At 60.4% G+C, this 54,694-nt stretch carries 46 protein-coding genes (1 of these 46 only partly in view); 25 read left to right on the top strand and 21 right to left on the bottom strand.

Going from position 1 to position 54,694, the window contains the following annotated elements:
- The 3 genes from KGB28_RS01015 to KGB28_RS01005 all read left to right on the top strand — a co-directional run.
- A partial coding sequence (locus tag KGB28_RS01015) for a beta strand repeat-containing protein (protein WP_223441292.1) occupies positions 1–4,856 on the top strand: 4,856 nt, incomplete at its 5' end.
- 272 nt (positions 4,857–5,128) lie between these two features.
- Positions 5,129–7,108, top strand: coding sequence for a hypothetical protein (locus tag KGB28_RS01010; protein WP_223441279.1), 1,980 nt, complete (start codon positions 5,129–5,131; stop codon positions 7,106–7,108).
- A 290-nt stretch (positions 7,109–7,398) separates the two neighbouring features.
- A complete protein-coding gene (locus KGB28_RS01005) occupies positions 7,399–9,588 on the top strand; it encodes an autotransporter outer membrane beta-barrel domain-containing protein (RefSeq protein ID WP_223441277.1) in 2,190 nt (729 codons plus the stop codon).
- 113 nt (positions 9,589–9,701) lie between these two features.
- Here the strand turns inward: KGB28_RS01005 and KGB28_RS01000 are convergent, their stop codons facing one another.
- From KGB28_RS01000 to KGB28_RS00980, 5 genes are all read right to left on the bottom strand, one after another.
- Positions 9,702–12,611 (bottom strand): carboxypeptidase-like regulatory domain-containing protein, encoded by a 2,910-nt coding sequence (locus KGB28_RS01000; RefSeq protein ID WP_223441276.1) that lies wholly within the window; start codon positions 12,609–12,611, stop codon positions 9,702–9,704.
- A gap of 134 nt (positions 12,612–12,745) precedes the next feature.
- Positions 12,746–14,686: a cyclic di-GMP receptor LapD gene (gene lapD / locus KGB28_RS00995; protein ID WP_223441265.1), complete on the bottom strand. Its 1,941-nt coding sequence runs from the start codon at positions 14,684–14,686 to the stop codon at positions 12,746–12,748.
- Positions 14,687–14,708: 22 nt separating this feature from the next.
- Positions 14,709–15,416: a cysteine protease LapG gene (gene lapG, locus KGB28_RS00990; RefSeq protein WP_223441263.1), complete on the bottom strand. Its 708-nt coding sequence runs from the start codon at positions 15,414–15,416 to the stop codon at positions 14,709–14,711.
- 101 nt (positions 15,417–15,517) lie between these two features.
- Positions 15,518–15,913, bottom strand: a complete 396-nt coding sequence (locus KGB28_RS00985; RefSeq protein WP_223441261.1) for a YbaN family protein — start codon at positions 15,911–15,913, stop codon at positions 15,518–15,520.
- 10 nt (positions 15,914–15,923) lie between these two features.
- The gene (locus KGB28_RS00980) at positions 15,924–16,511 is read right to left on the bottom strand and encodes a YecA family protein (protein WP_007975277.1); all 588 of its coding nucleotides are present in this window, start codon (positions 16,509–16,511) and stop codon (positions 15,924–15,926) included.
- 386 nt (positions 16,512–16,897) lie between these two features.
- Between KGB28_RS00980 and recQ the strand changes: the two genes are divergently transcribed.
- The 4 genes from recQ (at position 16,898) to KGB28_RS00960 (ending at position 21,280) form a co-directional block, all read left to right on the top strand.
- Positions 16,898–19,024 carry a DNA helicase RecQ gene (recQ, locus tag KGB28_RS00975; RefSeq protein ID WP_223441259.1) on the top strand — a complete coding sequence of 709 codons (2,127 nt, stop codon included), beginning with the start codon at positions 16,898–16,900 and terminating at the stop codon, positions 19,022–19,024.
- A 119-nt stretch (positions 19,025–19,143) separates the two neighbouring features.
- On the top strand, positions 19,144–19,578 hold the full coding sequence (locus KGB28_RS00970; RefSeq protein WP_150724407.1) for a MarR family transcriptional regulator: 435 nt from the start codon (positions 19,144–19,146) through the stop codon (positions 19,576–19,578).
- A 127-nt stretch (positions 19,579–19,705) separates the two neighbouring features.
- Entirely contained in the window at positions 19,706–20,959 is a 1,254-nt protein-coding gene (locus KGB28_RS00965) for a FimV family protein (RefSeq protein WP_223441257.1), read from the top strand.
- 33 nt (positions 20,960–20,992) lie between these two features.
- A complete protein-coding gene (locus KGB28_RS00960) occupies positions 20,993–21,280 on the top strand; it encodes a SelT/SelW/SelH family protein (protein WP_223441256.1) in 288 nt (95 codons plus the stop codon).
- Here KGB28_RS00960 and KGB28_RS00955 read toward each other — a convergent pair.
- Positions 21,274–22,167, bottom strand: coding sequence for a DMT family transporter (locus KGB28_RS00955; protein ID WP_223441254.1), 894 nt, complete (start codon positions 22,165–22,167; stop codon positions 21,274–21,276). The two genes, KGB28_RS00960 and KGB28_RS00955, sit on opposite strands and share 7 nt — an antisense overlap.
- Positions 22,168–22,244: 77 nt before the next feature.
- Positions 22,245–23,003 (bottom strand): helix-turn-helix transcriptional regulator, encoded by a 759-nt coding sequence (locus KGB28_RS00950; RefSeq protein ID WP_223441252.1) that lies wholly within the window; start codon positions 23,001–23,003, stop codon positions 22,245–22,247.
- Positions 23,004–23,137: 134 nt separating this feature from the next.
- On the opposite strand from KGB28_RS00950, the gene KGB28_RS00945 reads away from it, so the two are divergent.
- On the top strand, positions 23,138–23,953 hold the full coding sequence (locus tag KGB28_RS00945) for a UDP-2,3-diacylglucosamine diphosphatase (protein ID WP_223441250.1): 816 nt from the start codon (positions 23,138–23,140) through the stop codon (positions 23,951–23,953).
- A 144-nt stretch (positions 23,954–24,097) separates the two neighbouring features.
- On the opposite strand, the gene KGB28_RS00940 is transcribed toward KGB28_RS00945, so the two are convergent.
- Positions 24,098–24,688, bottom strand: coding sequence for an HD domain-containing protein (locus KGB28_RS00940; RefSeq protein ID WP_223441247.1), 591 nt, complete (start codon positions 24,686–24,688; stop codon positions 24,098–24,100).
- Between the two features lie 27 nt (positions 24,689–24,715).
- Positions 24,716–25,027 (bottom strand): Mpo1-like protein, encoded by a 312-nt coding sequence (locus KGB28_RS00935; RefSeq protein WP_223441244.1) that lies wholly within the window; start codon positions 25,025–25,027, stop codon positions 24,716–24,718.
- A 159-nt stretch (positions 25,028–25,186) separates the two neighbouring features.
- Here KGB28_RS00935 and KGB28_RS00930 point away from each other — a divergent pair, with 159 nt between their 5' ends.
- Complete coding sequence (locus tag KGB28_RS00930) at positions 25,187–26,248, top strand: AraC family transcriptional regulator (protein WP_223441241.1); 1,062 nt, start codon at positions 25,187–25,189, stop codon at positions 26,246–26,248.
- Here KGB28_RS00930 and KGB28_RS00925 read toward each other — a convergent pair.
- On the bottom strand, positions 26,205–27,659 hold the full coding sequence (locus tag KGB28_RS00925; protein WP_223441239.1) for a TrkH family potassium uptake protein: 1,455 nt from the start codon (positions 27,657–27,659) through the stop codon (positions 26,205–26,207). The two genes, KGB28_RS00930 and KGB28_RS00925, sit on opposite strands and share 44 nt — an antisense overlap.
- Positions 27,660–27,780: 121 nt before the next feature.
- Between KGB28_RS00925 and KGB28_RS00920 the strand changes: the two genes are divergently transcribed.
- Complete coding sequence (locus KGB28_RS00920; RefSeq protein WP_223441236.1) at positions 27,781–28,347, top strand: NAD(P)H nitroreductase; 567 nt, start codon at positions 27,781–27,783, stop codon at positions 28,345–28,347.
- Positions 28,348–28,489: 142 nt separating this feature from the next.
- Here KGB28_RS00920 and KGB28_RS00915 read toward each other — a convergent pair whose 3' ends face one another.
- The 6 genes from KGB28_RS00915 to KGB28_RS00890 all read right to left on the bottom strand — a co-directional run bounded on the left by KGB28_RS00915 (position 28,490) and on the right by KGB28_RS00890 (position 32,808).
- Positions 28,490–29,833 carry an ATP-binding protein gene (locus KGB28_RS00915; protein ID WP_223441233.1) on the bottom strand — a complete coding sequence of 448 codons (1,344 nt, stop codon included), beginning with the start codon at positions 29,831–29,833 and terminating at the stop codon, positions 28,490–28,492.
- 175 nt (positions 29,834–30,008) lie between these two features.
- Positions 30,009–30,458: a Spy/CpxP family protein refolding chaperone gene (locus KGB28_RS00910; RefSeq protein WP_223441230.1), complete on the bottom strand. Its 450-nt coding sequence runs from the start codon at positions 30,456–30,458 to the stop codon at positions 30,009–30,011.
- Positions 30,459–30,688: 230 nt separating this feature from the next.
- A complete protein-coding gene (locus tag KGB28_RS00905) occupies positions 30,689–31,366 on the bottom strand; it encodes a response regulator transcription factor (RefSeq protein WP_150724419.1) in 678 nt (225 codons plus the stop codon).
- Positions 31,367–31,373: 7 nt separating this feature from the next.
- Entirely contained in the window at positions 31,374–31,787 is a 414-nt protein-coding gene (locus KGB28_RS00900; RefSeq protein WP_150757648.1) for a translation initiation factor 2, read from the bottom strand.
- Between the two features lie 123 nt (positions 31,788–31,910).
- Entirely contained in the window at positions 31,911–32,210 is a 300-nt protein-coding gene (locus tag KGB28_RS00895) for a YciI family protein (RefSeq protein ID WP_057715934.1), read from the bottom strand.
- A 1-nt stretch (position 32,211) separates the two neighbouring features.
- Complete coding sequence (locus KGB28_RS00890) at positions 32,212–32,808, bottom strand: septation protein A (protein ID WP_150724421.1); 597 nt, start codon at positions 32,806–32,808, stop codon at positions 32,212–32,214.
- 87 nt (positions 32,809–32,895) lie between these two features.
- Between KGB28_RS00890 and KGB28_RS00885 the strand changes: the two genes are divergently transcribed.
- The 7 genes from KGB28_RS00885 to arfB all read left to right on the top strand — a co-directional run bounded on the left by KGB28_RS00885 (position 32,896) and on the right by arfB (position 40,664).
- Positions 32,896–33,759: a PHP domain-containing protein gene (locus KGB28_RS00885; protein ID WP_223441227.1), complete on the top strand. Its 864-nt coding sequence runs from the start codon at positions 32,896–32,898 to the stop codon at positions 33,757–33,759.
- 13 nt (positions 33,760–33,772) lie between these two features.
- Positions 33,773–34,402 carry an L-threonylcarbamoyladenylate synthase gene (locus KGB28_RS00880; RefSeq protein WP_032829738.1) on the top strand — a complete coding sequence of 210 codons (630 nt, stop codon included), beginning with the start codon at positions 33,773–33,775 and terminating at the stop codon, positions 34,400–34,402.
- A gap of 60 nt (positions 34,403–34,462) precedes the next feature.
- On the top strand, positions 34,463–35,221 hold the full coding sequence (locus KGB28_RS00875) for a segregation and condensation protein A (protein WP_223441299.1): 759 nt from the start codon (positions 34,463–34,465) through the stop codon (positions 35,219–35,221).
- 11 nt (positions 35,222–35,232) lie between these two features.
- On the top strand, positions 35,233–36,222 hold the full coding sequence (gene scpB, locus KGB28_RS00870) for an SMC-Scp complex subunit ScpB (protein ID WP_223441225.1): 990 nt from the start codon (positions 35,233–35,235) through the stop codon (positions 36,220–36,222).
- A gap of 295 nt (positions 36,223–36,517) precedes the next feature.
- On the top strand, positions 36,518–37,738 hold the full coding sequence (gene rluB, locus KGB28_RS00865; protein ID WP_223441217.1) for a 23S rRNA pseudouridine(2605) synthase RluB: 1,221 nt from the start codon (positions 36,518–36,520) through the stop codon (positions 37,736–37,738).
- 862 nt (positions 37,739–38,600) lie between these two features.
- Positions 38,601–40,013 carry an amino acid permease gene (locus tag KGB28_RS00860; protein ID WP_223441214.1) on the top strand — a complete coding sequence of 471 codons (1,413 nt, stop codon included), beginning with the start codon at positions 38,601–38,603 and terminating at the stop codon, positions 40,011–40,013.
- 237 nt (positions 40,014–40,250) lie between these two features.
- On the top strand, positions 40,251–40,664 hold the full coding sequence (gene arfB, locus KGB28_RS00855) for an alternative ribosome rescue aminoacyl-tRNA hydrolase ArfB (protein WP_057715927.1): 414 nt from the start codon (positions 40,251–40,253) through the stop codon (positions 40,662–40,664).
- Here the strand turns inward: arfB and KGB28_RS00850 are convergent.
- The 5 genes from KGB28_RS00850 to phhA form a co-directional block, all read right to left on the bottom strand.
- On the bottom strand, positions 40,661–41,848 hold the full coding sequence (locus KGB28_RS00850; protein ID WP_223441212.1) for an MFS transporter: 1,188 nt from the start codon (positions 41,846–41,848) through the stop codon (positions 40,661–40,663). The two genes, arfB and KGB28_RS00850, sit on opposite strands and share 4 nt — an antisense overlap.
- Before the next feature lie 99 nt (positions 41,849–41,947).
- Positions 41,948–42,133, bottom strand: a complete 186-nt coding sequence (locus KGB28_RS00845) for a hypothetical protein (RefSeq protein WP_150724427.1) — start codon at positions 42,131–42,133, stop codon at positions 41,948–41,950.
- A 479-nt stretch (positions 42,134–42,612) separates the two neighbouring features.
- Positions 42,613–43,806: an amino acid aminotransferase gene (locus tag KGB28_RS00840; protein WP_223441210.1), complete on the bottom strand. Its 1,194-nt coding sequence runs from the start codon at positions 43,804–43,806 to the stop codon at positions 42,613–42,615.
- Positions 43,806–44,162: a 4a-hydroxytetrahydrobiopterin dehydratase gene (locus KGB28_RS00835; protein WP_046037728.1), complete on the bottom strand. Its 357-nt coding sequence runs from the start codon at positions 44,160–44,162 to the stop codon at positions 43,806–43,808. Before KGB28_RS00835 ends, KGB28_RS00840 begins: the two co-directional genes overlap by 1 nt.
- A gap of 104 nt (positions 44,163–44,266) precedes the next feature.
- Positions 44,267–45,058, bottom strand: coding sequence for a phenylalanine 4-monooxygenase (phhA, locus tag KGB28_RS00830; protein ID WP_150753448.1), 792 nt, complete (start codon positions 45,056–45,058; stop codon positions 44,267–44,269).
- Positions 45,059–45,475: 417 nt separating this feature from the next.
- Here phhA and KGB28_RS00825 point away from each other — a divergent pair, with 417 nt between their 5' ends.
- The 8 genes from KGB28_RS00825 to KGB28_RS00790 all read left to right on the top strand — a co-directional run.
- Positions 45,476–47,035: a sigma-54-dependent phenylalanine hydroxylase transcriptional regulator PhhR gene (locus KGB28_RS00825; RefSeq protein ID WP_008021363.1), complete on the top strand. Its 1,560-nt coding sequence runs from the start codon at positions 45,476–45,478 to the stop codon at positions 47,033–47,035.
- A gap of 311 nt (positions 47,036–47,346) precedes the next feature.
- A complete protein-coding gene (locus tag KGB28_RS00820) occupies positions 47,347–48,087 on the top strand; it encodes a flagellar basal body rod protein FlgF (RefSeq protein WP_223441208.1) in 741 nt (246 codons plus the stop codon).
- A 45-nt stretch (positions 48,088–48,132) separates the two neighbouring features.
- Positions 48,133–48,918, top strand: coding sequence for a flagellar basal-body rod protein FlgG (gene flgG / locus KGB28_RS00815; RefSeq protein WP_223441205.1), 786 nt, complete (start codon positions 48,133–48,135; stop codon positions 48,916–48,918).
- A 51-nt stretch (positions 48,919–48,969) separates the two neighbouring features.
- Positions 48,970–49,665: a flagellar basal body L-ring protein FlgH gene (gene flgH / locus KGB28_RS00810; RefSeq protein ID WP_150724432.1), complete on the top strand. Its 696-nt coding sequence runs from the start codon at positions 48,970–48,972 to the stop codon at positions 49,663–49,665.
- A 27-nt stretch (positions 49,666–49,692) separates the two neighbouring features.
- Positions 49,693–50,781, top strand: coding sequence for a flagellar basal body P-ring protein FlgI (locus tag KGB28_RS00805; protein WP_150724433.1), 1,089 nt, complete (start codon positions 49,693–49,695; stop codon positions 50,779–50,781).
- An 11-nt stretch (positions 50,782–50,792) separates the two neighbouring features.
- Positions 50,793–52,079, top strand: a complete 1,287-nt coding sequence (gene flgJ / locus KGB28_RS00800; RefSeq protein ID WP_223441203.1) for a flagellar assembly peptidoglycan hydrolase FlgJ — start codon at positions 50,793–50,795, stop codon at positions 52,077–52,079.
- Positions 52,080–52,102: 23 nt separating this feature from the next.
- Positions 52,103–54,148: a flagellar hook-associated protein FlgK gene (gene flgK, locus KGB28_RS00795; RefSeq protein WP_223441200.1), complete on the top strand. Its 2,046-nt coding sequence runs from the start codon at positions 52,103–52,105 to the stop codon at positions 54,146–54,148.
- A 13-nt stretch (positions 54,149–54,161) separates the two neighbouring features.
- Positions 54,162–54,694 carry the beginning of a flagellar hook-associated protein 3 gene (locus KGB28_RS00790; RefSeq protein ID WP_223441199.1) on the top strand. Its footprint extends 1,039 nt past the window's final position, so the window shows 533 of its 1,572 coding nt (coding positions 1–533); its start codon is at positions 54,162–54,164; the stop codon falls past the right edge of the window.

Below are 54,694 nucleotides of genomic sequence, written 5' to 3'. Positions count from 1 at the left end.
CGACCGGTGTCGTGAGCTACAGCTACACCCTGAACGATAACGAAGCCCACCCAACGGCCAACGGCACCAACACCCTGCCTGAGCAGTTCGCCGTGACCGTGGTCGATGACAACGGCACCACCGCGACTGGTTCGCTGGACGTCAACATCGTCGACGACCTGCCCAATGGCGTGGACGACAGCAACGCCAATACCGCTTCGGAAACCCAGCTGACGTTGAGCGGCAACGTGCTGAGCAACGACGTGCAAGGCGCGGATCGGGTAACGGTCGGGGAAAGCGCCGGACCGATCACCCCCGGCACTTTCACCGGGACTTACGGCACCCTGGTGCTGAACGCCAACGGCACTTACACCTACACCCTGAACCCCAACGATGCCGACTTCAAAGCCCTGCACGGCGGTGGCGACGGCAGCGAAACCTTCACCTACACCATCACCGATTCGGACGGCGACAGCAGCACCGCCAACCTGGTGCTCAACGTCTACAACAACGACAATCCGGTGACCCTCAACGGCCTCGACGTGTATGGCGGTGAGCTGAAGGTCTACGAGAAAAACCTCAGCGACGGCAGCGCACCGGACTCCACGGAGCTGACCCGGAACGGCACCTTTACCGTCACCGCCCTCGACGGTGTCACGACCCTGGCCGTCGGCGGCATCGCCGTGGTCACCGGTGGCGTGGCCGCCGGATTCCCGCAATCGATCACCACGCCGTTGGGCAGCACGCTGACCATTACCGGGTTCAACGCGGCGACCGGTGTCGTGAGCTACAGCTACACCCTGAACGATAACGAAGCCCACCCAACGGCCAACGGCACCAACACCCTGCCTGAGCAGTTCGCCGTGACCGTGGTCGATGACAACGGCACCACCGCGACCGGTTCACTCGACGTCAACATCGTCGACGACCTGCCAAAAGGCGTGTACGACAGCAATGCTTCAACGGCCTCGGAAACCCAGCTGACGTTGAGCGGCAACGTGCTGAGCAATGACGTGCAAGGCGCGGATCGGGTAACGGTCGGGGAAAGCGCCGGGCCGATCACCCCCGGCACTTTCACCGGGACTTACGGCACCCTGGTGCTCAATGCCAACGGCACCTACACCTACACGCTGAACCCCAGCGATGCCGACTTCAAAGCCCTGCACGGCGGTGGCGACGGCAGCGAAACCTTCACCTACACCATCACCGACTCGGACGGCGACAGCAGCACCGCCAATCTGGTGCTGAACGTCTACAACAACAACGATACGGTGACCCTCAACGGCCTCGACGTGTATGGCGGTGAGCTGAAGGTCTACGAGAAAAATCTCAGCGACGGCACCAGCCCCGACACGTCGGCCCTGACCCGGACCGGGACGTTCACCGTGACCGCCCTCGACGGCCTGCAGACCCTGACCGTGGGCGGCATCACGGTCGTCAGCGGTGGCGTGGTCGCCGGCTTCCCGCAAACCGCCGTCACGCCACTGGGCAGCACCCTGACCATCACCGGGTTCAGCTCGGCGACCGGTGTCGTGAGCTACAGCTACACCCTGAACGATAACGAAGCCCACACAACGGCCAACGGCGCCAACAACCTCATCGAGAACCTCAACGTCGTGGCCACCGATACGGACGGCGACAGCGAGACCGGGCAGATCAACGTCAACATCGTCGATGACCTGCCGAGCGCCAAACCTGACTCGTCGTCGGTAGTGGAGGGCGGCACCGTCAACATCAGTGTGCTGGGCAACGACATCAGCGGCGCCGATGGTCCGGCGACGGTGGTCGGCGTACGCGCCGGCAGCAATACCTCGACGTCGGCCATCGGCGGGTTGGGCAACCCGATCAACGGCACCTATGGCTACCTGACCCTCGATGCCAACGGCAACGCGGTGTATCACAGCAACCAGAATTCGCTCGGCGATGCGGGGGCCACCGATACGTTCACCTATACCGTGCGTGATTCCGATGGCGATGAAAGCACCACCACCATCACCATCGACGTCGCCAACAGCATCATCAAGGCCAACCCCGATAGCGACGTGACGGTCTACGAAAAAGCCCTCGACCTGAGCAAGGACGGGCAGGACCTGGCCGCCGCTACGGTCACCGGCAGCGACCCGGGCAACACTGGCGAAACGGCGTCCGGGACCCTGGTCGGTTCGGTCTCGGGTGGCAGCGGCGCGCTCACCTACACCCTGGTCGGCAGCGCCACCGGCACCTACGGGCAGATCCTGCTCAACCCCGACGGCAGCTACACCTACACCCTGACCTCAGCGCCGAAAACCTCGCCGAATGCCAACGACGGGCCGAACAGCCTGAGTGAAAGCTTCACCTACAAAGCCACCGATGCGCTGGGCAACAGCAGTACCAGCACCATCGTGGTCAGCATTGTCGATGACGTGCCCAAGGCGGTGGCAACGGATCGCTCGGTGGCGGCGGTGGAGATCGATTCCAACCTGCTGATCGTGCTCGACGTCTCCGGCAGCATGGACGACCCTTCCGGCGTGTCGGGTCTGTCGCGGCTGGATCTGGCCAAGCAAGCCATCAGTGCCTTGCTGGATAAATATGACGACCTGGGCGATGTGAAAGTGCAGCTCGTCACCTTCAGCAGCAGCGCCACCGACATGACCTCGGTGTGGGTCGATGTCGCGACCGCCAAGACACTACTGGCCGGCCTCATCGCGAACGGCGGCACCAACTACGACGCGGGCGTGGTGACCATGCAGACCGCGTTCAACACCTCGGGCAAACTGACCGGTGCGCAAAATGTCGGCTACTTCTTCTCCGACGGCAAGCCCACCACCGGCCAGGAAATCGGCACCGCCGACGAGACCGCGCTGAAAGCCTTCCTCGATGCCAACAACATCAAGAACTACGCGATCGGCCTGGGCAGTGGCGTGAGCAACGCCAACCTCAATCCACTGGCCTATGACGGCAGCAGCCACACCGACACCAATGCGGTGGTGGTGACCGACCTCAACCAGCTCAACTCGGTGCTGTCCGGCACGGTGATCGGCGCACCGGTAACCGGTTCGCTGCTGGGCGAGGGCGGCACATTCGGCGCCGATGGCGGCTTCATCAAGACCATCACGGTGGACGGCACCACGTACACCTACGATCCGAGCGGCAACAGCAATCAGGGCTCGCTGAGCTTCAGCGGTGGGCTTAACCACGGCACGTTCAACACCGTGGACAACACGTTGAACATTGCCACCAACAACAGCGGTACCTTGCAGATCAATCTCGACACCGGTGAATACGCCTACATTTCGCAGAAAACCACATCGGTATTGATCACCGAAACCATCGGCTTCACCGCCAGCGACAACGACGGCGACCTGGCCAGCGCCACCCTGACGGTCAAAGTCATACCGAACGCACCGCCAGTGGCCGCCGATGATAACGTCATCACCAACGTGCTCTCGGGCACTGTCGTGGTACCGGGCGAACTGTTGTTGGCCAACGACACCGACCCTAACGGCGATCAACTCTCGGCGACACCGACCTCGTTCAACACCGGCTGGATAGCCAAGGGCGCGGACTTCACCGGCACCGGCGCGATCAGCTTCACCGGCACCAACAACAACCCTGCCAACCAGAGTCTGGCCGACGTGCGCAATGCCTTTGCGGCCAACACGGCAACCATGACGGCGCTGCTGGTGGTCAGTGGCTATCTCGGTTCAGCGAACAACTCCAATGGCAACAATGAAGACCTCATCACGGTCAAGCTGAAACAAGGTGAGACGCTCAACCTCGATCACAACCTGGATGCCGGGCACGTCACGATGGAGTATTCACTCAACGGTGGGGCGTTCGTCAGCATCGCCGATGGCGGCACCATCACCGCCAGCGCGGATGGCACCTACCAGATCCACCTGACCAACATCACCAACCCCGGTAGCGGCAATTCGAATGCGGCGGAAGACTATCAGCTGACCATGACCGTGAATTACGCCGGGGCACACGACGTCACCACGGATTACCACGGCACCTACACCGCCAACGATAACCATGGCGGCAGCGACTCGGCCAACCTGACCATCAGTTATCAGGACGGCCACACCCTTACCGGCACCAGCGGGGATGACGTACTGGTGGCGGGCACGGGCAACAACATCATCAATGCCGGCGACGGCAACGATGTGCTCACTGCCGGCTCCGGCAACAACGAGCTGCACGGCGGCGCCGGCAATGATCTGCTCTTCAGCGGGCCGGGCAATGACATCCTCGATGGCGGCACGGGCATCGACACGGCCAGTTACGCCCACGCCAGCGCCGGAGTGACGGTCGACCTCAGTCTGCTCGGTGGGCAAAACACCCTGAGCGCGGGCTCGGACACCCTGACCGGTATCGAAAACCTAACCGGCTCGAACTTCAACGACACCTTGTCCGGTGACAACAACAGCAACGTGATCAACGGCGGCCTGGGCAACGACATCCTCAACGGCGGGGGCGGCGATGACTGGCTGATCGGCGGCCTGGGCAACAACACCCTGACCGGCGGAACGGGGGCCGATACCTTCCAGTGGCTCAAGGGCAACAGTGGCCATGACGTGATCACCGACTTCACGCCCGGCACCGACAAGCTCGACCTGTCGCAACTGCTGCAAGGGGAGAGCGGCACCACGGCTTCACTGGATGACTACCTGCACTTCACCGTCACCGGCAGTGGGCCGTCGACGGTGACCAGCATCGATGTCAGCGCCATGGCCGGCGCCTCGCCGAACCAGACCATCGACCTGGCCGGCGTCAACCTCGCCAGTCATTACGGTGTAACGCCGGGAGCGGGTGGGGTGATTGCGGGCGGGCATGACACGGCGACCATCATCAACGGCATGCTCAACGATCATTCCTTGAAGGTGGATACCGTGTGACCTGAAAACCCACAAAGAACCCGCCATCCCTGTGAAGGAGTGGCGGGTTTTTTGTTGCCCGAGACAATGGTGAATCTCCGACCAGTGGTAGCAAAACCTGTAATTTCTGACAGTAGCCAGTCTTCTGTAACTGCCTTTTAATCGAGCCAACGATTAGGCAAATCGAGTTTTCAATTTCCTCTGCGCTGCACTTCGAACAGGCGCCGATCATTCTGGATTGGGCGTTGAGTCGCTACGTGGGCTAAATGCCCGATACTGAAAGGAGCTTTGAAATGACCGTCCTAGAAAAACTGTCCACCAAAGAGAAAAGACTGCTCAGTTACAGGAAAAAACCGCGTAGCGCTCCTCTGGAGGATTTGAATCCACCCTCACTGGAAACGATCGCGTTGCTACCGGCAACGACCGATGACCTGGGTAATCAACTTCACTCCAGGGATCAAGGTCTTGAGATGAAGTTGAAGCTCTCACGGTTTCCAGCATCAAACTATCCGGACGGCTCATCCATCACCGTACAAGCACTGTTCAATGACATTCTGGTTGGGAACGTGCTGAACGGAACGACGCCGTTATCGGACGCGTGGTTCGAGCAAACACTGACGGTGCCGGCAGGCCTTACTGCCACCGAGGGTGAGCACAGTGTGCAATATCGTATTAAATATCGACTGAACGAAGACGATTCGTTGCCGCTCATCATCCGGGTAGATACCCAAGCCCCTACACCTGTCACCGAAACCATTGTTCCCCCCAGGATCAAAACCGAGGGCATTACTGCCGAGTACTTTGTCGAGGAAGCTGTCGACCATGTGCTGGTGGGTTATCTGCCGACTTACCCGGTTGCAAAAATCGGCGACATCGTTGAATTCATGGTCAAGGAAGTCGGGAAACCGGACGATCAGGCAACGCTCATCGAGCGCATTGAGCGGATGGACCTTTCGGATCCATTGAGCACGCAAAAACTGACCAAGTCCTTGATCGGGATTGATGAAGGGGAAATCGAGTTATTTGTTTACGTGACCGATCGCAAGGGAAACAAAAGCCTTGCTTCACCGAAACTGAAAGTTGATGTGTCACTTTTCCCTGCACCGGCTGGAGAAGTGGCGACAGTTCCGCTGCATGATGATGACAACATCATTTTATTCGAAGATGCACGCGGGCCTGTGAGCGCCATACTCGACTATGCGAATTTCAAGGCTAATGATAAGTGGCGGTTGGCCGTTGATCAGCAAACGCCAGCATTGGAACCTGATGTTGATGCTGTTCCGTTCTCCCATACATTTACTTACCGCTATCTTTACAATAATAACGATGGCCCAAAGGATGTTGATTTTGAATGGCAAGTCAGGCGCGGCAATAAACTTTATCCCGAAACGCCTCACAGCCGGAAACTGAAAATCGACCTGAGAAAGCCGGGAGAACAACCCGATCCGGATAACCCCGGTTTACCTGGCTCGCCTGATCCAAAACTGCCGCTGATAACGGTTCAGGGTGTGAGCCCGGGAAGACCCAATTACCTGATCAAACAAGACGCGAATTTGGGCGCGATCGCTTTCGTCAATATTTATAAAGGACACAAGGAAAACGACGTCATACAGCTTATTTATCACGGAGTAGCAGTAGATGAAGTCGATGGTGGCATTGTCAAGCTGGACGGCAGCGAAACCGACGCTACAGTACTGCAATTTAGAATCCCCGGCGCTTATATAGCGGGCAACGGAAACAATAAGCAAACACGTGTCGAGTACATTGTCAGTCATGATCAAAATGCCACGGTGGCGCGGTCGAATACGCAATATGTCGAAGTTTATGTTGATGCGATTCCTATGCCGCAGCCTGATTTTGCCATTACTGGCGATGCTGGCGATGGTCCGGAGTTGTATTGCGGATCTTTGAAGCACAATGCAGATTTGGGCACGATGGCCGTTGAAGTCAAGTTCCCGGCAAAAGCAGAGCTGGCAGATACAAAAATTACCTTTCATGTCCAGGGTTACGAAAACACCAACGATGGAAGTGGCAATGCGCCGGGGCTGGTGATACCTGAGGCTGCGGACTCCGTGGAAAAAACTCCAAACGCGGCCGAGGCCTCGGCAGGTTTCAGTGTGTTTTTCACTTATCACGTCTTCGAAAAAATCAAGAACGGTTGGTGTGAAGTCAGTTGCACTGCCAAACAGAATGATTACATCACACCGTCCGGCCCTCGCTCGTTCCGGGTGGGCATGGAACGTCCGGGTGGTGATTTCTGCGCTATTCCATGATCGAAAAAACAAGAGGCGCTTAGGCGCCTTTTGTTTTTTTACGTTTTTCGCTGTGTTGAAAATAGGTTTAGAGGAGGAGGTTTTTTAAGTGCGATTGGAGATTAATCCTACATTTTTTTGTAGGAAGTGACGCTATCTTGCGGCCCCTTCATAGTCCTCCAGTCGGTTTTGTTCGGTGAGGACGGATTGATCAACAGGACATGAACATGACAACTGACAACGTAACGTTACGCCCACCTTTTATTTCAGGTTCCAACGGAATGCTGGCATTAGTGCCGGCGTTTTTTTTGATGAGCTCGTCAGCGTTCGCTGCCGTGCTCGTCGACAACGGATCCACCCTGGATATCGATTCGGCTGCTGCACCTGACAGCTATGCGGTGAAAAACAACAGCACGCTGAACATGACCGAGGCGACCACCCGAAGTATCTATGTCCAGACCGGTTCTACCCTGAACATCAGTGGCGCGACCGTCACCGCTAATCCGGGCCAGGCGGGTATAACCATCAACACCAGTCGAGCGACCATTGATCGGGCGAAGGTCACCAGCGACACCATCGCGTTGCTGGTCAATCGCACCGCCGGAGGAACGTCAGGCTCGACGGTGACAGCGGCCAACAGCGTTTTCAGTGGTGCCACCGCCGGCGCCGCGGTGACAGGTTTCGGTACCCTTGAGCTGATCAACTCCGAAGTTACCGGAACGGGCGCAGGCAGCTCTGGCCTGATCGTCGCGGGGGGGAGCGCTCGTGCAACGGGCAACACTCGTATCAGTGGCGATGCTGCAGGTGTTCGATTTGAAACGAACCCACCCGTAGGCACTGCATCGTTGGTGCTGGACGGCTCCAGCGTAGTGGGCCGCAACGGGCCGGCGCTTGAGGTGGACGACGGTGTCAACGCTACGATCGAGGTGTTGAACGGTTCCACGTTGGCGGGCGGCAATGGCAATCTGCTGGAAGTCCTGGGCGCATCGACGGCAGCCATGAGAGTGGCCGGCAGCGCCTTGCAAGGCAACGTGCAAGTCACCGACAACAGCACCGCCAACCTGACGTTTGACCAAGGCCGGATGACTGGTGACGTAGTGGTCGAAAATGGCTCGACCGCCAATCTCACCCTGCAAAACGGCTCGCAGTTCACCGGTCGCCTGGATAACGTCACTGGCGTCACGCTCAGTCAGTCGAACTGGACCATGACCGGTAATGACACAGTCGGCAGCCTGACCATGGATGGCGGCCGGGTGGATTTCGGTGATGCCGCGGGCGCATTCCGTCAACTGAACATCGAAGCCCTTGAGGGCAGTGGCACGTTTGCCATGAAGGGCGATTTTGCTACCGGAACCGCTGATTTTCTCAATGTGACCGGCGCAGCCAATGGTCAATTCGGGCTGGAAGTCGCGGCTTCGGGCACGGATGCGGTGGCCACGCAACAACTGGCACTGGTGCGTACCGCCAGCGGCAATGCGCAGTTTTCGCTGAACGGCGGCCGGGTAGATCTGGGCACCTGGTCCTACGATCTGGCCAGCGCCACCGATGGCAGTGGCGGTACAGACTGGTTCCTCGACCCCACCACGAAAACGGTCAGCCCCGGTGCCCAGACGGCGTTGGCGTTGTTCCGCACCGCGTCGACCATTTCCTATGGCGAGCTGAAATCACTGGAAAACCGCATGGGCGACTTGCAATCGGATGGCAAATTGCATGGCGTTTGGGTACGTCCCTACGGCAACAAGTACAACGTCGCCGAAGGGGCGGGCGTGGCCTATCAACAGCGCCAACAGGGCGTTTCCCTGGGCGCCGATACTCGTCTGGGTGACGGCCCCTGGAGCATCGGGGTGCTGGCCGGCTACAGCCAGTCGGACATTGATCTCAAAGGCGGAAGCAGCGCAACGGTCGATAGTTTCTACGCCGGTCCATACGTTGGCTGGCAGGATCCGGACAACGGCTACTACGTCGATGGCGCGCTGAAGTTCAACCATTTCCGCAACGACTCAAAAGTCCGTTTGAGCGACGGAACCCGCGCCAAAGGCGATTACAGCAACTCGGCTGTCAGCGCACTGGTGGAAGTCGGTCGCAACATCCGGCTGGCGGATGATTGGCGGGTCAAACCATCCGCCCAATTGTCGGCCTCGGTCATCGAGGGCGCGAGTTATGACCTCGACAATGGCATGGACGCCGACGGCGACCGGACGCGTTCGTTGCGTGCCAAGCTGGGTGTCGCTGCCGGTCGTGACTTCAACATGGCTGGCGGCACCGTTGTGCAGCCATACGGGCGGGTCGCAATGGTTCATGAGTTTGCCAACAATGACAACGTGCATGTCAACGGCAACGAGCTCAACAGCGATTTGTCGGGCAGCGGTTTTGAGGTGGGTGGCGGAGTGTCCGTTGCCTTGGCATCCAATGTACGGGTGAGTACGGACCTCGACTACGGCAAGGGGGAAAATTACGAGCAGCCATGGTCGGTGACGCTGGGGGTGAGTTACGGGTTTTAAAGGCTAGGTATAAAGGAATGAAAAAAACCGCGTTAAGCGGTTTTTTTCATTGTCAGGTACAACGTGTGAAAAGCTTGCGGGTGAACAGGTAAACAACCCTGACTTACTGCTTGTTAAGTAATTGTAATGTACCAGGTTTGCGAAACCTGCTCATTCGCACCTTTCACCTGGAATCTGTGGCCTCCCTTTGATAGTTCACCGATGTCTATCCGGTATTCTCCTATTTCGTCAGCGAGTCTTCTGCTTGCGAAGATGTCATCAACATACAGTTTGAGTTCCGAGTTCTGGTAGGCGCCGGATCCGTAGAAGTAAATCAACCTTCGCTCAGACACACTTCCATTATCTGGAATGGGGTTTCCAGTGTCGTCTGTGACCCTATCAATTTTCAGCTCGGAGTTCGCCACCACGTAAAACGTGCGGGGCGGGCTGGACTCGGTATCCTTGACCTTGATGGTGATGCCATGAAGTCCAAGGGATAATCCGTACTGGCGACGCCAATCGCCTTTTTCATCGGCGGTTGTTCCAGGCATTTGTTGATTGCCATTCCAGACTTCAACTGTATGGTTTGGACTGGCCTTGCCGATAAACGTGAGGCTTGTGTCAGTGGTGTATCCACCTTCCAGAATGGGGGTGTTTTTGGAGTCGAAGATGTTCGTTATCTCCCCGAACGGTGTAACGGTAAACGTGTAGGGTGGGAAGGATGTTTCGCCCGCCCCATACAGGGCCATTGCGGTAAGGCTGACGAACTCGGTAAAAGCGGTTATGGGTTGTACCCACGTGCCCTCACCATTGGCCTCAGGCTCTCCCTGCGACTCAGTACCTTTAAGCAACCGGACCTTCTGTCCTGGTGTGGCCTTGCCGCTGACGGTCAGATGAATATCTCTGGTGGTGGAGCCAGACAGGACAAGGGTGCCCTTGGAATCCTTAACGCTTTCGATGTCCGGTTTGACGTCCTGTTTCCCGGTAGTAATCGTCCACGAATTAGACTCGGCATTGGCACCATAGTCTGCCATCGCGATGAATTCATAACGGGTTTCGTATTTCAGATTTCGAACGAGTCTGGCCCATTTGCCCTTATCGTCGGTCGGTTCCGGCGTCGGGTCGGTGACACCGTTGATCTTCAGCTTGATCCCGGCTGACGGCTTGGCATCACCCCTGACAATGACATGGTTGTATGGGGTACTTCCGTTGTCCTCGATCGGGCCGTCCGAATCGTACACGCGGGTATTGTGCGGCTTGATGGTGGATGCCACGGTAAAGGTGCGGGGCGGGGCGGTGATGTCCCCGTCGCCATAGTTCGCCTCGGCGGCCAGGCTGTAGGCACCGTCTGTCACATCGAGGAGGATTTTCCAGGCACCATCGCCGGGATCGGCCGTTGCGACGGCATCTTTTATGGGGGCGCCGCCATTGAGCAGCTGAATGCTCTCACCGGGCCTGGCATGCCCCTTGATGATCAACTGGTTCTTGTCGGTGGTGCCGTCTTCAGGGACAGAAGGGCCGTCTTCGGACTCGAGGACATCATCCAGGCTCAGCTCGACGTCCACCGCCACGGTAAAGGTGCGCGGTGGGTCGGTCACTTCGCCGTGCGCCTGGGCGGTAAGGCTGTAGGAATCAGGTATCACATCGATAACGATCTCCCACGCCCCATCGAGCCCGGCAGTGGTGGTAGCACCGTTGATAGGGTTGCCGTTATTGAGCAACTGGACTTCTTCACCCGGGCGAGCGAATCCATTGACCGTCACTTCATCCTCATAGGTCGTGCCGCCATCAGGGATCGACCCCTTGGAGTCGGCGACATCATCCAGGCTCAGCTCGACGCCCAACTCCACGGTAAAGGTGCGCGGCGGGGTGGAAATGTCGCCATCACCATAAAGCGCCTCGACGGTAAGGCTGTACGAGCCGAGGCTCACATCAAGTTCGATTTCCCAGAATCCGTCGTCCTCCCGGGCAGTTGTGACTGCTCCAGCGATGTGCCCGTCATGATTGCGCAACTGCACACGTCTGCCGGGCCTGGCATGGCCGCTGACCGTTACCTTATTTTCGTAGGTCTTGCCGCCCTCAGGGATCAACCCCGCTGAATCGGCGACATCGTCCAGGCTCAGCTTGACATCCTCCGCCACGATAAAGGCATAGGGCGGCTTGGAAATTTCGCCCTCGTCATAAAGCGCCTGAGCGTCAAGGCTGTACGAACGGGGGGGCACCTCAAGTTCGATTTCCCAGAATCCGTTGTCCTCCTGGGCGGTCGCCGTTGCTCCGTCGATAGGGGCGTCGTTATTGCGCAGTTGCACATCTTCGCCGGGTCTGGCATAGCCGCGGACCGTAACCTTGTCGTCGTAGGTGGTGCCGCCTTCAGCGATCACCCCCTGGGAATCGGAGACCTCATAAAGAATCAGTTTTACATCCAATACGACGCGGAAGTCGAACACGCCGGACTCTTTGCCATTGGTTGCCCTGATCTTGATGCTGTAGGCGCCAGCGGTGAGTCCATCGAAGGTGAGTTTGAACAGGCCGTTACTATCAACAGTGGCTTTCTTGCCCGTGGGTATGCCGCCGTTGAGTGCTTCAACTTCCATATCGGGAGGTGCGTAGCCGGAGAACTCCAGCGAGTCGCCGTCGTAGGCCGCGCCACTTTCGATCGGACCATCCTTGCCAGTGACTGTGTCGATAATCGGCGTCTCGGTCGCCAGAACGAAAATGTACTGTGTGGAGAAATCGTAGGGTATCTCTTTTTCCATAGCATTAAGGCTGTAACGCTTGAATCCCTGTTGAAAGTCGAGTTTTTTGATCCAGTTTCCTGAACTACCGGTGGTCACATCGCTGATAACGGTAAAGCGATCGCGAATATTGAGCGCCCTATTAGCGCCGGCGGTACCCTTTAATTCCAGGATTGGGTCAAAAGTAACGCTGTTTTCGCTAACGAGAGTACCGCTGCTGTCTCGGATTTCATCGAAGGTTACTGTCGCGGTCTCTTCACCCAGTGTGTCTGGCGTGAGTGCTGAAGTGTTCGGTGGTTTAGCAGTCATGATGATGACTCCGGGCGTTGAAAGGTGAGGGTGCCGGAGTGATTTAAAACCTGGTCTGATAGCTTGCCTACTGTCATAAATAACAGGTGCAGGTCGGTTTCCGATCAATGGTCGAAGTTGCATAGGCTGCCTTGCTACGTTGGCTTCGGCGCCCCGATCAACCGCCCCATCGCCCCGAACACACCCAACTCCCGGATGATCTCCAGTTCCCCTGGCGTCTCGACCATCTCCGCAATCAGCGGCAAATCAATACTGTTGGTCGCGCGAAAGATTGCGTCGATGAACAGCCGCTTGACAGGCTGCTCGTCGATGTTGCGAATGTAAGCCCCATCGATTTTCAGGTACGCCAAGCCCAACTGGGTCAGGTTGCCGATCTGGCTGAAGCGCCCGCCAAAGTGTTGCAGGCCGATTCGATAACCGGTCTTGAGCAATGTGCTGCAAAGGTTCTGCAGCACTTCGGGGGACGGCAACTGTCGCTCGTCGATTTCCAGGGTCAGCAGCGGCGCCAGTTCGGGAAGGGAGTCGAGCAGGTCGAGGATTGTTCGCCATTGCAGCGGGTCGCGCAGGGTGCTTCCGGACAGGCTCAGTGCCAAGGGCCTGCGGTTGACTACCAGGTCGTCCAGCGTGGCTTCGAGCATCGCCAGGTCGAAGCGTGCCGACCAGCCGAGACGCTCGATCCACGGCAGGAAATGCCCGGCGGCAATCGCCTCGCCCTGTGGGTCGAGCAGGCGTGCGAGCACTTTGTGATGCAGCACCTGGCGGGTGTCGGCGCATTGCACGACGGGCTGGAAGTACAGCTGCATTTTGCCTTCGGTCAAGGCGTCGTCGATCCAGGTGCGCCAGTCGTGCTGAGAGTGATTCGGCGCCGTGTCACGATGGCTCAAATAAACCCAGGGTCGTTCGGGATGTTGCCGGGATTCCGTCACTGCCTGATCAAGGCGCAGGAGTACGGTGCTGATCGGCTCACCGGGGCGGTAGGCGACAACGCCCAGATGGGCCACGGGCATGCAATCGCTGGCGCCGGTCAGGCGCAGGTTCTCCAGGCTGACGCTGACATCGGCGGCCAGGCGTGCGGCACTTTCAGCGTCCAGGCCCGGTGTCAGCAGGCTGAATTCGCCGCCACGATTGCGCGCCGCCAGCCAGGTTCGACGCTCCGGCAATTGAGTCAGGCGCTTGAGCAATTCGCCCACGGCAGTGATCAGCGCGTCAGTCCGTTGGCCACCCAGGCGTTGGTTGAGGCCGTTCAGGTCGTTGATTCGCAACATCAGCAAATGGCCATCTCGGCTCTGTTCGCACACGCGTAAATGGTCGGCCAGTTGCTCGTCGAGCAGACGCCGGTTGGCCAGGCCGGTGAGGCTGTCCAGATAGGATTCGGCCCGCAGTTTTTCGCTGCGTGCAGCCTCCTCGACGAACAGCGCCTTGAGCTTCTCGACCATCTGGTTCATCGCCAGCACCACCCGTTTCAATTCCGGTGTGCGCGGCAGTTTCGGCAGGCTGAGAAATTCGCGTTTGCTGATGGCCTCGGCTTGCCGGACCATGCTGTCGAGTGGGCGAAATTGCCGGCGCAGCATCCATCCTCCGATCACGGCGCTGAACAGCCCGCACAACAGCAACCAGATCAGGCTGCCGAGGGTGCTGTCCCAGAGCCTGGCCAGGGCGAATTGCGGATTGCTCAGCACTTCGACCCGTGCCAGTTGTTCCCAGCCGCGCATGATCAAGGCATCGCCACCTTCCGGGCGCAGGTCGACCAGGTTGACGAACCAGTCAGGCACACCGTCGATTTTCGTCGGTGCGCTGCGTTCCACCAGGGTTTGCTGATCCTTGAGCCTGATGACGCGGATGCTGCTGAAATAGCCGCTGTCGAAAATCGAACTGACCATCAGCTCCATCATTGCCGGGTCATCGACCTGCGCCGTCAGCGACAGCCCCAGCGCGGTGGCCGCGTCCTGGGCGTGGGCGCGCAGTTGGCTAAGCGTTTGTTCGCGGGAGCTTTCCATGCTGGCAAAAAAACTGCCGCTGAACGCCACCAGCAGGAACAGGCAGATGGCCAGGAACAACTGTTTACGCAGTGTCATGCTTCGCTCCTTGCCAAGGCGGCTAGCCGTCGCCGATGTCGAACCCTTCGGCCTGCATCTTTTTCAACACGTCCTGCCAGCGCGACAGTTTTTTCGAGTCGCTGCTGCGCTGGCCGCCGTTCTTGCCCGGCAGGTACAGGCCTTCGGCGTTGAAGGCGTACACCGGCAGCAAGTCATTGCGTTGGGACGCGGGGCGGATATCGCCGATCAGGTTGTCCAGCACCAGTGGGTCGCTCGTGGGGGTGCTGTAGAACGTCAGCACCATGTGCGCCTGGTTCTGGCTCAGGGCCTTGACGTAGGTGATGCGCAGTTTTTCGCTGGGAATGCCGAGTCGGCGCAGGCTGAAATACTTCGCCAGCGCGTAGTCCTCGCAATCGGCGGCGCCCTTGATCAGGGCTTCGACGGGCGTGGCCCAGTAATCGGTTTGTTGCCAGATGCGCGTGTCGTCCTGGAAGTTCAGCTGCTGATCGAAGAAGCGGTTCACCGCGTTGAGCTGCTCGCGTTCGGTCGCGCCGCGTGCACTTTGCAGCATTTGACTCCACGCCTCGATCCGACCCCGCGCCGGCCCCAGTGGGCCGTAGCGTTGTTCAACGGTTTGCAGAATCTGCGCAAAATCCCAATCGGCCCGTACCCCGTTGAATACGCTCAGTAGCAAACCCGCCAGCAGCAACCCGCCGCCGAGCCGAAGTCGGAGCGTTGGCCATCCTGGACTACGCAGACTGCGGGCCATGTCTGGCTGCTCGAGTGTAGGTTTGTGAAGTTTAGGTGGTGTTTTGGGCGCCACAGGGCAGGTCGTCGGACGGGGCTAGCCACAAATGGCCAAGGGCGACTTCAGGATTTGTGCAGGGTTTTCTGCTTGAGGATGTAGATCGTCACGAGTACCGCACTGGTCAGCATGAAGCCCCGTGCCCAGGGCAACGGCACCAGGTAGCAGGAGAGCAGGATGCTCGCCCACATCAGGCTGATGGCGTAGACCTTGCTCTTGAGCGGGATGCCGTTGCCGTCGAGGTAGTCGCGGATCCAGGGGCCAAGCCGTGGATGTTCAACCAGCCATTGATAAAAGCGCGGGGAACTGCGGGCGAAGCAGGCTGCCGCCAGTAGCAGGAAAGGGGTGGTGGGCAATACCGGCAGGAAAATCCCGATCACCCCCAGCGCCACGCTCAGCCAGCCGATGGCCAGCAGCCCGTAGCGCAACATCAGGGGGCGGTTGCCTATGGGGTTGTCCATAGGCAGAGCCTTAGTGGTGGCGAGGCTTGAGAATCGCCGGTTTTTCGTCTGGCGCGTTGCACAGCAGGTACAGCGCGGTCAGGGCTTCCGGGATCTGTACGATCATGTCGTCCATCAGGTTGGCGTCGGCGGCAATGTCGGAGAACTCCGGTTGCTCGTCGAACAGACCCGAACCGACCATGATCGGCAGCAGCATTTCGCTGACTTCGTCTTCGGCGGTTTCGAACCAGGCTTCTTCGCGCAGGAACACGCCTTCCATGAAACCGATGCACCAGCCGCGCAGTTCGGAATCATCCGGGTCGTCGCCCAGGTCGAGGTCGCACGGCAGCTCGAACTCTTCGTCGGAGGCCAGTTGGCGGGCGATGTGGGCCTTGAGGCCGATCAGCGTGGCTTCGATCTCTTCGCGCTGGGCTTCGCCGCTGTAGTGCGGCTCTTCGGCGAAGAGAGCATCGATCCATTCACGGTCCGGGACCACTTCCGAACAGATCGACAGCGCAGTGAGGTAGCCGTGGGCGGCCACGTAGTCCAGCGCCTCGTCATGCAGTTCATCAGCATCGAGGAAGACTTGCAGGCGGGTTAGTTGCTCAGCGAAGGACATTAAAGGACTACCTTGGGGAATGTTCGATGCGGGAATTCTAGGCCTTCTTGAGCACTTGGGCCAGCCGCACGGCATATTTGCACCTTTGTGGGAGCGGACTTGCTCCGGGCGGCGTTCCGACGAAGGCGGTGTGCCAGGCTGCATTAATGTCGACTGACACTCCCTCTTCGCGAGCAAGCCCGCTCCCACAGTCCGATTGTGTGAGTCTTATCAGCGGTGCCCTTTGCCGGACAGCGCTCGGGTATACTCGCGCGTTTTGTAATGCCCTGCTGGCGTTACGGCTGAAATGTGAAGCGTCATGCAATGCGCACTTACGATTTGTCGGTGCAGCATCGCGGGTTCTGAACCAGCATTGCAGGGATGTTTTGGTGATTTTTGGAGTTTCTATGCTCGAACAGGCTCAACGCGTCCTCAAGGACATCTTCGGCTACGACAGTTTCCGTGGCCGCCAGGGTGCAATCATTGAGCGCGTGGCCAGTGGCGGCGATGCCCTGGTCCTGATGCCTACCGGTGGCGGCAAGTCCCTGTGCTTCCAGGTCCCGGCGCTGTTGCGCGAAGGCCTGGCCGTGGTGGTCTCGCCGCTGATCGCACTGATGGACGATCAGGTCGCCACCCTCGAAGAGCTGGGCGTGGCGGCCGCCGCGTTGAACTCCACCCTCAGCGCCGAGCAGCAGCGTGATCTTGCCGTCCGCATCCGCCGCGGTGAAGTGAAAATGCTCTATCTGGCACCGGAACGTCTGGTCCAGCCGCGCATGCTGTCCTTCCTGCAGGGGCTGGACATCGCCCTGTTCGCCATCGACGAAGCACACTGCGTGTCGCAATGGGGCCACGATTTCCGCCCGGAATACCTGCAACTGGGCCAATTGGCGGAAATGTTCCCCGACGTGCCGCGCATCGCCCTGACCGCCACGGCCGACAAGCGCACCCGGGAAGAAATCGTCACCCGTCTGCACCTGCAAGACGCCGAGCGCTTCCTGTCGAGCTTCGACCGGCCGAACATCTTTTATCGCATCGTGCCCAAGGAACAGCCGCGCAAGCAGTTGCTGGCGTTCCTCGCCGAGCGCCGTAGCGATGCGGGCATCGTGTATTGCCTGTCGCGCAAGAAAGTCGAGGAAGTCGCTGCGTTCCTCAGCGAACAAGGCTTCCCGGCGCTGCCGTACCACGCCGGTCTGCCCAACGATCTGCGGGCCTACCATCAGAAACGCTTCCTCAATGAGGAAGGCCTGATCATGGTTGCGACGGTGGCGTTCGGCATGGGCATCGACAAGCCCAACGTGCGTTTCGTCGCGCATCTCGATTTGCCGAAATCCCTTGAGGCCTATTACCAGGAAACCGGTCGTGGCGGCCGTGACGGCTTGCCGGCGGATGCCTGGATGGCCTACGGCCTGCAAGACGTGGTGATGCTCAAGCAGATGCTGCAGAACTCCGAAGGCGACGAGCGCCACAAACGACTGGAGCAACACAAGCTCGACGCCATGCTCTCGCTCTGTGAAGAAACCCGCTGCCGTCGGCAAACGCTGCTGGCCTACTTCGACGAAGACATGCCCGAGCCTTGCGGGCATTGCGACAACTGCGTCGACGGCGTGCAGACCTGGGATGCCACTGAGCCTGCGCGTCAGGCGCTGTCGGCGATCTACCGCACCGGGCAGCGCTACGGCGTCGGGCACCTGGTGGATGTACTGCTCGGCAAGGACAACGAAAAGGTCCGCAACTTTGGCCATCAGCACCTGTCGGTGTTTGGTGTCGGCAAGGCGATGGCGGAGGGCGAATGGCGCTCGTTGTTCCGCCAACTGGTGGCCCGTGGTCTGGCGGACATCGACCTCGAAGGCTACGGCGGCTTGCGCCTGAGCGACAGTTGCCGGCCGTTGCTCAAGGGCGAAGTGACCCTGGAGCTGCGCCGCGATCTCAAGGCGCAAACCGTGGCGAAAAGCAGCAAGAGCCAGGCGAGCCAACTGGTCCGTGGCGAGGAACGCGAACAATGGGAAGCCTTGCGCGCCCTGCGTCGCAAGCTCGCCGAAGAACATGGTGTGCCGCCGTACGTCATCTTCCCCGACTCGACCTTGCTGGAGATGCTGCGCAGCCAGCCGACCTCGCTGGCGGAAATGGCCACGGTCAGCGGCGTCGGCGCGCGCAAGCTGGAGCGCTACGGCGAGGCCTTCCTCGAAGTGCTCGGCGGCCAGGTCGAGGCGCCGAAACCGGTGGCCGACGTGCGTCATGAACTGATCACTCTGGCGCGGGCCGGGATGACGCCGGTGCAGATCGCCGGTCAGTTGCAGTGCTCGGAAAAGAACGTCTACACCATGCTGGCCGAAGCGATTGGCAAGCAGCAGTTGTCGTTGGAGCAGGCACTGGATCTGCCTGAAGACCTGATGGGCGAAGTCCAGGACGCCTTCCTCGACGGCGAAGGCGAGTTGCCGCCGGTTTCCGAGATCGCCGCGTTGTTCGCAGGCAGGGTTCCGGAAGGGGTGTTGTACTGCGTTCGGGCGGCGTTGCAGTCGGAGTTCGAGATTTGAGACATCTGTAGTGCTGATGTAACGATTCAGTACAGATCAAGCCTTGCCTCAAGTCTAGGCTCATGCTTAGCTGACTAATAATTAGTTTTTATTTATTTCAGTCTAATCATGAGTGTTTTATGCCGTTAACCGATCAACACCGCTTTGGCATGCAATTGGCCCAGATGTCCCGTGGCTGGCGTGCCGAACTGGACCGCCGACTGGCGGGCATGGGCTTGTCCCAGGCGCGCTGGCTGGTGCTGCTGCACCTGGCGCGTTTCGATGAAGCACCGACCCAGCGTGAGCTGGCACAAAGCGTCGGCGTCGAAGGCCCGACCCTGGCCCGTTTACTCGACAGCCTGGAAAGCCAGGGCCTGGTGCAACGCCAGGCAGTGCTGGAAGACCGTCGGGCGAAGAAAATCGTGCTCTGCGCCCCGGCGCGTCCCCTGATCGAACAAATTGAAACCATTGCCACGCAACTGCGTCACGAACTGTTCGAAGGCGTCGATGAGGCGGATTTGAAGGTGTGCATGCGGGTTCACGGGCACATCCTGGGCAACCTTGAAAAGTCTTGAGGCATAACCGAACGCCAGGCTTTTGAGAGACCGCATTGGGCAGACTATAAGAACTACTCGGCAATATCGTGTTCGTAACGGATGTACGAACCCGTGCGGACGGTTTCTGTAGATCTCAAGGATGCTCATGCTCAAGTGTTGGCGATTGGTTTTACGCGGTGGTTCTCAGTGGTTGCTGGCCGGGGCCGCAGTCACTTACTCGGCATGGGCACCTGCGCTGGGCCTGGGTGAAATCACCCTGCATTCGGCACTGAATCAACCGCTGCGTGCCGATATCGCATTGGTGGATGCCGCTGGCCTGGAGGAGAACGAACTGTCGGTGAACCTGGCAACGGCAGACGAGTTCAGCCGTGCCGGGGTCGACCGGGCATTTTTCCTCAACAACCTGAAGTTCACCCCGGTCCTGCGTGGTAATCGCAACGTGATCCAGGTGACCTCCAGCAAACCGGTCAGTGAACCCTTCCTGAATTTCCTCGTGCAGCTCAATCAGCCTAATGGGCGATTGCTGCGTGAGTACACGGTACTGATCGATCCGCCGGGTTCGTCGGGAGTTGTTCCCGCCGCCGATGAAGCGGTTTCCCGTTCCCCGGCGTCCGCATTCCCCCGTGTTCAACCGGTCGTGGCGCCGTCACCCGTGACAAGGACGACGCCAGAACCGGACGTCGCCGTGGTTGATCCCGCTGTCGAACAACTGGCCGCCAGCACCCTGCAAAACCACAGGTTGCAAACCACTGCCGATGAGCTCAACGCGAAGCTTCAAGGCCAGGATGAGCTGATCACCGACCAGAAAAAACAGTTGGCCGAGCTGCAAACCCAGCTGGCAGAACTCAAGAAGGTAAAGGCGCAACCCATTGCATCCGACACCGTGGCGCCAACCCCCGCCATTGCTGAAAACCCCGGGATCGGCTGGCTGCCGATTGCCGGTGTGTCGGCGCTGATGGCGTTGCTGGCCTTGGGCTGGATTGTTCGCCGCCAGCGCCAGCAGCACCAAGCCACAGCATCAGAGGCGCTGCCGTCGCAGCATGAACCGTTGGCTGAGCTCTTTACCGAGCCAGTGACGTGGCCCACCGTCATGCAACCGTCCACTGTGCATCGCGACGGGGTGCCGGCCAACGATGAGCTTGAGCGGGTCGATAACCATCTTTCCATTCCGGTCGCTGCTGCCGTGGCGGTGGTTCCGGGTTTGGCGATATCCGGCGAATCCGCCGCTGACGATGAGTACCGGCTCAACCTGGAGGAGTTGTCCATGGTGTCGAGTTGGGACGTGATCAGCCCAAACGAGAACCAGCAGTCGGCTGCTCTGGCCATGATCGAGCCTGCGTTCGAGTTGGAGGCGCAGTTCGCTTCGCCGTCTCGGCAGCCTCCGGTCGGGCTATCATAGCGGCGTCGTCAAACTCTGGAGTCAGGTCCCATCATGACCGTCAGCAAACCGGAAATCATCATCACCTATTGCACGCAATGCCAGTGGCTGCTGCGTGCGGCCTGGCTGGCCCAGGAACTGCTCAGCACCTTTGGTGATGACCTGGGCAAAGTCTCCCTGGTGCCGGGCACCGGCGGGGTCTTTCATATCTACTGTGACGCCGTGCAGATCTGGGAGCGCAAGGCGGACGGTGGCTTCCCCGAGGCCAAAGTGCTCAAGCAGCGGGTCCGCGACCTGATCGACCCGGACCGCGACCTGGGGCACAACGACCGCACTCAGTGAGACGCGGCCTCGGCTGCAACGGCTTTCTTGCTTGTGCCACTCGAGAACCGGCTGGACACCACAATCGCCACAATGATCAGCGCGCCCCCCAGCAACATGCGCAGGGTCGGGTTTTCGTTGAACAGCAGCCAGGCGACGGTGATGCCGTAGACCGGCTCCAGGGCGAACACCACGGCGGCAGTGCGAGCCTTGATCACCGCGAGGCTGGCGACGAACAGGCTGTGGGCGACACCGGTACAGAACACACCAAGCAGGCCGATCCACAGCCAGTCGATGGCGCGCACTTCGCTCAATTGAGGCGCCGCCACCGGCAGCAGGCAGAGGGCAACCACCACGTTCTGGCACAGCGCCGCCTGTACCGGCGGGACCCGCCCGGAGCTGGCACGGTTGGTCAGTGACAGCAGGGCGAACAACAACCCGGAACCCACGGCCCACAGCAGGCCGGTGGTGGCGCCGCTGGCCAGGTCAAAATCAGGCGTGACCAGCACCAGGCCGACACTCACCAGCAGTACCAGCACGATCTCATTGGCGCGAATGCGCTCGCGGAAGATCAGCCCTTCGAGGATCACGGTAAAGGCCGGGAAGCTGGCGAAACCGAGCGTCGCAATCGCCACGCCGGCGACTTTCACCGCAATGAAGAAGCTCACCCAGTGCCCGGCCAGCAACAAGCCGCTGAGCACCAGTCGGCGCCAGTCCACCGCCTCGAGTTTCTGCCAGCGCGTCTGGCTGGCGAACCGTGCAAAAAACGCCAGCGCGAGCACGGCAAACGCGGCACGGCCGAAAACGATGATCGCCGGAGACGCGGCAGCCAGTTTGCCGAACACGCCGGTCAGGCCGAACATCAATGCGCCGATATGCAAGGCACCAAGGGCGGTACGGGGAGTCATTGCAATCCTTAACGACAAACGAACAGAGACCTCATTGAAGCGCGTAATGGCCCATCACGTCTGTCGGCAAACTCGCGTTATTTGTCGCCAGCCTCGCGCCGCAGTTTTCCGGGCGATGCCCCGAACTCGCGCAGCACCGCCGCCGCGAAGGCACTCTGGGAGCTGTAGCCGACACGGCTGGCAATCTCGCCGATGGGCAGCGCCGAGCTACGCAGCAAGCCCACCGCAATGTGCAGGCGTCGGCTGCGGATGTAGTCCATCGGCGTCTGCCCGCATTCGGCCACGAACCGCGCATGCAAACGGGCGCTGGAAAGGCCGGCTATCCGGGCCAGGTCGGCCACTTGCAGCGGATACGCCGCGTACTGATCGATGTGCGCGTTCAGCGCCGCATAGGGCAGGCGCCGACCACCGACGGCCTCGGGCCTGGCGTTGTTGAGACTGGCCAGCAACAGCACCGCGCCTTGTTGAGCGATCAGCGGATCATCGACCGGACTGTTCGCCAGCCAACTGACCAATTGGCTTTGCCCGGCGTCCAGGGGCAGGCGCCCGGCGTTGTCGAGCAGGCGTCGGCTGGACTCGGCGTGATCGCCCAACGACTGGGCAACCCATTGCTCGCCGGGGACATCCAGCACCAGGCAGCGGCTGCCATTGGCGCTGCCACACGCGTGATGCGCTCCGGAAGGCACCACCACGAAACTCTGCTGCACCACCTGGCTACCACGGCCATCGACCTCGAAATCCAGCGCGCCCGAAAGCCCGAACACCAGTTGCGCGTGTTCGTGGCTGTGGACGATCAGGTCGTGGCTGTATTGGCGAAGCGTGAGGATCGGTCTCATCGCAGGTCTCCCGGTTCAGGGCGTCAGTCTACACCGAGCGGGCCAACAAGCGCTGTCACAGGACTGACTTGACGCTGTCATGGACCATTAACCGGGCCGGGGCAGACTTGGCAAAACTTGCCAGAGGGTTGCCCATGACCAGCGCCGAGCTCGCCAAACCCACCCGTAAACAACGCGTACGGACTTTATGGATTTCCGACGTGCATTTGGGCACCCGGGATTGCCAGGCTGAACACCTGTCGCAGTTTCTCAAGAGCTACCACGCAGACAAGATCTACCTGGTCGGCGACATCATCGACGGCTGGAAACTGCGCGGCGGCATGTATTGGCCGCAAGCGCACACCAACGTGATCCGTCGCCTGCTGACCATGAGCAAGCGCGGCACCGAGGTGATCTACGTCACCGGCAACCACGACGAATTCCTGCGCCGCTATTCGAAGCTTATCCTGGGCAACATCCAGTTGGTCGACGAAGCCGTGCACGTCACCGCCGACGGCCGGCACTTGCTGGTGATCCATGGCGACCAGTTCGATGTGATCACCCGATACCATCGCTGGCTGGCGTTTCTCGGTGACTCGGCCTACGAATTCACCCTGACCCTCAACCGCTGGCTCAATCATTGGCGCGCGCGATATGGCTACGGCTACTGGTCGCTGTCGGCCTACCTCAAGCACAAGGTGAAAAGCGCGGTCAGCTTCATCAGCGACTTCGAAGAAGCCATCGCCCATGAATGCGTCAAGCGCGAGCTGCACGGCGTGGTGTGCGGGCACATTCACCATGCCGAGATTCGCAAGGTCGGCGAGGTGGACTACCTCAATTGCGGCGACTGGGTGGAGTCGTGCACCGCGCTGATCGAGCACTGGGATGGTTCGATCGAGTTGTATCGTCTGGCGGATGCCCAGGCGCGCGAGGCGCAGTTGAAGGCGGCCAGGGTGGCGGAGCTGGCCTGATCATTCGGTGTCTGTGCTGGCCTCTTCGCGGGCAAGCCCGCTCCCACAGTGGGCGAAGGTGAGCACAAGATTTGTGACCGCCTGATAAACCTGTGGGAGCGGGCTTGCCCGCGAATGGACCGCGAAGCGGTCCCTCCGGATCTGTCAGGCTGGTGATTGCTCTTCCATCGCCGCCTTGTAAATCGAATTCCTGGGGTGCGCAAACAAGCGCTCCATCATTGGCTCGAAAAAACTCAACGGCAGTGTGTCGTACGCTGGATCAAACGCCGCCGCATCGTATCTGGCGCAGAATTCGACGGTCGCCTGGTACTGCGGATGGTCCTGGAATTGCTCACGCAAATGCCGGTCCATGCCCAGGTGATGAAAGAAGTAGTAGCCCTGGAAAATCCCGTGTTTTTCCACCATCCACAAGTTCTCGGCGCTGACGAACGGCTTGAGGATCGCCGCCGCGATGTCCGGGTGATTGTAGGTGCCCAGGGTGTCGCCGATATCGTGGAGCAGGGAGCAGACCACGTACTCTTCGTCGCGGCCATCGCGCCAGGCGCGGGTGGCGGTTTGCAGGGAGTGGGTCAGGCGATCCACCGGGAAGCCGCCAAAATCCCCCTCCAGCAACTTCAGGTGCGCCACGATCCGTGCAGGCAATTGTCTTGCGTAGGCACTGAAGTCCGCGGCGATGATCGCCCAGTCTTCCTGTGTGCCGTCCTTCATGTGGGTGAAGCGGGCATTGGCATTCATGGGCAACTCTCTTGTGACGGATGTCAGCTAGAACGGTACGCGCCCCAGAACCATGTCCCGGTACATGACAAAATCGCCGAGCAGGCTATAGAAGGGGTGTTGGAACGTTGCCGGGCGGTTCTTCTCGAAGAAGAAATGCCCGACCCAGGCAAAGCTGTAGCCTGCCAGTGGCAGCGCCCACAACAGCATCCATGCTCCGCGACCAATGGTCAGCGACAGAATCAAGATAACCAGGGTCGTGCCGATAAAGTGTAAACGGCGGCAGGTACTGTTGCTGTGCTCGCTGAGGTAGTAAGGATAGAACTCAGCGAAGCTGTTGAATCGTTTGACGTTTTCCACGACTGCGATCTCTGTGGTTATTGTTCTTGCTGCAAGTTGTTCTGCGGGTAGCTTATTTGAGTCTAGAGTGATCAATGGCATCAGCCACTGACAATAGGCGCCACTTTAGTATCCTTCGGTCAATAGCCGTAGCATGCCGCCACCATGTAAGAAAACGCCATGAGCGAACGAACGACTTCTGCAAGCTGGGCGATGGGGATTGTCAAAGCGTTGGAGATGGACGGCCTGGATTGCCGGGCTCTGTTCAAACAGCTGGGGCTCGACTACGCGGCACTGGATGATCCGGATGCACGCTTCCCGCAAGATTCCATGACACGGCTGTGGCAGCGCGCGGTCGAGCTGTCCGGCAACCCGGCCATCGGCCTGAATATGGGCAAAGTGGTGCGACCGGCGCAGTTTCATGTGACCGGCTACGCCTTGATGTCCAGCCAGACCCTGGCCGAAGGCTTTCAGCGACTGGTGCGCTATCAGCGGATCATCGCCGAAAGTGCCGACCTGAGTTTCCAGCTGCTGGAGGAAGGCTACGCGTTGATTCTGATGGTGCATGGCGACCATCTGCCGCCGACCCGACAAAGCGCCGAAGCTTCAATGGCCTGTGCCTTGGCGCTGTGCGGCTGGTTGACCGGGCGTACGTTGCAACCACGCCAAGTGTTGTTGCAAGGTGCCGAGCCGGCCAACCTGGAACCCTATAGACAAGCCTTCCATGCACCGCTGGTGTTCAACGCGCCTTACGATGCGCTGATTTTCGAACGCGCCGATATGGAAGCCCCGCTGCCGACGGCCAACGAGGCCATGGCATTGCTGCATGACCGCTTTGCCGGCGAGTACCTGGCGCGCTTTTCCGAAAGCCGCGTGACCCACAAGGCGCGGCAGGTGTTGTGCCGCCTGCTGCCCCAAGGCGAGCCCAAGCGCGACACCGTGGCGCAGACGCTGCATCTGTCCCAGCGCACCTTGCAGCGGCGCTTGCAGGAAGAGGGCACGAGTTTTCAGGTGCTGCTGGACGATACCCGGCGCGAGCTGGCCGAGCAGTATCTGGCGCAACCGAGCATGACCTTGCTGGAAATTGCCTACTTGCTGGGGTTTGCCGATCCGAGCAACTTTTTCCGTGCTTTCCGCCGCTGGTTCGATGCCACACCCGGCGAGTACCGGATGCGGCTGATGCAATCAGCTGAAGCGGTCAATGACGCCAAAATGCCGGAATACAAAGCACAAACACCGTAATGATCTCCAGCCGGCCCAGCAACATGCCGAACGAGAGAATCCACTTGGCGGCATCCGGCAGGGTGGCGAAGTTGCCCGCCGGGCCGATGGTTTCGCCGAGCCCCGGGCCGACACCGGACACGGTACTGGCTGCGCCAGTGAGGGCGGTCATCCAGTCCACGCCGAGCAGCGACAGCAGCAGTGCGATGACACAGATGGTGATTGCAAAGAAGAACGAAAAGGTCAGGATCGACCGCACGATTTCTTCGTCGAGGCGGTGACCGTTGTACTTCTGCTTGATCACCGCGCGCGGGTGAATCAGCTGGTTAAGGTTGGCCTTGAGCAGGATATAGGCCACCTGGAAGCGGAAAATCTTGATCCCGCCCGCGGTCGAGCCGGAGCAACCGCCGATAAACCCCAGGTAAAAGAACAGCATCAGCGAGAAATTGCCCCACAGGCTGTAGTCCCCCAGCGCGAAACCGGTTGTCGTCACCACCGACGTCACGTTCAGTGCCACATGCCGCAACGCCTCCAGCCAATGCAGCTGGGTGGTCCACCAGTACCAGGTGCCGAGCACCAGCCAGGTCACCAGCAGCATGCCGAGCAGGCCTTGAACCTGTTCATCCTTGATCAGCGCCCGACGGTTACCACGCAACGTGGCGACATACAGGGTGAACGGCAGGGCACCGAGAATCATGATGACGATCGCGACCCAATGCACCGCAGGCTCCGGCCACTTGGCCAAAGACTGGTCGGAGGTGGAGAAGCCGCCGGTGGAAATCGCCGACATCGCGTGGTTGACCGCATCGAACGGGCTCATTCCGGCCCACCAGAACGCCAGGCTGCCGACAATGGTAATGCCGACGTAAGCCGCCACGATCAGTCGCGCCACCATGTGTGAGCGGGGCATGACTTTTTCCGAGCGGTCCGACGATTCGGTCTGGAACAGCCGCATGCCACCGATGCGCAACAGCGGCAGAATCGCCACCGCCATGCCGATGAAGCCGATGCCGCCAAGCCAGTGCAGCAGGGAGCGCCACATCAGGATGCCGGGGGACATGGTGTCCAGGCCGCTGAGCACGGTTGCGCCAGTGGCGGTGATGCCGGACATGCTTTCGAAGAATGAATCGGTGTAGCTGATGTGCTGGGTCAGCAGGAACGGCAGCGCGGCGAAGATGCACACCACCAGCCAACTGCTGACGGTCAGCAGGTACATGTCCCGGGGGCGCAGGTGAATGTGTTCGGGGCGCCCCGGAATCACCAGCGCCAAACCGGCGACAAAGGTGATCATGCTGGCCCAGAGGAACGACGGCAGATCGCTGGTGCGGTCGAAAATGACCAGCGTGGCCATGGGCACGACCATGGAGATCGCCAGCGTGATCAGGAAGATGCCGATGATGAAACCAATGATCCGTAAGGTCGGCAACGCCATGAGGTCCGCTCGGCTGATAGTGGAAAGGGCGCCATTCTACCTGCGGGGCAGGGCATGTAAACCGGCACTGCTGCGACAGTTACAGCTAGAATAGCCGCACAAATTTTTCAGGAGGTGGCCGATGCAGGCTCTCGACGCTTTGCTCAACCGTGTTTCCGTTCCACGACTGATTGACCCTGCACCCACTGCCGAGCAGCGCGAGGTGCTGTTCGGCGCCGCCATGCGCGCCCCGGACCACGGTCACTTGCAGCCTTGGCGTTTCCTGACGGTGGAAGGCGCGGCGCGTGAGCAAATGGGTGAGTTGCTGGCCGAAGCGGCGAAACTTTTGGACAGCGAAGTCAGCGAAGCGGCCATCGACAAGGCGCGCAATGGTCCGCTGCGGGCACCATTGGTGGTGGTAGTGATCGCTCGCGTGCAGGATCACGTCAAATATCCGAAGTCCGAGCAGGTGCTGGCGGCGGGCTGTGCGGCCCACGGGATTTTGCTCGCGGCCTATGCGCAGGGCATTGGCGCGGTGTGGCGTACCGGTGACCTGGCTTACTCGCCGCATGTGGCCAAGGGGTTGGGCCTGGCGGAGGGGGAAGAGGTGATTGCCTTCCTGTATCTGGGCACACCGCAGAAAGAACCGCGTGTGGCCGAGAAAGTCGACCTGGCCGAGTTCGTCAGCGCCTGGCCCGGTAAAGCCTGACACCGCAAAACCTGTGGGAGCGGGCTTGCTCGCGAAAGCAGTCTGTCATCCAACATAGATGTTGAATAGTTAGCTGCTTTCGCGAGCAAGCCCGCTCCCACATTGGTTTGGTGTCGCTTGATCCTGTCGTGTCGGTCCAGGCTCAGGGTTGTACGACAGCCCCCGGCACCAACGGCAATTCCAGGCTGGCAATAAACCCGCCTTCCGGGTGATTGGCCAGCACCAGGCTGCCGCCATGTCGCTCCGCCGCGCGTCGGGCGATGGCCAGGCCCAGGCCGTGTCCGGCCGCGGTCTGCCCCGGCGCCCGATAGAACGGCTCACCGAGCTGGTTCAAATATTCGGCACTGACCCCCGGTCCGTGATCGCGCACGGTCACGACGATCCGCTCCCCCTGACGCAGCGCCTGCATTTCGATCGGCAGGCCACCCACCGGATTGAAGCGCTGGGCATTGCGCAGCAAATTGTCCACGGCCCGTTCGATCATGGTCGGCCAGCCCTTCAGATTCAGTTGCGACTCGGCTTCGAGGTGGACGAGCTGCTCGGGTGAACCGAGTTGCGCATCCTTTTGCAGGCTATTGAGCAAGGCGTTCAGGTCCACCTCTTCGGCACTGGCGTTATCGGAGTCGACCCGCGCCAGTACCAGGATTTCGCTGATCAGCGCTTCCAGCCGGTCGCACTCACGGGTCAGGCGCGGCCACAGCTGTTCCCGTTCTTGCGGGGTGGCTCGTTCGGCCAGCGCCAGCGCGATACGCAGGCGGGCGAGGGGCGAGCGCAGTTCGTGGGAAACATCCCGCAGCAGTTGCCGCTGACTGCCAATCAGGCTTTGCAGGCGCGCGCCCATGCGGTTGAAGTCGTTGGCCAGGACGCCGAACTCGTCGCGACGGTTGGCCAGTTTGACCAGGCTGTTCTGTTGATACGTGGTTTGGCCAAGGTCATGCACCGCGCCACGCAGACGGCTGAGCGGGCGAGTGATGGAAAAGGTCACCAGCAGGCTGAACAGGGTCAGCACCACCAGGGCAATTCCCAGGGCACTCAGCGGCCAGAGCAGGCTCTCGCGGTGCCAGGCGTTCAGTTCCGGATGCGGGATGCGGTAGATGAACAGGTAGGTGTCACCGGTTTTTTCGCTGGTGAACTCATCGGTCAGACGCCGCCATGGCAGGCGCCGGTCATCGTTGTTCTGGCGCGCCTCAAAGGCCGCCGCACGTTTGGGAAAGGTACCGCGCACCACCGGATCGCCGCTTTCGTTAAGCACCTGAACGTCGATGTGATACTGGCGTTTGCGTTGCTGGAGAATGTCCTGGGCGTCGTCTTCGCCCTGGCTTTCGTAGGTTTGCGTCCACTCTTCGGCCAGCGTGTTGAGGCCCGGGTGGCGGCTGAGAATCCAGGCGTCCTGGTTGAGCATGTGCCCGAGCAGGATGGAAAGCCCTGCAACCAGAGCGATGGCCAGCCAGAAGCTGGCCAGGATACGCCAGAACAATGAACGCACAGGAAATCCTCGAACAAACGTCAATCCATGTGGGAGCGGGCTTGCTCGCGATGGCGGTCTTTCAGTCACGTTGATGTTGAACGTGCTGACGCTATCGCGAGCAAGCTCGCTCCCACAGTGAATTGTGTGGTGCCAGACCCGGCGGTGAAAAACCGCTGGGTCCGGGGTTAGTGCATTATTGCGCCTTTTGCGGTTGTTGCGCTTTCCAGGCCTTGAACTCGGTCCACTCGGCGCGGCGTTCAGCTTGTTTTTTCTGGATCTCGTCGAATTTCTTCTGTTGATCCGGTTTCAGCAAGGCGCGCACGTCCGCTTCAGCCTTCTTGTGGTTAGCGGCCATCTCGTCCTTCATGGCTTTCTGGTCGGCTGGCGAGAGTTTCTCCAGGTATTTATCGACCAGTTGCTTACGCTCGTGCATCTGCTCGCCCATGATCTTGCGGATCTGCTCGCGCTGTTCGCGGCTCAGGTCCAGTTCACTGTACGGGCCTTTGCCGTGCATGCCGTGCATCTGACCGCCGTGGCGCGAACCGTCCATCGACCCATCCATCGGGCCAGCGCCTTCAGGCATGGCTATGGCAACGGTCGGCAGGGCAGCAGCGAACATCAGAGCGATAAGAGTCTTGCGCATGGTGTATCTCCTTGTCTCGTTCCCGGTACGTTCCGGATGAGTTCAGATTACGCAGATCAAGGTCAGCGGCAGTCAGCGGAGGGTAAAGCTTGGGTAAAGACAGTTTCAGCGATCCTGACAGAACGTCCGGGTGACTGTAGGAGCGAGCTTGCTCGCGATGAACTCACAGGCAGCGCGTTTTTCCAGACAACATGCGTAATCGTTCAACTCCATCGCGAGCAAGCTCGCTCCTACAAGCTGTAGTAGTAACCGCGGCTGCGCAGGGCGACGATGCGCGGTCGGCCATCGGGGTGTGGACCGATCTTCTTGCGCAGGTTGCTGACGTGCATGTCCAGGCTGCGGTCGTACAGGGTCAGCTTGCGGCCGAGGGCGATCTGCGCAAGTTCCTGTTTGTCCAGGGGCTCGCCGGGTTGCTTGAGCAGGGCTTCCAGCAGGCGGCTTTCGGAGACGGTGAGGGTGAACTCCTGTTCGTCGATGCTGACCACGCCGCGTACCGGGCTGAAACACAGGTCGCCCAGTTGCATCTGGCTGGACACCGCTGCCGGGTGGCTACGGCGCAGGACTGCGCGCAGGCGGGCGGTCAGTTCCCGTGGATCGCAGGGCTTGGCCAGGTAATCGTCGGCGCCGAGCTCCAGGCCGAGGATACGGTCCAGGGGTTCGCCCCGGGCCGAGAGCATCAGCACCGGCAAATCCGGGTGATCGCTGCGCAACTGCTTGAGCAGTTCCAGGCCGCTGCCATCGGGCAACATCACATCCAGCACCACGGCCGCCGGGGCGGTTTCGGCCAGCGCGCGGCGTGCGCTCTGGCCGTCGTGACAGGCACGTACCTGAAACCCTTCCTGGCTCAGCCAACTGCTCAGGAGCTCACACAGTTCCTGATCATCATCAATAAGTAACAGCTCGCTCATGACTCACTCAATTTAGCCATTGTCGACGTTTTCGACTTGCTCCACTGGCGAAGATACCGCAGAGCAGAGCCAATAGCGCTACCCCGGCGCCAATGACGAACCATTGTTGCTGGTCGGTCAGCAGGCGCGGCAGCGGACTGCTGGCCTGGGCTTCCTTGAGTTGCAGCTTCAAACGCTGGTTCTCCTGGCGCAACCGGGCCAGCAGCGGGCTTTCGCGTTCGCTATCGGCAGTTTGCAATTGCTTGTTCAGATCTTCCCGTTGCCGTTCGCTTTCTTTCAAGCGTTGTTGCAGTTCGGTGATCTGGCTGCCGGCGCTCAAGGACAGAGGCGTCGAATTGCCACCCTCGGCGTATTCTTCACCGTGGGCGGGCGCCCCGATCGACAACGTGACCAACATTAGACACAACGGACCCTTGCGCATGGCGACTCCTGGTTCCAATACGAGTATTGGGAAAGTTGTCGGCCGGCAAACGAGAATAATGAGCGATTGAGAACGCGATGAACCGATATGGTTCACCGCGTGGGGGCAGTTGAAAGAAGAAAGTTACGGCAGGACTTGCTTGAACGGCTTGACCAGCACGTTGGCGTAGACGCCTGCGGCGATGTACGGATCGGCGTCGGCCCAGGCCTGGGCAGCGCTCAGGGAGTCGAATTCGGCGACGATCAGGCTGCCGGTGAAACCCGCAGCGCCCGGATCATTGCTGTCGATCGCCGGGTGTGGGCCGGCCAATACGATGCGACCTTCGCCCTTGAGCACTTGCAGGCGCTCAAGGTGTGCAGGCCGTGCGGCCAGGCGGGCTTCCAGGGAGTTGGCGACGTCTGTGGCAATGATTGCGTAAAGCATGTCAGTCCTCGGTTTTAGGCGATGTGGTATCGGCGTCGTGCAGATGGCGGGACAGGTAGATGCCCTGGCCGACCAGGAACAGCAAAGTCATGCCCAGGCTGCCGAAGACCTTGAAGTCGACCCAGTAGCTCTGGAAGGTGAACGCGACAAACAGGTTGGCGGCACCGCAAAACAGGAAGAAGGCGATCCAGGCGATGTTCAGGCGCGTCCAGACCGGCTCCGGCAGGGTCAGCGCGTGGCCCATGATGCGTTTGATCAGCAGGCTGTCACCGACGAAGTGGCTACCGATGAACGCCAGGGCGAACAGCCAGTTGACCACCGGGGCTTTCCACTTCAGGAACGTCTCGCTGTGGAACGCCAGGGTCAGGCTGCCGAAGACCAGGCAGGCGATCAGGGTCAGCCACTGGCTCTTCTCCAGCTTGCGCTGCTTGATGAACAGTGTGCCGTAGACCGCCAGGGAACTGACGATCAGCATCGCGGTGGCGCTGTAGATACCGCCTACAGTGACCTCATGACCGGCGATGTCGACGACCCGTGGATCGATTTTGAAGACGATGAAAAACAGCAGGAGCGGGATGAAATCGATGAATTGTTTCACAGTGGCAGCCAGAAGCAGGATGTGGCGGCATAATAACAAACATATGGGCGCGCGATAGCGCCAGCTGATTTGAGGTTACAAAGCCCTGTGAATGTTGATTTGCACTGCCATAGCACGGCCTCCGATGGCGCCCTGGCGCCTGCGGTTCTGGTGGCGCGGGCGTTCGAGAAAGGCGTGCGAGTCCTGGCCTTGACCGATCACGACACCCTTGAGGGCCTCGACGAGGCCCGGCACGCGGCCACCGCGCTGGGGATGCAACTGGTCAATGGCGTCGAATTGTCCTGCACCTGGGGCGGCGCAACCATTCATGTCCTGGGCTACGGTTTTGACGTGAGCGCCGCGCCGTTGGTCGAGGCCATCGCCAGATTGCATGATGGCCGCTGGCTACGCTCCGAGGAAATCAGCCGCAAACTGGCGCTCAAAGGCATGCCGGGGGCGCTGGATGGCGCCCGGCAGATCCAGCAGGAACTGGGCGACAGCGGTAACGCGCCGGCCCGCCCGCATTTCGCCGACTGGATGGTGCGTGAAGGTTTCGTCAAGGATCGCGCCGAGGCGTTTCGCAAATGGCTGGGCGCCGGCAAGCTGGGCGACGTCAAGCAACACTGGCCGACCCTGGAGGAAACCGTTGAAACCCTGCGCGCCGCCAAGGCCTGGGTCAGCCTGGCACACCCATGGCACTATGAATTCACCCGAAGCAAGCGACGTCGTCTGATTGCCGACTATATTCAAGCAGGGGGCCACGCCATCGAAGTGGTCAATGGTTACCAGCCTGCCGAGCAAGTGGGCAGCCTGGCCATTCTGGCCCGCGAGTTCGGTCTGCTGGTCAGCGCCGGCAGTGATTTTCATGGCCCTGGAGGCTGGTCGGAGATCGGTGAATACCGGCCACTCCCGGAGGATCTGCCGCCGCTATGGTGTCGATTCAAACATGACCCAGTTATTGCCGCCGTCTGAACAGGTAGAGAATGTGAGTCAATTTTTCCAGATTCATCCGGAAAACCCGCAAGCGCGCCTGATCAAACAGGCAGTCGAAATCATTCGCAAGGGCGGGGTGGTGATTTATCCCACGGACTCTTCCTACGCCATAGGTTGCCAGATCGGCGACAAGGTGGCCGTGGAGCGCGTTCGGCGCCTGCGACAGCTGGATGAAAAACACAACTTCGCGCTGATCTGCAGCGACCTGTCGCAACTGGGCCTGTTCGCCAAGATCGATACCGGCACGTTCCGAATTCTCAAGGCCCATCTGCCGGGACCCTATACCTTCATTCTCAACGCCACCCGCGAAGTACCACGGCTGTTGTTGCACCCGAAGAAACGCACCATCGGCCTGCGTGTGCCGAGCCACCCGATTGCCCTGGCGCTGCTGGCTGAACTGGGCGAACCGTTGATGAGCGTGACCCTGATCATGCCTGGCGATGAAGATCCGTTGAGCGACCCGCACGAAATGCGCCAGTTGCTCGAACACCAGGTCGATCTGATCATCGACGGCGGTTTCGGCGGGATCAAGGCGTCCACCGTGATCAGCCTCGCCGACGGCGAGCCGGAAGTCATTCGCGTTGGTTGCGGCGACCCTGCGCCGTTCATGGTCGAGGCCTAGATGTCCGCAGTAGAGCCCGTCGACAGTCAGGCCGGAGCCCAGCAGGAGCTGCCCTTCGCCATGGTCTATGGCCAGGCGGTCATGGAAATGCCGCTGGACCTGTACATCCCGCCGGATGCCCTCGAGGTCTTTCTCGAGGCGTTCGAAGGCCCGCTCGACCTGCTGCTGTACCTGATCCGCAAACAGAACATCAACATCCTCGACATCCCGGTGGCGGAAATCACTCGCCAGTACATGGGCTACGTCGAGTTGATGCAGTCGGTGCGCCTGGAACTGGCCGCCGAGTACCTGGTGATGGCCGCGATGCTGGCCGAGATCAAGTCGCGGATGCTGCTGCCACGGGCCGAAACCGTTGAAGACGAAGAGGAAGACCCGCGCGCCGAACTGATCCGCCGCTTGCAGGAGTACGAGCGTTTCAAGGCTGCCGCCGAAGGCATCGACGGCCTGAGTCGCGTTGGCCGTGATGTGGTGGTACCCAAGCTTGACGCCCCGGAAGCTCGGGCGCGCAAGCTGCTACCAGACGTGCGTCTTTCCGAGTTGCTGCTGTCTATGGCCGAGGTGTTGCGCCGTGGCGACATGTTCGAAAGCCATCAGGTCAGCCGCGAGGCGCTGTCCACTCGCGAGCGCATGAGCGATGTGCTGGAGCGGCTCAAGGGCGGCGCTTTCGTGCCGTTTGTCGAGCTGTTCACCGCAGAAGAAGGGCGTCTGGGGGTGGTGGTGACCTTCATGGCGATCCTTGAATTGGTCAAGGAATCACTGGTCGAGCTGGTGCAGAATGAGCCATTTGCCGCGATCCACGTGCGAGCCCGAGCCGAATAACGAGTCGAAACATGAATCTGACTGAACCCCGCGATCTGGCACCCTTGCTTGAAGCCTTTCTGTTGGCCTCGGGAAAGCCGCAATCTCTGGAAAGCCTGTTCGAACTCTTCGAGGAAGGCGAACGCCCGGAGCCGCCGGTCTTCAAGAAGGCCCTGACGATTCTGGCCAAGTCCTGCGATGGCCGCGCGTTTGAACTCAAGGAAGTGGCCTCGGGGTATCGCCTGCAAATTCGCGAGAAATTTGCGCCGTGGGTCGGGCGTCTGTGGGAAGAGCGCCCGCAGCGTTACTCCCGGGCCATGCTGGAAACCATGGCGCTGATCGCCTATCGCCAGCCGATCACCCGCGGCGAAATTGAAGACGTACGGGGCGTGGCGGTCAACAGCAATATCGTCAAGACCTTGATGGAGCGCGAGTGGATCCGCATCGTCGGCTACCGCGACGTGCCCGGCAAACCGGCGATGTTCGCCACCACCAAGGCGTTCCTCGATCACTTCAACCTGAAGAACCTCGACGACCTGCCGCCACTGGCGGAACTGCGCGAGCTGGAACCGGATCCGGTGCTCGACTTCGACGACGCGCCGGTGCCCGCAGCCCTGCAAGAGCTGGCCGACGCCAGCGCCGAGCCGGAAGAGCCGAAGGAAGAAACCAGTTTCCATACGCTGTTGCTGGAGCTGGACAGCATGGAGGAGGGGCTCAAGACCGACTTCGACGATTTGCTGCGTGATGGCGTGTCGCCTGAGTTCGATCCGGAACAGTCGGTTATCGAGCCAGAAGTCGAAGCGGCACAGCCCGAGCCTGAACCGGAAGGCGAGCCTGAGCCGGACATTGAACCGGAGCAGGACGACGACATCCTCGGCGTTGCCGAAGCCCGGGAAAAACTCCTGGCCGCTGTTGCCGCCCTCGAACAGCCGAAACCCGAGCCGGAGCTGTCGGACGAAGAAGCCGAAGCCCAGGCCCTGGCCGAAGCCATCGAAGCAGAACGCCGCCAATTCGAAGATTGATACGAATCTTGAGAACTGTGGAGATCCATTGTGGGAGCGGGCTTGCCCGCGAAGAGGGCGTGTCAGACGACATCTTTGTTGGCTGACCTGACGCCTTCGCGAGCAAGCCCGCTCCCACAGGGGGATTGTGTTCACCGCAAAGCTGCGAACCACCGGCCAGCGGAAAAACAAATAACCTTGCCTTGATCAGCTAGTCTCTGATGCGCAAATGCCCTCATGCGCGTATGATTCGCGACCCTTCGGCGATCCCTTCGCCCAAGTACCCAGTTTTCAGACCACACCGGGAGGTGCCCAGATGAGTATCAACGACCAGCAAGACGACCAGCCAATCGGCCCAGCAGGCGAAAAACTGCAGAAAGTCCTCGCCCGTATCGGCGTTGGCTCGCGCCGTGACGTGGAAGCCTGGATCAGCCACGGCCGGATCAAGGTCAACGGCAAAGACGCCACCCTTGGCCAGCGCGTCGACATGCACGACGCCATCACCATCGATGGCAAGGTGATCAAGCGCGAAGAGGCCGCCGAGTCGGTGCGCCGCGTGATCATGTACAACAAGCCCGACGGCGAGATCTGCACCCGTGTCGACCCGGAAGGTCGTCCGACCGTGTTCGACAAGATGCCACGCCCTAAAGAGGGACGCTGGATCAACATCGGTCGCCTGGACATCAACACCACCGGTCTGCTGATGTTCACCACCGACGGTGAGCTGGCCAACCGTCTGATGCACCCTTCCTACGAAATGGACCGTGAATACGCGGTACGTGTGCGTGGCGAAGTCGATGACGAGATGATCGAGCGCCTGAAGGCTGGCGTCGTCCTTGAAGATGGCCCGGCCAAGTTCACCGACATCAAGCAGGCACCAGGCGGTGAAGGTTTCAACCACTGGTATCACTGCGTGGTGATGGAAGGTCGTAACCGCGAAGTTCGTCGCCTGTGGGAATCCCAGGGCCTGGTGGTCAGCCGTCTGAAGCGCGTGCGTTTCGGTCCGGTGTTCCTCAACTCCGACCTGCCGATGGGCCGCTGGCGCGAAATGAGCCAGTACGAAGTCGACATCCTGAGTGCCGAGGTTGGCCTGACGCCGGTCGCGATGCCGCAGATGAACGCCAAGAGCAAGGACAAGCTTGACCGGATGCAGCGCAAGTCGTCGCGTCCGATGGCCAAGACCGAGCGCGTGCGTACCCTGCGTCCGGCCACTGGCGCAGCCGCCGCACCTGCCGCGCCTCGTGCCAGCCGTGAGCCGCAGATCGAAGGCGAGCGTCCAGGGCGCAAGCCTGCTGCGCGTCAGGACGGCGAACGCGGTCCGCGCACGCCACGTCCGGCCAATGGCCGTACCGAGCGTGGCGAAGGTCGTGGTACGCCGGTAGCCGATCGCCCGGCCGACACCAAGCGCCCGGCCAAGCCGGCGCCGAAGCGTCCGGGGATCAAACTGGTCGATGGCGACAAGCCGTCGGGCAAGCGCCGTGGCGCACCGGCCGGTTCCGGCCAGCGTCCGGGTTTTGGGCGTCGCAAGCCGGAGTGAGGCAGCGGTAAGCTGCGAGCTGCAAGTAAAAACGCCAACCTTCGGGTTGGCGTTTTTTTTGGTCTGGCTTTGTGTCTGTGTTGTTTTTGAGGACGCCATCGCGAGCAAGCTCGCTCCCACATTTTGATCGCGATTCTCCGAGCAAACTCATTTCCCTGTGGGAGCGAGCTTGCTCGCGATGGCGTCAGTCGCCGCACAGAGAGCTTCAATGTGGAAGCGCTGATTTACGCCGTGTAAAGAAATCCTGACAAAATCCACCGATTAACCCCGTGGAATCGCCATTCTCAGGATGCCGTAAGAAAACGCTTACGCATCAGCGTCTTCCTTCTTCCTTCCAACCCTCTAGCCCGCTTGTTTCACCGCTCCATGCAGGGTGTTATGCGCGCCATGCCTGTCGTGCAGGTGCATAACAAAAAGGAGGCGCAATGAACGCCGTATTCCATCTCCATCTCTCTGCGAGGGGCGGTTTTCCTGCCTTTCCCATCGATGATCCGCAAGGATCTGACCCATTTTTTGCAGCCGCCCGAGCCTCTCGGGGCGGACACAGGCAATCCCGGCCATAGACACGCTTGTCCAGCGGGTCTGGCAGCAGGGGGTTACGGGTGTACAATGCGCCGCGTTTTACCTGTGACCTCCTGCGCATCTGCGCAAACCTCAAGGCTATCCGCCTTGTTCACTCCGTCGCGTCACGAGCGTGTCGGGTTCGATTTCGTCACAGATAAAAACAAACAGGTGACGCATGACCGTTGTAATTACGCTGAACTCCTGGTGCCTGCGCTGGGGTTTGATCGGTGCCGCTTAACGCCTTTCTTGAGCAGCAACGTCTACTGAACATCATCAAACCTTGCGTGAGACCCTTTTCATGAGTGGACAAAACCCGCAATCAGGCGAGCTGAAACGCGGCCTGAAAAATCGCCACATTCAACTGATCGCCCTCGGTGGCGCGATCGGTACCGGCTTGTTCCTCGGCTCGGCCGGGGTACTGAAATCCGCCGGCCCGTCGATGATCCTCGGCTACGCCATCTGCGGCTTCATCGCCTTCATGATCATGCGCCAATTGGGCGAAATGATCGTCGAAGATCCGGTGGCAGGTTCCTTCAGCCATTTTGCGCACAAGTACTGGGGCGGCTTTGCCGGCTTCCTGTCGGGCTGGAACTGCTGGATTCTGTACATTCTGGTGGGCATGTCGGAGCTGACCGCGGTCGGCAAGTACATCCACTACTGGGCGCCGGACATCCCGACCTGGGTCTCCGCAGCTGCCTTCTTCGTGCTGATCAACGCGATCAACCTGGCCAACGTCAAAGTCTTTGGCGAGGCCGAGTTCTGGTTCGCGATCATCAAGGTCGTGGCGATCGTCGGCATGATTGCCCTGGGCAGCTACCTGCTGGTCAGCGGCAATGGCGGCCCACAAGCGGCGGTCAGCAACCTGTGGTCCCACGGTGGCTTCTTCCCGAACGGTGTCAGCGGTCTGGTGATGGCCATGGCTTTCATCATGTTTTCCTTCGGTGGTCTGGAAATGCTCGGTTTCACCGCAGCCGAAGCCGACAAGCCGAAAACCGTGATCCCGAAAGCCATCAACCAGGTGATCTACCGGATCCTGATTTTCTACATCGGTGCCCTGGTCATCCTGCTGTCGTTGACGCCGTGGGACAGCTTGCTGACCACCCTGAACGCCTCCGGTGATTCCTACAGCGGCAGCCCGTTCGTGCAAGTGTTCTCGATGCTGGGCAGCAACACTGCCGCGCACATCCTCAACTTCGTGGTCCTGACCGCGGCGTTGTCGGTGTACAACAGCGGCACCTACTGCAACAGCCGCATGCTGCTGGGCATGGCCGAGCAGGGCGACGCGCCGAAGGGCCTGGCGAAGATCGACAAGCGCGGCGTGCCAGTGCGTTCGATCCTGGCCTCGGCCGCCGTGACCCTGATCGCGGTGCTGCTGAACTACCTGATCCCGCAAAACGCGCTGGAACTGCTGATGTCGCTGGTGGTGGCCACCCTGGTGATCAACTGGGCGATGATCAGCTACTCGCACTTCAAGTTCCGCCAGCACATGAACAAGACCAAGCAGACGCCGCTGTTCAAGGCCCTGTGGTACCCGTACGGCAACTACATCTGCCTGGCGTTCGTGGTGTTCGTCCTTGGTGTGATGCTGTTGATTCCGGGGATTCAGACTTCGGTGTATGCGATTCCGGTGTGGCTGGTGTTCATGTGGGTCTGCTACGGCATCAAGAACAAGCGCAGTGCTCAGCGTGCCTTGCAGGCCGCAGTGGAGTAACTCCGCGCAGAAACAACAAACCCGGCCAAGTGCCGGGTTTGTTGTTTCAGGGCATACACATTTCCCTGTGGGAGCGAGCTTGCTCGCGATTAGGCCGTGTCAGTCGACATCATCGCTGCCTGACACACCGCTATCGTCGGAACGCCGTCCGGAGCAAGCTCGCTCCCACAAGGGATTTGTGGCGTGCTGAAGATCTGATCGCGGTATCCTGCACGCTCTAAATACGGACGCTTTTCCATGCTGGTGATTTCCAACAACGTGCAGCTGCCGGATGCCGAGATCGAGTTGACGGCCATTCGCGCCCAGGGCGCCGGTGGGCAGAACGTCAACAAGGTCTCCAGTGCCGTGCACTTGCGCTTTGACATTCCGGCGTCGTCCTTGCCCGAGTTCTACAAGGAACGGCTGCTGGCGCTGCGCGACAGCCGCATCACCAGCGACGGTGTGTTGATCATCAAGGCCCAGCAGTACCGGACGCAGGAGCAGAACCGCGCCGATGCACTGTTGCGGCTGACCGAGTTGATCCTCAGTGCCACCAAGGTCGAGAAGAAGCGCCGTCCGACCAAGCCGACCCTCGGCTCGAAGACCCGTCGCCTCGAATCCAAATCCAAGCGCGGCAACATCAAGGCCGGGCGCGGCAAGGTGGATTTCTAGTCTTCTCGATACTTGGTCGTGTGCCGATAGAGATAGATGCTCAGTGCCAGGCCGCTCAATGCGGCGAGGGCAGCAAACAGGAAAATCGAAGCAAAGCCAAACCCCGCCGCAATCGCCCCGGCCAATGGCCCGGTGATCCCCAGCGACAAATCGATGAACAGCGAATAAGCGCCGACAGCGGCACCACGGCTTGAGGCTGGCACCAGATTGACCGCTTCAACCCCCAGCGCTGGAAACACCAGCGAAAAGCCGAAGCCGCTCAGCGCCGCACCCGCCAGTGCCCAATGGGCATCCGGTGCCAGCCACAGCAACAGCAATCCCAGGGTTTCCACTGAAAGGCAGGCAATGGCCACGCGAAAGCCGCCGAGGCGGTTGATCAGGTTGCCGAACAGCAAGCGCGCGCCGATGAAGCTGGCGCCGAACAGGCTCAGGCACAGCACCGCGTTGTCCCAGTGTTGCGTGGCGTAATACAGGGTGATGAAGGTGGCGATGGTGCCAAAACCGATGGAGCCCAGGGCCAGTCCGCAGCCGTGGGGGAAGACTCGCCCCAGCACATGCATGAACGGCAGACGCTCACCGGCAACGATCGGTGCGGCGGTTTTCGGCCAGGCCAGCAGCAGGCCGAGAACGGCCAGCAACACAATGCTCACCCCCATGCTCCACAAGCCCAGTTGATGGACGAGCAACACACCCAAGGGCGCGCCGACAGCCAGTGCTCCGTAGCTGGCAATACCGTTCCACGAGATGACTTTGGCCGTATTCGCCGCGCCGACCCGGCCGATGCCCCAGCCAATCGAGCCCGAGCCCACCAGGCTTTCGGCGCTGCCGAGCACCAGGCGGCCGATCAACAGGCTGATCAGGCTCAAGGTCGGCAGGCTCTGGGTCCAGGCCGAGATCAGCATGAACACACCGCTCAAGCCGCAACCGGCCAGGCCATACATCACAGCCAGCTTGCTGCCCTTGTTGTCGATGATCTTCCCGGCATAGGGGCGGCTGAGCAGGGTGGCCAGGTATTGCACGCTGATCACCAGGCCCGCGATCACCGCGCCGAAGCCCAGGTCGCTGTGGACGTAACCGGGCAATACGGCCAGGGGGATGCCGATGTTCAGGTAGCCGATGAAGGTGAAAAGGACGATGGAAACAACTTGCAGCGTGACCGCCAGGGGGCGCTGGTTTTCAGGCATGGGTAAAGGTCCACGGTAAAGCAGGATAGATAGGCTGCTTATGATAACGGTGTGGACGGTCACAGGTTGTGAAAAAGTAAAACTATTTGCCGGGCGGCGTCATTCAGGTTTGGCGGGAGCGACCAGTTGCGTGGTGACCAGGGCGGCCAGCGCATTTTCCTGGGTGCCGAAGCGGGCAAGCAAGGCGGCTTGTTTCTCGGGGGAGAGGCGATTCCAGATCCCGATCATTTTCTCGGCGGTGCCGATCAGGACGCTGGCCTGCGCTTCACTGAATTCATCGGTCATGGGTAAAGGCTCTTTCAGGCAGTGTGGAAAGCGCATGTTAGCGCTTTCCACACGGTCTGTACGGCGGGTGTTTCAGTCTTCTCTGTCAGCCTGGCGGCTGTCAGTGGCTTCTTTCGGCTCGGGCTGTTGGGCTCCGGCTTGCTGCGTGGTCGTCTGCTCAGGTTCGTGCAGGCTTGGGAAGGGGAGATTAGGAATCTCGTGCATAGTCGCGCTCCTCGCTAAGTCTGTTGATAGATCTGGTAGATCCGCGCTTTTAAAAAGCCTGGGCAGGATACAGCACTGAAAATGACAAACGGACTTTTATATCCATTTGTTTCGACGGGTGGGATTGTCTAGACATGTGAGGAGGAGGGGGCAACACAAATCAAAATGTGGGGGCGGCGGTGCGACGATTCGACTTGCTCGCGAAAGCGGTTTAACAACCAGCATTTAAGCCGACTGATCCGCCGCTTTCGCGAGCAAGCCCGCTCCCACAAGGGTCATGCGCAGACTTTGGCAATCGCCTCGGCCAGCAGATCCAGACGCGTGGCATCAATCCCCGCCACGTTGGCCCGGCCCGAGCTGACCATATACACGCTGTGATGATCGCGAAGGTTCTTCACTTGCTCAGGCGTCAAGCCGGTGTAGGAGAACATCCCGCGTTGCACGCCAATGTGCGCAAAACGCTCGCGCAAACCGTGAGGCTCCAGCGCTTCCACCAGGCCGCTGCGCAGTTGGGCGATACGCAGGCGCATGGCTTCCACTTCGTCAGCCCAGAGGTTTTTCAGCTCCGGGTCGCCGAGGATGGTCGCGACCACCGCTGCACCGTGATCCGGCGGCGTCGACCACAGGTTGCGGGCGATGTTGGCCAGCTGGCTGCGGATGTCGGTGAGCTTGTCGGCGGTTTTCGCACAGACAATCAACGCGCCGGTGCGGTCGCGGTACAGGCCGAAGTTCTTCGAGCAGGAACTGGTGATCAGCAGTTCCGGCAACTCGGCGGCGAACAGCCGGGTCGACCAGGCATCCTGGTCCAGGCCATCGCCGAATCCTTGATACGCGAAGTCGATCAGTGGCAGCAGTTCGCGCTTGCGTACTACCTCCAGCACCCGCTGCCAGTCATCCTGGGACAGGTCGAAACCGGTCGGGTTGTGGCAGCAGGCGTGCAGCAAAACCACGTCACCCTTGGGCGCTTCATTGAGCGCCGCCAGCATGCCGTCGACGTCGAGCCGGTTGTCACTGCCCACGTACGGGTAGTGGCTGACCTTGACCTTGGCTGTCGCAAAAATCGTTTCGTGGATCGGCCAGGTTGGATTGCTCAGCCACACACCACGGCCCGGCAGGCACTGGGCGATAAAGTCCGCGCTCAGGCGCAAAGCCCCGGTGCCGCCCGGAGTCTGGGTGGCGCCGGCGCGTTGTGCGCTGAGCAGTTTCGAATCGGCGCCCAGTACCAGCTCATTGATCGCTTTGCCGAACGCCGGCTCGCCGTGACCACCGATGTAGGTCTTGGTGGACTGGTGATCCACCAGCCGCTGCTCGGCAAGCTTCACCGACTCGAGAATCGGCGTCAGGCCCTGGGCGTCTTTGTAGACGCCTACACCCAAATCGAACTTGCGCGGATTTTGGTCCTGCGCGTAGGCCTCCATCAGGCCGAGGATCGGGTCGCCAGGTACTCGACCGATGGCGTCGAAATGCATTACTTGCGCCCCTCAGCGTCCTTCGCCACTTCGTCAGTGCGCGCGGCCATGATGAAGTCGTTGCGGTGCAGGCCCTTGATCGAGTGGCTCCACCAGGTCACGGTCACTTTGCCCCACTCGGTCAGCAGGCCAGGGTGGTGGCCTTCGGCCTCGGAGATTTCACCGACGGCGTTGGTGAACGCCAGGGCGTGCTTGAAGTTCTTGAACAGGAAGACCTTTTCCAGCTGCATGATGCTGTCACGTACTTCGATGTTCCAGTCCGGGATCTGCTTGATCAGGATCGGCAGTTCTTCGTCGCTGACTTGTGGGGCGTCGGCGCGGCAGGCTTCGCAATGGGCTTGAGTTAATGCGGTCATGATGTGTTCCTGAAATCGAATGTTGGGAAATCGGCCCTCAGTGCTACCACGCTAATCCAAAGCGATGGTTTCTGACAGGCTCACTTGATTCTAAAAGCGGCGGATCACGCGGCTTTTGGTTTTGGCGGGAATTTCGGTGCGTGCAGACCCATCTGCATCGCGTGCTTGACCATGCCCATGATGTCTTCGTGAGCGAGGTCGAACAGGCGCTTGAGATTTGGCAACGCGAAGTACAGTGGCTGCAAGATGTCGATGCGGTAGGGCGTGCGCATGCATTCCAGCGGATCGAACGCCTGATGCTCAGGCTCGTCCGACAGGCAATACACGGTCTCTTTCGGAGAAGACAGAATGCCGCCGCCGTAGATGCGTTGGCCTTGCGGGGTGTCGACCAGGCCGAACTCGATGGTCATCCAGTACAGGCGCGCCAGATAGACGCGTTCTTCCTTGGACGCCTTGAGGCCGAGCTTGCCGTAGGTGTGGGTGAATTCGGCGAACCACGGGTTGGTCAGCAGCGGGCAGTGACCGAAGATCTCGTGGAAAATGTCCGGCTCTTGCAGGTAGTCCAGTTCTTCGCGGGTACGAATGAAGGTCGCCACCGGAAACTGCTTGCTGGCCAGCAATTCGAAAAAGGTCTGGAAGGGAATCAGTGCGGGAACCCGGGCAACCTGCCAGCCGGTGGTTTCACCGAGGACCTTGTTGATTTCGCCGAGTTGAGGAATGCGGTCGTGGGGCAGACCGAGTTTTTCGATACCGTCCAGGTACTCCTGGCACGCACGCCCTTCGATCACCTTCAGTTGACGAGTGATCAGCGTGTTCCACACCGCGTGTTCTTCGGCGGGGTAGTCGATAAAACCTTGCGCATCGGGCTCGCGAGCCACGTATTGCGTCTGCTTCATGCTGCTCTCCTGCTAGGGGATTTCGTTCTTGTTATGTACTGCTATGGACCTAGAAATACTCCAAGGATTGCATTGTTGCAGCAGGTGGGCAGCGACACGCGTAGGAAAAAACCGTAAATTTCGTAAAGTTTTCGTTACGAATTGGTCGCGATCGCGCAGCTATTGAGATTTCCCGGTTTGAAAAACGCTTTGCCTGTCACATAATCTTGACGACTATCTGAGCGCCTCGAAAGAAAAATGCGATCGAGCGCGCACCGCAATACCCTGTGGGAGCGGGCTTGCTCGCGAAAGCGCCGGCATGTCCAACATTGATGTATCAGACAGGCCGCCTTCGCGAGCAAGTCGAATCGTCGCACCGCCACTCCCACAGGGTTTGCGTTGAGACCAACTTTATTCACCGCATTTCAGGCCTTTCATATGCGTATCAAAGTCCACTGCCAGAACCGCATCGGCATCCTGCGCGACATTCTCAATCTGTTGGTGGAGTACGGGATCAACGTGGCCCGCGGTGAAGTGGGTGGTGAGCATGGCAATGCCATCTACCTGCATTGCCCGAACCTGATCAACATTCAGTTCCAGGCCCTGCGCCCGAAATTCGAAGCGATCGCCGGGGTGTTTGGCGTCAAGCGTGTCGGGCTGATGCCCAGCGAGCGTCGGCACATGGAGCTCAATGCACTGCTCGGTGCGCTGGAGTTTCCGGTGCTGTCGATCGACATGGGCGGTTCCATCGTCGCGGCCAACCGGGCAGCGGCGCAGTTGCTCGGGGTGCGGGTCGACGAAGTGCCGGGGATTCCCCTGTCGCGCTACGCCGAGGATTTCGATTTGCCGGAACTGGTGCGCGCCAACAAATCGCGGATCAACGGGTTGCGGGTCAAGGTCAAGGGCGATGTGTTCCTGGCCGACATCGCGCCGCTGCAGTCGGAGCATGACGACAGCGAAGCCATGGCCGGTGCGGTGTTGACGTTGCACCGCGCCGACCGGGTGGGCGAGCGCATCTACAACGTGCGCAAGCAGGAATTGCGTGGCTTCGACAGCATCTTCCAGAGCTCGAAAGTCATGGCCGCCGTAGTGCGCGAAGCGCGGCGCATGGCGCCACTGGATGCGCCGCTGTTGATCGAAGGGGAGACCGGCACCGGCAAAGAGTTGCTGGCGCGGGCCTGCCATCTGGCCAGCCCGCGTGGGCAGTCGCCGTTGATGGCGCTCAACTGCGCCGGCCTGCCGGAGTCCATGGCCGAGACGGAATTGTTCGGTTACGGCCCGGGTGCCTTCGAAGGGGCGCGGGCCGAAGGCAAGCTCGGGCTGCTGGAGCTGACGGCGGGCGGTACGCTGTTTCTCGATGGCGTCGGGGAAATGAGTCCACGCTTGCAGGTGAAGTTGCTGCGCTTTTTGCAGGACGGTTGCTTCCGTCGTGTAGGCAGTGATGAAGAGGTCTACCTCGACGTGCGAGTGATCTGCGCAACCCAGGTCGACCTGTCCGAATTGTGCGCTCGCGGCGAGTTCCGCCAGGACCTTTATCACCGCTTGAATGTGCTGTCGCTGCACATCCCGCCATTGCGCGAATGCCTCGACGGCTTGACGCCGCTGGTGGAGCACTTCCTCGATCAGGCCAGCCGGCAGATTGGTTGCCCGTTGCCGAAACTGGCCCCGGCGGCCATGGAGCGGCTCAGTCACTACCATTGGCCGGGTAACGTACGGCAACTGGAGAACGTGCTGTTCCAGGCGGTTTCCCTGTGCGACGGCGGCACGGTCAAGGCCGAGCATATTCGCCTGCCGGATTACGGCGTGCGTCAGCCCCTTGGCGATTTTTCGCTGGAGGGTGGGCTGGACGAGATCGTCGGGCGTTTCGAGAAGGCGGTGCTGGAGCGGCTGTATTCCGAGCATCCGAGCAGTCGGCAACTGGGCAAGCGGCTCGGGGTTTCGCATACCACCATTGCCAACAAGTTGCGTGAGTATGAGGTGGGCAAGACTGAGTCATAGCTGAGGCCTGCTGCGTTTGTGCCGGCCTCTTCGCGGGCAAGCCCGCTCCCACAGGGGAACGCATTCCAAATGTGGGAGCGGGCTTGCTCGCGAAGGCGATAGATCAGTCACTCAAGAGGCCGGCACTTGCCACCCACCGGCATGACACCGCCGGTTTTTCGTCTCCGATACAAATCACAAATCCCCTCTGAATCCTCAAAGTCCCCTGTTTGCCGGGCCTCGCGCCGTCAAAAACAAGTTGGTCTGCAAATTGCTTATGGCTCAGCAGTACAGCAGTGGGCGGCAAACGTCCGGCAGGCAGAGGAAAGAGTGTGGACAAGTACCTTTATGTGGCAATGACCGGCGCCAGCCAGAATGCACTGGCGCAAAAGGCGCATGCCAACAACCTCGCGAACATCTCCACCAACGGCTTCCAGAAAGACCTGGAGCAGGCCCGTTCGATGCCGGTGTTCGGTGACAGCTTTCCGGCGCGTGCGTTTGCCATGTCCGAACGCCCGGCCACCGATTTCTCCCCTGGCTCACTGGTGGAAACCGGTCGCGACCTCGACGTTGCCGTGCAAGGCAGCGGCTGGATTGCCGTACAGACGCCCGAAGGCGGTGAAAGCTACGTGCGCACCGGCAGCCTGAACGTTGACGCCCTGGGCGTGTTGCGCGCCGGCAACGGCATGCCGGTGATGGGCAATGGCGGGCCGATTGCCGTGCCGCCGGAGCAGCAGATCGAAGTCGGCGAGGACGGCACCATCAGCATCCGCGCAATGGGCGAAGGTCCCCGGGTGATGGCGGAAGTCGACCGCATCAAGCTGGTCAACCCGGACCTCAAGAACATGACCAAGGGCCTGGACGGTTCGATCCACACCAAGGACGGCGCGCCTGCGCAGGCCGATGCCGGCGTCAAGCTGGTGTCCGGGTTCCTCGAATCGAGCAACGTCAATGCCGTGGAAGAGATGACCTCGGTGCTGGCCTTGGCCAAGCAATTCGAGCTGCACATCAAGATGATGAACACCGCCAAAGACGACGACCAGGCCATGGCTCGGGTCTTGCAGATCAGCTAATTACCAGAACGTCGCGCCGTAAAACAGGCACACGAGGAGAATCGAATGCTTCCGGCTTTATGGGTTGCCAAGACAGGTCTGTCCGCCCAGGACACCAACCTGACCACCATTTCCAACAACCTGGCCAACGTGTCGACCACGGGTTTCAAACGTGACCGCGCCGAGTTCCAGGACCTGCTCTACCAGATCAAGCGCCAGCCAGGCGCCCAGTCGACCCAGGACAGCGAACTGCCGTCGGGTCTGCAACTGGGTACCGGTGTGCGCATCGTCGGCACCCAGAAAAACTTCACCGCCGGCAGCCTGCAAACCACCGAGCAGCCACTGGACATGGCCATCGACGGTCGCGGTTTCTTCCAGATCCTGCAACCGGACGGCACCACGTCCTACACCCGTGACGGTACCTTCCACCTGGACTCCAACGGCCAGATCGTCAACGCCAGCGGCTTTGCCCTGGAGCCGGCGATTGTCATTCCGAACGACGCGCAGACCTTCACGGTCGGTCGCGACGGCACAGTGTCCATCACCATTGCCGGCAACCCGGCTGCCCAGGTGATCGGCAACCTGCAAACCGCCGACTTCATCAACCCGGCCGGCCTGCAGGCAGTGGGCAACAACCTGTTCCTGGAAACCGCCGCCAGTGGCGCGCCGCAAGTCGGCACTCCGGGCCTGAGCGGTTTCGGCACCACGCTGCAGAACACCCTGGAAACGTCCAACGTCAGCACCGTTGAGGAGATGGTCAACATGATCACCACCCAGCGCGCCTACGAGATGAACTCCAAGGTGATCTCCACCGCCGACCAGATGCTCTCGTTCGTAACGCAGAATCTGTAATCAAGTCTATGTGCGGCCATGAGGCTGCCTGCTACACCGTGAGGTAGGGTCATGAATCGCTATGTATCTGTTCTGGCACTGAGTGGGATCACCGCGCTCGCAGGTTGCGTGCCTGCGACGCCCAAGCCCAATGACCCTTACTACGCTCCGGTGTTGCCGCGCACGCCGTTGCCGGCGGCCGCGAACAACGGTTCGATCTATCAGGCCGGTTTCGAACAGAACCTCTACGGCGACCGCAAGGCGTTCCGGGTCGGTGACATCATCACCATCACCCTGAACGAAAGGACCCAGGCCAGCAAAAACGCCAACTCGCAAATTGGCAAGAACAGCAAGGCCAACATCGGCCTGACTTCGCTGTTCGGCAGCAGCGCCACCACCAACAACCCGTTCGGCGATGGCGACCTGAGCCTGAGTGCCAGCTACGAAGGTGACCGCGCGACCAAGGGTGACAGCAAGGCGGCGCAGGGCAACACCCTGACCGGTTCGATCACGGTCACCGTCGCCGATGTGTTGCCCAACGGCATCATCGCGGTACGCGGCGAGAAGTGGATGACCCTCAACACCGGTGACGAGCTGGTGCGGATTGCCGGCCTGGTTCGCGCCGATGACATCGCCACCGACAACACCGTGCCGTCGACCCGTGTCGCCGATGCGCGCATCACCTACTCGGGCACCGGTTCGTTTGCCGATGCGAGTCAGCCAGGCTGGTTCGACCGTTTCTTCCTCAGCCCGCTGTTTCCTTTCTAGGTGGCTACGTTGAATTTCAGAAGTCTCATGATGGCTGCGTTCCTGATGTCCGCAGCGTTCAACGTTCAAGCCGAGCGCCTGAAGGACATCGCCAGCATTTCCGGGGTGCGTTCCAACCAATTGATCGGTTACGGCCTGGTGGTCGGGCTTAACGGCACCGGAGACCAGACGACGCAAACCCCGTTCACCCTGCAGACCTTCAACAACATGCTCTCGCAGTTCGGCATCAAGGTGCCGCCGGGTTCGGGCAACGTGCAGTTGAAGAACGTCGCAGCGGTGTCGATCAGTGCCGATTTGCCGGCGTTCGCCAAGCCGGGTCAGCAGGTCGACATCACCGTTTCCTCCATCGGTAACTCCAAGAGCTTGCGCGGCGGCACCTTGCTGCTGACGCCACTCAAGGGTATCGATGGCAACGTGTATGCGGTGGCCCAGGGCAACCTGGTGGTCGGTGGTTTCGATGCGGAAGGGCGAGACGGCTCGAAGATCACCGTCAACGTTCCGTCGGCCGGTCGCATCCCCGGCGGTGCGTCGGTGGAGCGTGCAGTACCGAGCGGTTTCAATCAGGGCAACAGCCTGACGCTGAACCTCAACCGTTCCGACTTCACCACCGCCAAGCGCATCGTCGACAAGATCAACGACTTGCTCGGCCCTGGCGTGGCCCAGGCCATCGACGGCGGTTCGATTCGCGTCACTGCGCCGCTCGATCCGAGCCAGCGCGTCGACTACCTGTCGATCCTGGAAAACCTTGAGGTCGATCCGGGCCAGGCGGTGGCGAAAGTCATCATCAACTCCCGTACCGGCACCATCGTGATCGGCCAGAACGTCAAGGTGTCCCCGGCCGCCGTGACCCACGGCAGCCTCACAGTGACCATTACCGAAGACCCGATCGTCAGCCAGCCCGGCCCTCTGTCCAATGGCACGACGGCGGTGGTACCGCGTTCGAAGGTCAACGCCCAGCAGGAAGCCAAGCCGATGTTCAAGTTCGGCCCTGGCACCACCCTCGACGAAATCGTACGTGCGGTGAACCAGGTCGGCGCGGCACCGGGTGACTTGATGGCGATCCTCGAAGCGCTGAAGCAGGCTGGCGCCCTGCAAGCCGATCTGATCGTGATCTGAGGACAGCCATCGTGGATATGCGCAAGAGCGGCCTGGTCAGCAGCAGCGATTCGGGCTCCTATTCGGACCTCAATCGTCTGAATCAGCTGAAGGTCGGCGACAAGAACAGCGACGGCAACATGCGCAAGGTGGCGCAGGAGTTCGAGTCGCTGTTCATCGGTGAGATGCTCAAGTCCATGCGCTCGGCAACCGAAGCGCTGGGGCAGGACAATCCGATGAACACCCCGGCGGCCAAGCAGTACCAGGAAATGTACGACCAGCAACTGGCGGTTTCCATGTCCCGCGAAGGCGGCGGTATTGGTCTGGCCGACGTGCTGATGCGCCAGATGTCGAAGAACAAACCGATGGCGCCGGGCGAGGCCGCCGCTGCATCGCTGGCCAAACAAGAGGCCGCCAAGGCGGCCGTGCAAACACCGGTGGCAGCGGGCACGGTTGCGGTCAATGGGCCGCTGTCTCGAGTCAACGGCCAGCGTCCGTTGTGGGCTTCGCGTTCAGTCCATACGCCACAAGAAGCGGGCGAGGGTGCTCATCGCAATGACATGGCGCTGATCAATCAGCGGCGCCTGGCGCTGCCGCCGAAACTGGCCGACCGTTTGCTGGCGGGGCTGGTACCTTCGGCGACGACCGCCGCTGCAACAGTCAACGCAACTCAATTGCCGCAGCGCACGACCACCACCGGTACCGGTCCGTTGTACAACGGCGACTGGCTGGCGAATGCGCAGCAAGCCTCCAGCGGCGGCATGCAGATTTACGGTCGCGCCATGGCACAGATTCCTCTGGCGCCGGCGAAGAAAGCCTTCAGTTCCGCCGACCAGTTCATCAACACCATGTTGCCAATGGCCAAGGAAGCGGCGGCCCGGATTGGTGTCGATCCACGTTACCTGGTGGCCCAGGCGGCCCTGGAAACCGGCTGGGGCAAGTCGGTCATGCGTGCTCAGGACGGCAGCAGCAGCCACAACCTGTTCGGCATCAAGGCCGGCAATAGTTGGCAGGGCAATTCGGCGCGGGCGATCACCAGCGAATTCAGGAACGGGCAGATGGTCAAGGAGACGGCCGAGTTCCGTTCCTACGACTCCTACAAGGACAGTTTCCATGACCTTGTGACTTTGCTGCAGACCAATAATCGCTATCAAGATGTCGTGAAGTCGGCCGATAACCCAGAACAGTTTGTACGCGAGTTGCAGAAGGCCGGTTACGCAACCGACCCGGACTACGCAAGCAAGATTTCGCAGATAGCCAAGCAGATGACGAGTTACCAGAACTACGCTGCGGCGGGCGTTTCCACCACGCCTTTATAGGCACAAGGATTAAGGTCTGAATCATGAGTTTGCTCAATATCGGGATGTCGGGGCTCAGTGCTGGCCATAACTCGTTGGTGACGACCGGCAACAACATTGCCAACGTCGACACCGCCGGGTACTCGCGCCAGCAGTCTGTGCAGAGCACCAAAGGCTCGATTCAGTACGGCAACGTGTTCATCGGCACCGGCACGACGCTGGCCGATGTGCGTCGCGTGTATAACTCCTATCTCGATTCGCAGTTGCGTACCGCTACCTCGCTCGACAGCGAAGCCGCGTCGTACAACGCACAGGCCACGCCGCTGGACGCTACTCTTTCCGATAGCAACACCGGGTTGACCGGTGTGCTGCAAAAGTTCTTCACCTCGATGCAAGGCGTTTCGACCTCGGCCACCGACGACACGTCCCGCCAGTCGGTGCTGACCGGCGCCCAGGCCCTGTCGGCCCGCTTCAACTCGATTGCCAAGCAGTTGAACGACCAGAACACCAACCTGAACGGCAGCCTGGGCGACATGGCGGATCAGGTGAACAAGCTGTCCACCACGATTGCCACGCTCAACCAGAAGATTTCCGAGCTCTCCACCGGCACCAACCAGCCAAACGACCTGCTGGACTCGCGCAACGAAGCCGTGCGCCAACTGTCCGAGCTGGTCGGTACCCAGGTGGTCGAGCGTGGCAACAGCTACGACGTCTACATCGGCAGCGGCCAGCCACTGGTGGTTGGCAACACCACCAATACACTGCAAACCGTGCCGAGCCAGAACGATCCATCGCGCATGGCGCTGCAGCTGAACCGTGGCTCCAGCACCATCGACGTGACTTCGGTGGTCAGCGGCGGTGAAATCGGTGGCCTGCTGACTTACCGCAAGGAAGTGCTCGATCCATCGCTCAATGAGCTGGGGCGTGTAGCCCTGGTGGTGGCCGACCAGATCAACAGCCAGCAGGCGCAGGGCATCGACAAGAACGGTGACTTCGGCGCGGCGATCTTCAACAACATCAACAGTGCCGCCCTGGTCAGTCAGCGCAGCATTGCGGCGGCGGGCAACAGTGCTGGCTCCGGCAACCTGGATGTCACCATCAAGGACACCGGCAAGCTGACCACCAGCGACTATCAGGTGACGTTCACCAGCGCGACCAACTACACCGTCAAGCGCTCGGATGGCACCGACATGGGCGCGTTCAGCACCACGACGACGCCGGCTCCGGTGATCGACGGCTTCAGCCTGAACCTGAACGGCGGTGCGCTGAGCGCCGGCGACTCGTTCAAGGTGACGCCGACCCGTGGCGCCGCGGCCGGTATCCAGACCGTGCTCAGCGACCCGAAAAAAATCGCCGCGGCAGCACCGCTGACCGGCGTGACCAATGCCAACAACACCGGCACCTACACCCAGCCAGCGCTGACCAGTACCATCGACATCTACAACCCGACGGCCCAGGCAGAAATGCAGACCGCGCTCAAGAACTCGACGCCGGTCAAACTGGTGTTCGGCGCGGCCAGCGGCGGTAGCCAGAGCTACAACATGGTCGATGCCAAGGGCAACTCGATCGGCACCGGCACCATCGTTCCCGGCCAGAGCAACACCCTGAACCTGAAAGTGGGCATGGTCGATGCCAGCGGTGCGCCGATCATGGACAACAGCGTCACGCCAGCCGTGCAGAAGACCTTCACCGTGCAGACCACGGTCGGCGCCACGCCCGCCAGCGGCGAAAGCTTCACCATCAACCTGACCGGCGCGGCGTCTTCGGACAACCGCAACGCCCAGGCGCTGGTCGGGCTGCAAACCAGACAGACCGTAGACACCGGCACGGCGAGCAAGGGCATCAGCCTGACCGATGCCTACAACAAGCTGGTGACCAACGTCGGCGCCAAGGCTGCCCAGGGCAAATCCGACAGCGACGCCACCACGGCGATCCTGGACAACGCCAAAGGGGCACGGGATTCGAACTCCGGGGTCGACCTGGATGAAGAAACCGGCAACCTGGTCAAGTACCAGCAGTACTACACCGCGTCTTCGCAGATCATCAAGGCTGCGCAGGAAATTTTCACCACGCTGATCAACAGCCTTTAAGGAGTCGTAATTCATGCGCATTTCCACCGCCCAGTATTACGAAATCACCGCTGCCAACTACCAGCGCAACTTCAACAAGGCCATCGCGACCAACAACGAAATCAGCAGCCAGATCCGCGTCAATACTGCCGCCGATGATCCGATCGGTGCCGGTCGTTTGCTGCAACTGGGTCAGCAGAGCGCGATGCTTGGTCAGTACGGCACCAACATCAACACCACCAAGAATGCGTTGAGCCTGCAGGAAACGACGCTCGACTCCATCGGTACCGCTTTGCAGCGCGCCAAGGAACTGGCCCTCGCCGCCAGCAATGGCATTGCCACCGACGCGGACCGCAAGGCCTATGCGTCGGAGTTGGGCCAGATCCAGCAACAAGTGCTGGGCCTGATGAACTCCAGGGATGCCAACGGCAACTACCTGTTCTCCGGTTCGAAAACCGACACCGCGCCTTACTCGCAGAACTCGGACGGCACCTACAGCTACAACGGTGACCAGACCACCATCGACCTTGGCATTGGCGATGGCATGACGGTCGGGACCAACACCAC

The sequence above is a fragment of the Pseudomonas sp. BF-R-19 genome, assembly GCF_019956445.1.
GTDB classification, from domain to species: domain Bacteria; phylum Pseudomonadota; class Gammaproteobacteria; order Pseudomonadales; family Pseudomonadaceae; genus Aquipseudomonas; species Aquipseudomonas fluorescens_BH.
Note: the sequence above shows the minus strand (reverse complement) of the source record. Positions and strands in the feature narration are given on the sequence as shown.

Coding starts and splice junctions, on each gene's coding strand:
- phhA (WP_150753448.1), bottom strand. CDS start 45,058: ATGAAGCAGACGCAATACGTGGCTCGCGAGCCCGATGCGCAAGGTTTT.
- arfB (WP_057715927.1), top strand. CDS start 40,251: ATGCTGGTGATTTCCAACAACGTGCAGCTGCCGGATGCCGAGATCGAG.
- KGB28_RS00960 (WP_223441256.1), top strand. CDS start 20,993: ATGACCGTCAGCAAACCGGAAATCATCATCACCTATTGCACGCAATGC.
- scpB (WP_223441225.1), top strand. CDS start 35,233: ATGAATCTGACTGAACCCCGCGATCTGGCACCCTTGCTTGAAGCCTTT.
- KGB28_RS00930 (WP_223441241.1), top strand. CDS start 25,187: ATGAGCGAACGAACGACTTCTGCAAGCTGGGCGATGGGGATTGTCAAA.
- KGB28_RS00965 (WP_223441257.1), top strand. CDS start 19,706: ATGCTCAAGTGTTGGCGATTGGTTTTACGCGGTGGTTCTCAGTGGTTG.
- KGB28_RS00980 (WP_007975277.1), bottom strand. CDS start 16,511: ATGTCCTTCGCTGAGCAACTAACCCGCCTGCAAGTCTTCCTCGATGCT.
- KGB28_RS00910 (WP_223441230.1), bottom strand. CDS start 30,458: ATGCGCAAGACTCTTATCGCTCTGATGTTCGCTGCTGCCCTGCCGACC.
- KGB28_RS00955 (WP_223441254.1), bottom strand. CDS start 22,167: ATGACTCCCCGTACCGCCCTTGGTGCCTTGCATATCGGCGCATTGATG.
- KGB28_RS00920 (WP_223441236.1), top strand. CDS start 27,781: ATGCAGGCTCTCGACGCTTTGCTCAACCGTGTTTCCGTTCCACGACTG.
- KGB28_RS00825 (WP_008021363.1), top strand. CDS start 45,476: ATGCGTATCAAAGTCCACTGCCAGAACCGCATCGGCATCCTGCGCGAC.
- KGB28_RS01000 (WP_223441276.1), bottom strand. CDS start 12,611: ATGACTGCTAAACCACCGAACACTTCAGCACTCACGCCAGACACACTG.
- KGB28_RS00805 (WP_150724433.1), top strand. CDS start 49,693: ATGATGGCTGCGTTCCTGATGTCCGCAGCGTTCAACGTTCAAGCCGAG.
- KGB28_RS01010 (WP_223441279.1), top strand. CDS start 5,129: ATGACCGTCCTAGAAAAACTGTCCACCAAAGAGAAAAGACTGCTCAGT.
- KGB28_RS00945 (WP_223441250.1), top strand. CDS start 23,138: ATGACCAGCGCCGAGCTCGCCAAACCCACCCGTAAACAACGCGTACGG.
- KGB28_RS00900 (WP_150757648.1), bottom strand. CDS start 31,787: ATGCGCAAGGGTCCGTTGTGTCTAATGTTGGTCACGTTGTCGATCGGG.
- flgH (WP_150724432.1), top strand. CDS start 48,970: ATGAATCGCTATGTATCTGTTCTGGCACTGAGTGGGATCACCGCGCTC.
- KGB28_RS00940 (WP_223441247.1), bottom strand. CDS start 24,688: ATGAATGCCAATGCCCGCTTCACCCACATGAAGGACGGCACACAGGAA.
- KGB28_RS00895 (WP_057715934.1), bottom strand. CDS start 32,210: ATGCTTTACGCAATCATTGCCACAGACGTCGCCAACTCCCTGGAAGCC.
- KGB28_RS00875 (WP_223441299.1), top strand. CDS start 34,463: ATGGTCTATGGCCAGGCGGTCATGGAAATGCCGCTGGACCTGTACATC.
- flgK (WP_223441200.1), top strand. CDS start 52,103: ATGAGTTTGCTCAATATCGGGATGTCGGGGCTCAGTGCTGGCCATAAC.
- KGB28_RS00985 (WP_223441261.1), bottom strand. CDS start 15,913: ATGGACAACCCCATAGGCAACCGCCCCCTGATGTTGCGCTACGGGCTG.
- KGB28_RS00925 (WP_223441239.1), bottom strand. CDS start 27,659: ATGGCGTTGCCGACCTTACGGATCATTGGTTTCATCATCGGCATCTTC.
- KGB28_RS01005 (WP_223441277.1), top strand. CDS start 7,399: ATGAGCTCGTCAGCGTTCGCTGCCGTGCTCGTCGACAACGGATCCACC.
- KGB28_RS00850 (WP_223441212.1), bottom strand. CDS start 41,848: ATGCCTGAAAACCAGCGCCCCCTGGCGGTCACGCTGCAAGTTGTTTCC.
- lapD (WP_223441265.1), bottom strand. CDS start 14,686: ATGACACTGCGTAAACAGTTGTTCCTGGCCATCTGCCTGTTCCTGCTG.
- lapG (WP_223441263.1), bottom strand. CDS start 15,416: ATGGCCCGCAGTCTGCGTAGTCCAGGATGGCCAACGCTCCGACTTCGG.
- KGB28_RS00860 (WP_223441214.1), top strand. CDS start 38,601: ATGAGTGGACAAAACCCGCAATCAGGCGAGCTGAAACGCGGCCTGAAA.
- recQ (WP_223441259.1), top strand. CDS start 16,898: ATGCTCGAACAGGCTCAACGCGTCCTCAAGGACATCTTCGGCTACGAC.
- KGB28_RS00840 (WP_223441210.1), bottom strand. CDS start 43,806: ATGCATTTCGACGCCATCGGTCGAGTACCTGGCGACCCGATCCTCGGC.
- KGB28_RS00845 (WP_150724427.1), bottom strand. CDS start 42,133: ATGACCGATGAATTCAGTGAAGCGCAGGCCAGCGTCCTGATCGGCACC.
- KGB28_RS00970 (WP_150724407.1), top strand. CDS start 19,144: ATGCCGTTAACCGATCAACACCGCTTTGGCATGCAATTGGCCCAGATG.
- rluB (WP_223441217.1), top strand. CDS start 36,518: ATGAGTATCAACGACCAGCAAGACGACCAGCCAATCGGCCCAGCAGGC.
- KGB28_RS00905 (WP_150724419.1), bottom strand. CDS start 31,366: ATGAGCGAGCTGTTACTTATTGATGATGATCAGGAACTGTGTGAGCTC.
- flgG (WP_223441205.1), top strand. CDS start 48,133: ATGCTTCCGGCTTTATGGGTTGCCAAGACAGGTCTGTCCGCCCAGGAC.
- KGB28_RS00835 (WP_046037728.1), bottom strand. CDS start 44,162: ATGACCGCATTAACTCAAGCCCATTGCGAAGCCTGCCGCGCCGACGCC.
- KGB28_RS00950 (WP_223441252.1), bottom strand. CDS start 23,003: ATGAGACCGATCCTCACGCTTCGCCAATACAGCCACGACCTGATCGTC.